We start from the raw sequence: 53,934 nt of genomic DNA on the forward strand, positions 1-53,934 counted from the left end.
GTCATTGATCTTCTTCGTCAATGGTGGTGGGGTTACCGTTACTGGAGGTGTATCCTTCGTGGTATCCGGGGTACCATCAACGTGGGATTTGTTTTGGTAGCTTACAGTCGCTGTGTTAGGGATCTTAGCGGTTGTCACACCTGCTTTGATGTGGGCTGTAATCACTAATTCAACTTCCTTACCTGCCAAGTCCTTAGCGTTGGCGAAGTCTTTCATCGTTGCTGTGACGTTTTGTCCGTCTACGGCAACATCGAAGAACTTAGCTGCGTCACCAAGAACGTCTGCGTCAACGACTGCGATGTCTCCATTTACGCTATCGCTGATCACCAATTTCTTGTAGCTTGTAATATCTACAGGAAGGGTAGTCTTGATGTTGTATGTGTATGGTGCTTCGTTGAGTGTATCAAGGTGCTCAAGAGTACCGTTGATCTTCTTCTCAACTGTTGGGTCCTCACCTGGAGGGGTTACTGTAACTGGCGGTGTTGGAGGTGTATCCTTAGGCGGTGTTTCACCGTCTGGATCTTCTTCACCATCAACGATTGGCGTGTTACTGAAGGTAATCTTAGCCGTGTTAGGGATGTTCTGACGAGTCACGCCTGCACGGACTTGAGATACAATCACCAACTCAACTTCTTGACCGGCAATCGCTGCCGCTGCCTTGAAGTCCTTGATGGTTGCGGTCACAACTTGACCTTCTACCTTCACATCGAAGAATTTCGCAGCGTCGCCAACAATCTTAGCTGACTTCGCTTCCAAGTCTTTATCAAGAGTATCCACAATCACGTAAGACTTGTACTTGGCAATGTTGCCAGGAACGACTGTCTTGATGTTGTAGTTGTAGTCTTTCTTGTTCTCGATATCAAGGCTATCAAGTTTGTCATTGATCTTCTTCGTCAATGGTGGTGGGGTTACCGTTACTGGAGGAGTATCCTTCGTGGTATCCGGGGTACCATCAACGTGGGATTTGTTTTGGTAGGTAATCTTAGCTGTGTTAGGGATCTTAGCGGTTGTCACACCTGGTTTGATGTGGGCTGTGATCACCAACTCAACTGGCTTACCTGCCAAGGCTTTGGCATCCTTGAAGTCCTTCATGGTCGCAGTCACGGTTTGACCTTCTACCTTCACATCGAAGAACTTAGCTGCGTCGCCAAGAACGTTCGCACCGGCAACCGCAATCTCACCGTTCACCTCATCGCTGATCACAAACTTCTTATAAGAAGTAATGTCAACTGGAAGTTTCGCTGTGATATTGTATGTGTATGGTGCTTCGTTGAGGGTATCAAGGTGCTCAAGAGTACCGTTGATCTTCTTCTCAACTGTTGGATCCTCACCTGGAGGGGTTACTGTAACTGGCTTAGTTTCCTTCTCACCGTCATTACCTGACTTGTTGGTATAGGTTACCTTAGCCGTGTTAGGGATCTCCTGACGGGTCACGCCTTTACGGATTTGAGCTGAAATCACCAACTCAACTTCTTTGGTCGCAAGTTCACCTGCATTGGCGAAGTCTTTCATAGTAGCAGTCACTACTTGACCTTCTACCTTCACATCGAAGAATCGAGCTGCGTCACCTGTGATAACTGGAGTACCTTGGATAGCCAAGTCTTGATCCAATTCATCGGTGATCACAAACTTCTTGTAGGCTGTGATATCAAGCGGAAGCTTGGTCGTGATGTTGTAGTTGTAGTTGGTTTCAGTTGCTGTATCCAAGTGTGTCTCTGTCTTGTTGATCTTCTTCTCAACAGTTGGATCTTCACTTGGAGGGGTTACTGGAACTTCATTAGAGTCCTTGTTTTGACCTGGCTTATCACCTACAGACAAGTTAGCCTTGTTGGGGATCGCGCCGTCTGCGTTCAAGAATGGTTTCAGAGCTTCTGCTGTGGTACCGTCCTTGATCTTAGCCTTGATGGTCAAGGTCACTTCTTTACCGGCAAACTCAGCCAATTTTTCAACTGGGATAGAGGCAACAACCTTACCACTTGCGGCATTCGCATCTGCTGGGCTTGTTACTGTACCTGCTTCAAACTTGGTCTCAGTGATGGTCAAGATGTCCACAAGGTCATCGGTCAATTCAAACTTAGTATAGCCAGTTGTGTTTTCTGGGACAGTCACTGTCACATCGTACGTGAACACTTGGTTCATCGTATCAAGAGTCAGAGCGTCTTTAGTATCAACCGTCTTAACTGGTTTTGGCAATTCACCTGGAGGTGTTACCGTAACTTTATTAGTTGGTTTTTCGCCCTTAACATTTTTACTGTCAGTATAGTTGATTTTCGCAACGTTAGGAATGTTAACGGTCTTAACATCTTTATTGATGCTTGCTGGAATTACCAATTCAACTTCTTGACCGGCAAAAGCAGCGGCAGCCTCAAAGTCTTTAATAGTTGCTGTAACTGTTTGACCTGACTGTTCAACAGTAAAGAAGTCTGCAGCAGCTCCACTGATAGTCGCTTTTTCAACTGCACCATCTTTAACAAAGAATGACAATTCCTTGTTCAATTCATCAGAAATAACGAATGACTTATATGAACCGATATCTGTAGGAAGTTTCACAGTAACGTTATAAACGTAGCGACCTTCATTTTCAATATCCAAGTGGTCAAGTTCTTTGTTGATTTTCTTAGTCGGTGTTGGAGGAGTAACTGTTACAGGATCAGTTTCCTTAGTTTTCTCTTCATCTTTACTATTTGTAAAGTCAACACTTGCCTTGTTCTCAATAGTCGTACCAATAACGCCGACTTTAACTTTGGCAGGGATAATCAACTCAACATTAGACAATTTAGCAAGATCAGCAAACTTACCTTCTTTGACAGTGGCAGTGACAAGTTGGCCTTCTGTCTTGATGTCAAAGAGAGCTGCTGTTGCTTCGTCTTTAATAGTAACATCGCCCGCAATAACGAGGTTGCTATCAAGCGTATCTTTGATGACAAATTTCTTATATGTTGCAATATCCGTAGGAATATCCGTTACGATATTGTAGGTGTAAGGAAGATCATCAAATGTTACGAGATTATTGAGACTACCATTGATTGTTTTCTTAATCTCAGGTTCAGTTGGTTTTGGAGGTGTAACCGTTACTTCGTTAGAAGTAATTGGTTTGTTTCCATTGAGGGTTACATCAGCCGTATTCGGAATCTTAATTACACCATTTTTAGTGTATTTAGAAACATCGGCACCTGAACGAATCTTAGCCTTGAACTTAAGAACAATGTTCATTTCTTGGCTTGGATCTTTGTCATAGTCTTTTTCAACAAGGCTGTTCAGAGCTTTGATTTTGCTTGCATTACCGAAATCAACTGTAATCTTATTATCTTCAATCGTTGGTTTGGCACGAGATGTGTAATCTTTTGCACCAATAGAAACTGTTTCAGAACCTTCGACGATTTCAAGTTCAGATACAACTTGGTCTTCAATCTTGAAGGAATCAACAAGACCTGGCCAAGGAACCGTTACTGCATACTCAAACTCTTCAGCTTGTTCTTTAAGATCATAGTGTTCTGCGTTGTTGACTGCTTTCTCAATCTCAGTTACAACTGGAGGTTTAACATAGACAGCATTAGAGTTACGCATCGTACTCTTAGACACAACTGTCTTACCGTCATCAGCGTATTTTGTCGCATGCTCATCATTGTTAGGTGTGCTACCACCATTCCACATGATAGAAGCTTGGTTTGAAATACCGTATTTCTTGTTTAGGTTAAGGATTTCGCTATAAGCTTTTGTACCTTGTTCACGGTATTCGGCCTTAAGTTTAACCGTTACGACCAAACGTGCTTGTTTCATGACAAGACCATCGTAAGGTCCTTTATCTTCTGCCTTGGTTCCTTTTTTCTCAGGAATCTTAGCATAGACAACCGTACGGTCGTTCCCTTTTGCGTCTTTTTGAGTAACTTGCTCTACCTTATAGTTCAAGTTGAAACCAGAAAGGTCTTCAACTTTGGCATCAACAACCTCAAAGCGATAATCGAGCGGATCAACCAACATGGCGTTTTCTTTCCACTCGTATGGTGAGTTGTTGAAGCGGTAGTTTACAGTGTAAGTGAAAGTCTCATCTGCAGCTGTCAAGTTAGCGCCATAAGCAGGCTTTTTAGACAGTTTCAAGGGATCATCAATTGTTCCAGCATCGTTAGATGTATCTTGGTCAGTGATAGTCTTAGTTGATGAAGGGTAGCAATATTTAATCTCTTCAACTTCACGGGTTGTCGGAGTCTTGCCACCAATTTCAGCAGTTTCATAGTTACCAACTTTGAACTTACCTGTCAACTGAGGAATAGTGATAGTTTCTTTGGCTGGGGTATAGTCATCTGAAGGGTCTACTTCGTCATCTTCAGATACATTTTCTGACTCTGTTTGCTTACTTAAATCATATTCAAAGTTGTTGTTCCCCGGATTAAAGACGCTTTCAGGGACTGAAATTGTTACTTTATTGCCAACTTGTTTAACTGTACCTCGAATTTGTTTTGTCAAATCTGTTGGTTCTTCAACCACTGTTTTGTTGTTAATTCGAACAGCGTCAACTGTATAGCCATCAGTAACTGTAAAATCCCCTTCAACATTTTCACGAACCATGGCGGCAGCTACAGCTTTTAGAACCTTCTGAGCAAAGAGATCAACATTTCCTTGTTCATTAACATAGAGGTCAACCTTCTCACCTGTGACTGGGTTTTCCTTCACACCAGATGACATGGTCTTGAGAGAGTCTTGGAAGGTCTGACGAACAGAACGAGACTCACCGGTCTGGATATTATAAGCTGTCAGGTAGTCTTGTTCGTACCCCTTACCATATTGTTGCGCCACAACAAAATTGGGCTTGTCTTCCCAGAAACCAATAACAACATCAGAGTTTTCTCCAAGTTCAGCTTTGAGTCTAGTCCCTCTGTCTACTAACTCCTTAGAGCGTTTCACAAAGTCTTGAGCACCTTCTGCATAGTTGAAGTAGTAATAGTAATAACCGTTATTTACATATGTAGTATAGTCTTTTCCATTAGTTAATCCGGTTAGTTTGCTAGAGTCTGTTGTATACCAATTACCATTGGTGTCTTGTCGGTCAAAACCATAAGTTTTAGCAATAAGACCCCAACGATAATCACTCTCATCAATAAAGACCTCTGTACCGTTAGTATCACGGTATCCATTAGCAACTCCATCAGTAATTAAGAGGAATACTGTTTTACGTTTATCATTATGACCAGCTGCCTGCTTGGCTGCCAAATAATCTCTAACAGCGTCGTCAATTGCTGGAACGGTTGGTGTGCCCCCCTCGGCCGCAGCTTTATTGAGCCTCTGATCAATAAATGACTTCAACTGAGCTTGATTAGAAATTAGAGATGTCTTATTATAACCATATGTACCTGCATCTAATGTGTAACTTGCACTGTCGCTAAAATCATTTCCTCTATAGCGTCTAACAGTATCCAAGCCCTGATAGGTCGCAATCATAACACGGTCCGTCGTGTCAGGGTTGTCTGTAAAGATTAATTTAGGATCTTCATGCTTGTAATCTGCTGCTGAAACTGGAGTTGTCAGAGTTGTCAATGCAGCATTAATGTTTGCAATGGTATTTTTGAAGGATCCCGATGTATCCTGCAAGATAACCAAGTCGATTGGTTGGCGTGGGAGTTCCCACTTGACTTCTTCTGTCGTCTCAATGACACGCTGACAGCCGTTTCGTGAAATCACCGGTTCCGACGTCGTTGTTGTTGTATCCACAGCGGATGCAACATCATAGAGCGAAAGAAGAGTTACAGGCAATGCTATACCAAAGGTAAATAACATGCCTAAAAATTTAATTAGCTTGCGCTTCATAAATGTCTCCTATAATTACTTTTTCTTCAGTTGTTGCTTAATAGTTTCCTATATTATAGTAGACTATCTAGCAACTCCTTTAGTTCTTTTTCCTCAAGTTCCGATACTGAAACTTGTTTGACAATATGATTTTTGTCGACGAAATAGGTGGTTGGAATATACTCCACCATAAGACTGTCTGCTGCCGTCTGGCTCTGGTCAAAAAAGTAAGGAAAAGTGAATTTTTGTTCCTTAATATATGACTCCGCCTGACTTTGCGGCTCATCAGCCTCATCCGTTAGGTTAATCATGACAAAATTAATCTTGTCCCCGTATTCTTCATAGACCTTTTGAATGACAGGGAGGTGTTTTTGACAATGTGCACACCAACTGGCCCAATCCACGATAATCATGGGCTTGTCATAGAATTCTTGGCTAGATACTTCCTGGCCCTTACTGTCAGTAACAGTAAATTCAGGTAGTTGCTGGCCTATAAGCTCCATGGCCTTTATCTCTTCTTCTGTATTCTCTTCAGTAGTTGGTTCAGCAACCTTAGCCGCTTGGGCTTTTTCCGCTTGAGCCTTGCTATAAAAATATCCAAAACTAGAGATTCCTAAGACAAACACACAACATGCTGAGATAACCCACCATTTGTGCGATTTTTCCATAGTCGTCCCCCCTTTCATATTAAATTGTCTATGATGAACGTCTTTAATTTTACTACACAATTTAAGCAAAATCAAGGAATTTTAGAAAAATTTAAGGTTAAATTTCGAATATTTCAAGCAAAAAAGCCCACTTCATGGGTTTTTAACCATTTTCTAATGTGTATAACAACAATATATTAACTTAGGTTAAAAAATTAGAATTTTTCAGGTAATCACAATTTTATACGGCCGTCCTAGTAATATTATTAAATTAATTGTCCGATGAAGAATTTCCTCTCCATAGCAAAAAGTATACTGGGATAACTCAAAACAATTCCTAAACCTTTTATTTACTCTGTTTTCTATGTACATATAAAGTCTTTGAATCCATAATAAAAGCCCTAAGATATGACTATGCTCAGGGCTATCTATTTAATCAAAGTAACGAATCAAGGTTTTTTCTGTAAGAATATCCGAATAGGTGTACGATTCAACATAGGTGTTACTAATGGCTCCAGCTTCACTAGATTGATCACTGTACTCAACGATAAAGAGGGAAGGGTATACTTCCGTCAACCGACCAATTTTATTCTTCTCGCGTTTCCGGCCGTTCTCCAAGGTCAATTCAACTTCTTGGCCTTCATGTGCCTTGATTTCCTCTTTGATTTTCTTCATTTTTGCAACATCTGCAAATGCATCACTCATGGTAGTTTTCCTTTTCTATTGTTGTTCAAATGGGGCAATGCTCGAGAACTTATTAAACTCTTTTTGGAAAAGAAGTTTTACAGTTCCACGGGCTCCAGCACGGTTTTTCTCCAAAATGACCTCCACTGAGTTATCTTCAAGGACTTCCTCGTTCGGGTCCTGCCCTTCCTTACGGTAATAATCCTCACGGTAGAGAAAGGCCACAATGTCTGCATCCTGTTCGATAGAACCAGACTCACGGATATCAGACAAAACAGGGCGTTTGTCTTGGCGTTGCTCAACGCCACGCGAAAGCTGGCTGAGGGCGATAACTGGAACCCGTAATTCCTTGGCTAAAATTTTCAACTGACGGGAGATGTCAGAAACCTCTTGTTGACGGTTCTCAGGACGTGTTCCCGTAATCAACTGAAGATAGTCAATCACAATAAGCCCCAGACCACCGTCGATTTCCTTGGCTAACTTACGAGAGCGGGCACGAATCTCTGTGATTTTAATCCCTGGCGTATCATCGATATAAATTGGTGCCTCAGCCAAGTTACCTTGTGCCAAGGTCAAACTCTGCCAATCTTGTTCCGTCAACTGGCCCGTCCTCAGGCTATGTGAATCGATTAAACCTTCGGCAGCCAGCATCCGGTCTACCAAGCTTTCAGCCCCCATTTCCAGAGAGAAAATCGCCACACCCCGCTTTTGCTTGGTTCCAACATTCTGTGCTATGTTAAGTACAAAAGCTGTCTTTCCGACTGCCGGACGTGCAGCAAGGATGATCAATTGATCAGGGTGTAAACCTGTTGTAATCTTGTCAAGTTCGCGGAAACCTGTCGGCAATCCCGTTACATCACTGGTTTGTTTAGCACGAGCTTCAAGGTTTTCATAGTTTATTCTCAAAACATCTGAAATCTTACGGAATCCGCTAGAATTACTATGCTCATTGATATCAATTAAGGCCTTCTCTGCACCAGAGATAATTTCCTCTGACGCTAAGGAGCCGTCATAGGCTGAGTTGACACTATCTGTCAAGCGTGTAATAATACGACGCAACATGGATTTTTCAGCCACAATCTTTGCGTAGTATTCTGCATTAGCTGAGGTTGGCACACTATTAATCAACTCAGCTAAGTAAGAAATTCCACCGATGTTTTGCAGGTCTCCCTGGCTATCAAGAACTGCCCGAACAGTCGTTGCATCGATCGCTTCATTGCGATCATTCAGTGTTATCATTGCCTGGTAGATAACACGGTGGGAATATTTGTAGAAATCTTCTGGTAGGACATACTCCATCACGCTGATTAACTTATCTGGCGTGATAAAGATGGACCCTAGGACAGATTGTTCAGCTAGTACATCATTGGGCTGAACTCTCAATTCTTGAGTGTCTGCCAAAACCTGTTACCTCCAATATCAATGTAAGTTTACAACATTGTCAATCTTGATTTACAAAACCGAAAATGTTGTAAACCCTCTAAATTTATTAAGCTTCTGTAATTTTTAGTTTTATAACTGCGTCAACTTCCTTATGGAGCTTGACTGGGACATCCACAAGTCCAATAGCTCGGATAGGGTGATCAACTTGGATATGGCGTTTATCAATCTTAAGACCAAACTGTTCCTGCAGTTCTTCTGCGATCTTCTTAGCTGTGATTGAGCCAAAGGTACGACCGTCTGGGCCTACTTTTTCGGTAAATTGAACCTGTGTTGCTTCATCTGAGAGTTTTGCTTTGATGGCCTGTGCCTCTGCTAAAATCTCAGCAGCATGTTTTTCTTCAGATTTTTGCTTGCCGGCTAATTCACTGATAGCTTGGTTCGTTGCTTCTTTAGCTAAGTTTTTCTTCAGGAGAAAGTTTTGAGCATAACCAGTTGGAACTTCCTTGATTTCGCCTTTTTTTCCTTTTCCTTTAACGTCTGCTAAAAAGATAACTTTCATACTAGGTTTCCTCTTTCTTAATTTCTTGTTGAATATGAGTGACCAAGGCATCATAGGCCTCAGAAATACTCAGTTCTGAGAGTTGACAGGCTGCTAGATTGAAATGCCCACCACCCCCAAGTTTTTCCATAATCCGCTGAACATTTACAGTACTTTTACTACGAGCAGAAATAGCAACGTCATAGGTGACATTTCGTGTAATGACAAAAGTTGCTTCAATTCCAGCCATGGTTAGCAGGGTATCAGCAGCTTTGCTAGCTATAACATTGGTATAAGTCTTATCCTCAGTTGCAGCAGCGACGATAATATTTCCATTTATGCGCTCTCCTCTGAGAATAAGTTCATTGATTTGACGGTATTCATCGAAGTCCGTTGCAGCAATATTTTGAATCTCAACACTGTCAGATCCAAGTGTCCTCAAGTAAGATGCCACATCAAAGGTTCTGCTGGTCACGCGCGTTGAGAAATTCTTTGTATCCAGCATGATACCTGCCATGAGTATACTTGCCTGCATGCGGGTAAGACGAGGTCGCAAGTCTTGGAATTGGATAAGCTCTGTTACCAATTCAGAGGCGCTAGAAGCACCGCTTTCGATGTAGGTCAATACAGAATTTTTTGGAAAATCCTCATCGCGACGATGATGATCAACCACAATCACCTCGCGAAATTGACCCAATAGCTCTTGAGACAGTGTTAAAGCTGTTTTAGAGTGATCGACAAGAATCAACAGAGCATTGTCGGTGACTTTCTCTAAGGCTTCTTCAATGGTGATTAGATTTGTTTTTCCATCATCCTTGAGTCGAGATATCGCTCGGGCGATATCAGGGCTCATTTGCTGTTCATCGTAAACAGCATAAGTCTCTTCAATCAATTTGGAAGCGAAGAACTGCATTCCGACAGCAGAACCCAAGGCGTCCATATCAAGATTCTTATGACCTACAACAAAGACAGAATCAACAGACTTTATCTTGTCTGAAATCGCCGTCATCATGGCACGAGTCCGTGTCCGAGTCCGTTTAATATTAGTCGCAGAACCACCACCGAAATACTGGAAGTCCTTACTGTCGTCGTTTTCCTTGACGACAACTTGGTCTCCTCCACGAACGAGTGCCATATTAAGATTTTTTTGAGCCATTTGACCAATTTCATGATGGTTATGGTCTCCAAAAGAAATCCCCATACTCATGGTCAATGCCAATTCTTGTTCTTTGGCTTGTTGGCGAAATTGATCTAGAATCTCAAACTTATTTTTCATAAGATCGCTGAGGACAGCATAGTCTGTAAAGAAGTAAAATCTGTCCTTATCTAAACGACGATAGAAGATCTTCTTTTCTTCCGAAAAATGAGAAATAAAATTTGCGATAAAAGCGTTAATTGTGGAGACTTCTGAATCTTGAAGGCTCTCTGTCACGTCATCGTAGTTGTCAATCGAAATCACACCGATTACCGGACTAAAATCGCTGAGTTCTTGAGCTTCACGAACTACAGAAGTTCCCTCAAAAAAGTAGAATACTCCAGCAGCCAAATCAATAGCTGTCGTGTATTTTTTGTCCGCAATCTCCAATGTACTGTTAGCAGTAGATGTTTTTCGGTTTTCAATGGCATCTATGACCGTCTGCAAATCGAAATCGCCTTTATCTGTCGAGAAAATCAACTCAGCATAAGGATTAAACCACTCGATAGCTGTCGTCAAGACATCGAATTTGACAACACCGACAGGCATCTGAGACAAGAGACTCTTGAGACTCTCCTCCGTTTGGTCATTCAGTTCCTCAAGCTCTTCTAGCTCCGTCAATTCATAAATCTGCTTTTGAAGGTAAAGCATCCCTACCATGAACGCAATAGCTAAAAATAGGATGATCATGAACCCACGTGGGATTTGAAAATTTCCTGCTAAAAGCGCTAAAATTCCAAATACGATGAGGCCAATCATCACAAGATGAATGGTCGCTAAACGAATTTTTTTCATTAAACTAAAACCTCTTAAGGTATAATTATACCACAAAAAGCCCCTAAAACCTAGGGGCCCAATCCTTTTGACCTAAATTTTTTTGATTTTTGATAATAAGTTTAAGCCACGGCAGAGCTGGCACCTAGTAACCCTTAGAATTAGTCCTTAAAGTACGGTAATTTCAGCAATCGAGATGAAATTACGGTCGCTACAATAGCCTTAATTGTATCCCCTGGGATAAAAATAAGATTGGACAAAAGCATCTCTACAAGCGGTGCCTCGGTATAGTAGGATAAGTAAACAGCTCCTAAGACATCCACCAAAACAACACCCGCTAAAAAGATATTGATAAAGGTAAGTGGAAAGTTTTCTTTGCCTAATAGGCCTTTTAAACCACTATAGGCAAGAGGAACAACTAACCAAGCAACAACATAGCCAGCTGTTGGACCTACCATCACTGATATCGTCGTACTTCCTCCCGTAAATACGGGAACAAGAAGACCAATTAAGAGAAATAGTAAGACAGCTAGACTCCCTTTGCGACCACCTAGCAACATCGCTACCATCATAATTCCCATGTTTTGCAAAACAATCGGAACAGGAATAAAACCGAGCGGAATAGCCGGCATAAAGCCTAAAACAACGATTAAGGTCGTCATCAATGCAATATGAGTGAGGGTTCTAGTTGATTTCATCTTCTAAAGACTCCTTTGAAAAATAAATCAAGGCATGTAGTTTACACTTGGGGTTAAAAGGAGAAGTGCAGTAGGGACAGGCTCCTTGCTCATATTGGTCTTTCGTAAGCAACTTCTCACAGACTCCACATAGAACAGGATAGATCTCTGTCGGTAGACTAGCCCGAAAATGGTGATCTTCCATACTATCATGGCACTGATAACAAGCATAATAGCGTTGGCAAGCTTGACATTTAAGTGAGACGATATCCAACTCCGTATGATAGTGTAGGCATCGACTCTGACTATCTAATCCCAATCCGTAAAACTTCATAACCTTTTTTCCTAACTGTTTATTAGTGTAATGAATTTACGATACTTTGTCAACCTGTTTTTTTAAAATGGTTAACTTTTTAAGACTCCATAAAAAATAACACAAAATTTTATGGGAAAATAGCTTTTTTAGAAGTTTATAAACCTCGGATTGAGATTAAACATTAACCTGTATGATGGGTGTAAACTTTATCTCAGCACAAAGACTAGGAAGAGGATTTATATTTTTTTTTAAACTATGCTATAATATGGGTATAGAAAAGCTGTCCTAAAAATGAAAAAGAAGTGACTTATGACTCCAATAAAAATTGATGTGGTTGCCGTTCCTTTAAGTGGGCATCTCTATCCAATAATGGATATGGTTCGACCTCTACTCGTAGATAAACGCTATAAAATCCGACTATTCACTGGACCTCAAAAAGCTGACATTGCAAGACAAGTCGGCTTTGAGGTCCATACCTTTTTAGAAAATAGCATAGAAGAATTTAAAAAAGTTGCCAACAACGAAAAGCAGACAAACCTATTCAGTGCCTATCGTCAAATTTCCGACAGTGTCGATATTATCAATGAAGTCTCCGATTTTCTGCTACAGGAATGGGCGATTGAAAAGCCTGACATTGTTCTAGCTGATTTTATCACGCTCTCCCCTGGCTTGGTTTGCCAACAGTTGCAAATCCCGTGGATTACAAGTATGGCAACCCAATTTGCAATTGAAAGTCAAGATGGTCCTCCCTGTTTTTTTGGTGGGTGGAAAAACGAAGACAATTACTGGGCACAGTTTCGCAATGCCTGTGGGCGTCAATTAACCCGCCTTGGCAAACGAATTGTCGCTTTTTTGCTCCGCAAAAAAACAGCTCGCTATGCCTTTAAAATTTATAATGAAAAAGGAGAAGAATCCATCTATTCTCCCTATTCTATACTGGGATTAGGAATGCAAGAAGTCGAATTAAAAGCTGGATTCCCAGAGCATTTTGTCTGGGCTGGTCCTGCTTGTTCCTCTTTTGAGCAATCCCATCAATTACCCTTAGATTTAATCGGTAAAGGACAGAAAAATATCCTCATTTCTTGTGGAACGCAACTTCAATGGGGCAAAGACAACCAAATTGAAATTGCCCAACGACTGGGAGAGTTACATCCAGATTGCCATTTTATCGTAACTCTTGGAAATGCAAAAAAGATGGCAGAAGCACCAAACCCACTAACACCTAACGTTACTGTTGTCCAATACCTCCCTTATACCGAATACATTCCCCAGATGGATTTCGTCATCCACCATGGCGGAGCTGGAATCTTTTATAACTGTATCAAGTATGGTAAACCTGCTCTGATTTTACCACATGACTATGACCAGCCTGATTTCGCTGTAAGAGGAGAAGTTGCGGATATTGCCTACATCTCAGATAAAAAAGACCTTGCCAATATTTGTAAACAATTTGAACGTTTGATTAATCGTAAGGACTGGTTTGCTTTGAATACCCTTCAAAAAACATTTACGAGCTACCACCCCTCTGAACGGCTAAAGGAGGAAATTGATCGTATTTTGAGCACAAGAGAGTCCTAAACTCTTGGCTGTATTCGCTTCATATCGAGCCTTGACTATGAGATACTATAAGAGGCTTGATAAAAAGCCTCAGAGATCGTAAATGGCTTAGAATGACGTCCCCAAAGAACGTTGATTCTAAGCCATTTTTATTTTAAAATTTTATCTAAAAGGTTGAATTTTGAGCTTTTCCCAGCCTCTCTCTATCATTCTTCCTTGGTTTTATGTTTAGAAATTGATCGACTGCGGCCTTCCAAATACACCATCAAGATGGAGATATCTGCTGGGTTAACACCGGAAATCCGGCTGGCCTGTCCAATAGTTTCAGGGTTGATTTTCTTGAATTTTTGACGAGCTTCTGTTGCGATACTGTCAATGTCATCCCAGTCGATATCCGCTGGAATGCGTTTTTCTTCCATACGCTTCATCTTAGCAACCTGGTCAAGGGCCTTGTTGATATATCCTTCGTACTTAATTTCCGTTTCAATCAGCTCAATTAGCTTGGTATCTAAATCTTCTGCCGCAGGCCCGATAAACTGAACAGCAGTAGCATAATCAATCTCTGGACGACGCATAAATTCCTTAGCAGTCATAGCATCTGTTAACGGTTTGAAACCAAGAGCTTGAACTTGTGCATTGGTTTCTTTAACAGGCTTAAGCTTGATACTATCTAGACGCGCCATTTCACTATCAAATTGATTTTTCTTGATTTCAAAGCGAGACCAACGGGCATCATCTACCAAGCCTACCTCACGTCCCAAGGCAGTTAAGCGCATATCTGCATTATCATGACGGAGGATCAGACGATACTCAGCCCGAGATGTTAGGAGACGATAGGGTTCCAAGGTTCCTTTGGTTACAAGATCATCAATCATGACACCGATATAAGCATCGCTCCGTTTGAGGATAAACTCAGGCTTCCCTTGAACCTTGAGAGCAGCATTTATACCCGCAATCAAGCCCTGACCAGCAGCTTCTTCATAGCCTGATGTTCCATTTGTTTGACCGGCGGTAAATAGCCCAGCGATAACCTTTGTTTCCAAAGTTGGACGAAGTTGGTGAGGTAAGACAATATCGTACTCAATGGCATAACCCGTCCGCATCATCTCCGCATTTTCAAGCCCCTTGATGGAATGCAACAAGTCTTTTTGGACATCTTCAGGCAGACTGGTTGACAGACCTTGGACATAGACCTCCTCTGTATTACGCCCTTCTGGCTCTAAGAAAAGCTGATGGCGATCCTTGTCTGCAAAGCGGACAATCTTGTCTTCAATGGAGGGACAATAGCGAGGTCCAACCCCCTTGACAATTCCTGAGAACATGGGAGCCCGGTAGAGATTATCATTGATAATCTTATGACTAGCTTCATTCGTGTAGGTTAACCAGCATGGAATCTGATCTTGTAAATAATCCTCGTCACGAGACATAAAGGAGAAGTGGTTAGGTTTTTCATCCCCTGGCTGGATTTCCGTCACGGAGTAATCAATAGACGACGCCTTAACACGTGGTGGTGTCCCTGTCTTAAAACGACCAATTTCCAGCCCTAATTTCTTGAGATTATCCGCCAGAGTAACTGAGGCTAGGCTGTTATTTGGGCCAGATGAATACTTGAGTTCACCCAGGATAATCTCACCACGAAGAGCTGTTCCTGTCGTCACAACGACTGCTTTTGCGGAAAAAGCCTGACCTGTTGCGGTCACAACTCCCGTCACTTTGCCATCTTCGACCAAAATATCGTCAATCATGGACTGGCGGATGGTTAGATTTTCCTGCTGCTCAACCGTGTGCTTCATATTACGGGCATAAAGTTCCTTATCAGCTTGGGCACGCAAGGCACGCACCGCAGGACCTTTCCCCGTATTGAGCATCTTCATTTGGATGTAGGATTTATCAATGTTGACACCCATTTGCCCACCAAGTGCATCAATTTCACGGACAACAATCCCTTTTGCCGAACCACCAACTGACGGATTGCAAGGCATAAAAGCAATCATGTCAAGGTTGATCGTCGCAAGCAAGGTCTTGCATCCCATTCGACTAGCAGCAAGCGAAGCTTCAACCCCAGCATGCCCTCCACCAATAACAATAACATCGTAATGTTCTGTAAAGTTCTGTGTCATTTTCTCAATAGCAGAGCTGTAAATCTACTCAACTCTACCTTATCCTTTCTCATTTTAATGCTTTTCAAGGTTGACAATATGTGTCAAGTTATTATTCCAGTCTTTCAGTGCTGTCTTGAGAAAGGCCGGTTTGAGGTCAATCCTGTCAAGCTCATCAATGGCTACCCACTCACAAGCACGTTTCTCGTTATCTTCCACCATGGTCGTGTTCGGCTCAGTGACAGGCGTGACTAGGTAGTGGAATTCGATGTTGTGGAAGTTGACACCAGATTGACAGAAGGCGTTCTCCACGACAAAAGCCAGCTTGTCAACCCGAACCTCGCAGCCGATTTCTTCCCTTACTTCACGCTGGACAGCTTCTTCTGTGGTCTCACCAACCTCAACCGCCCCACCAATGGCGTAATAAATTCCTTCTGATGCTGAATTGCAGAGATAAATCTTTCCATCACGGACAATCAAAGCCGTTGCCCGAACACCGTAAACCTGATTGTCAACATTAGTCCGAAAATCCATCACTTAATTCTCCTCTCTATTAAAGATATGTTGGAGCTGACCTGTCCAGTTTTTCAGTGCTGTCTTGAGAAAACTAGGGTTAAGATTGATCTCATCTAAATCGTTGATAGCAACCCACTCACAGGTCCGATTTGTTCCACCTTCCATTACCACTGGATTAGGTTCAGACAGTGGTGTCACCAGATACAGAAACTCGATTTGATGATGCATAACATCATTAAGTGTAAAGTGATTTTCAACCACAAAGGCTAGTCGTTCAACAGTCACTGCCACCCCGATTTCTTCTGCCAACTCTCGTTTCACAGCTTGTTCCGTCGTTTCACCAACAGCAACCGCTCCACCAAGGAGATAGTATTCTGATTTTGGTGATTTGACCAAGTACAAGGTCTTATCTCTTATCATCAAACCAGAAACCCTAACAGCAAAACTAATGTTGTCAACCTTAGTCCGAAAATCCATCTGTCTCCCTTTCTCGTCACAAAAAAGCCAAAGCCATGATTGCATGCCAAAAAGACACACAAGACAATGAGCTTTGACTTTCATCGTGTTGTTAGGAATATTGTAGCAGAAAACGGACTGGTTTTCAAGTTTCAATGGCTTCAATTAAGCCAATTAATTCATAATTAGTTGCATGTTTCTGGATAAACTCATGTAGAAATTGCCTTCCCCAAATCTTTTGAATCAACTCTACGGGTAGTTCTGGCAAAATCTCTTTGAAACTTCTTTTGGTGATTCGATTCAATTCATCTAACAAAGACGCTTCCTGACGTTTTCGACCTGCGTCTTGCTTAGGGTAACCCACACCAAACTCACCATCAAATAGCTTCTCTAAAGTGTACTCTAAGTTCAATTCAGCAGACCAGCGAACATTCAATCCTAATGGAAACGACACCACATTCCCATTATTTATTCTTCCAAAAAGGAAAGCATCTTGAGGTGTTTGGACCAGACCACATTTCAAACCTGGCAAGCTATTACAAGCTAGCATCATGCCTTGACCTGAGGAACAACCCGTTACCATAAAATCTAAACTACCACTTTCGATTAACAAACTAATCATGATAGCAACTTCCGTATAAGAATAATTTTCTAACTCACTTGGGAATACTCCCAGATTATAGACTTCATGAGTTTCTCCAGCTACTTTTTGTACGGTTGAAAATAGCAGTTCATTTATTTCTACGCGCGTACTTGCTTGTATCACACCAATTCTCATTTTGTAACCTTTGCTTTTTCTATTCCCTTAAATATACTGACAGGACTCTCCATCCTTGTAAGCCATATCAATCATGCCGCCGCCAAGGCATTCATCCCCGTCATAAAACACAACGGCTTGGCCTGGTGTGATAGCACGTTGGGGTTCTGCAAAGAGTACCTCTGCCTTGTCACCCTTAACCTTGACAGTCACTTTACTGTCTGGTTGACGGTATCGAAATTTAGCCGTGCATTCTAGGGTAAATTCGTCTGGCATGTCCCGTGTAAAGTGAACTTGACTGGCCTGTAAAGAAGTTGACATGAGGCTCTCGTGGTAGAATCCTTGTCCGACATAGAGAATGTTTTGGGACAGGTCTTTTCCAACGACAAACCAGGGTTCATTGTCGCCACCGATTTGTCCACCAATGCCCAGACCGCCCCGTTGACCGATGGTGTAGTACATGAGTCCAGCATGCTCGCCCATATCACGTCCGTCAACCGTCATCATGCGGCCTGGCGTGGCTGGCAGATAGTTGCTCAAAAATTCTTTGAAGTTTTTCTCACCAATAAAGCAAATCCCTGTCGAATCTTTCTTTTTAGCCGTCGCAAGACCTGCCCGCTCTGCGATTTCCCGAACCTCAGTTTTTTGCAAATGGCCGAGCGGGAACATTGTTTTCTGTAGCTGTTCCTGAGAAAGCTGACTGAGGAAATAGGTCTGGTCCTTGCCATTATCCGCCCCCCGTAGCATATGAACCGTTCCGTCTGCGTCACGAGAAACTTGTGCATAGTGACCAGTCGCCACGTAGTCAGCTCCCAGGCTCATAGCATAGTCCAAAAATGCCTTGAACTTGATTTCCTTGTTGCACATGACGTCAGGATTAGGTGTCCGTCCAGCCCGGTACTCCGCCAAGAAGTACTCGAACACCCGGTCCCAATACTCTTTTTCAAAGTTGACAGAGTAGTAGGGAATGCCCAATTGGTCTGCCACCGCAGCCACATCCTTGTAGTCTTCTGTGGCTGTACAAAAGCCATTTTCATCGGTATCGTCCCAGTTTTTCATGAAGATACCAACGACGTCATAACCCTGCTCTTTTAAGAGTAGAGCTGTCACAGAGGAGTCTACTCCCCCACTCATGCCGACAACGACACGCGTTTTCGAATGATCAGTCATCTGAAAATTCTCCCATCTTTTCGTTTTTTTACGTACGATTTGAAGGTCGCCGTTCTCAAAAGTCGATTTGAAGGTCGATTTGAGGCGTATGAAGGATACGCGAACTACATTATACCACGCTAAAGCATTAAAAAGCTAGGATGAAAATTTTCAATAGGTATCCCATTTTCTAAATGTAAATTTCTGCTATAATAGAATTGTTTATAATCTGGTGACAATTCAAAATTTCACTAAGAAAATCTGCTTGAAAGAAAGAAAAACTATGCAAACCTTACGATTTCAGTCTGTCTTTGATATTATTGGACCAGTTATGATTGGACCATCTTCCAGCCACACGGCTGGAGCTGTCCGAATTGGCAAGGTTGTCCATTCAATTTTTGGGGAAGAGCCAGAATCTGTGACCTTCAGTCTTTATAATTCCTTCGCTAAAACCTATCAGGGACACGGCACGGACAAGGCTCTTGTTGCAGGAATCATGGGGATGGACACAGATAATCCAGATATTAAAAATTCTCTTGAAATTGCCCATCAAAAAGGCATTAAAATTTATTGGGAAATTCTCAAAGATTCCAACGCACCCCATCCTAATACTGTAAAAATCATGGTTCGTAAGGGCGATAAAACCATGGGAATTACAGGCGTGTCAATTGGTGGTGGAAATATCGAAGTAACTGAACTCAATGGATTCTCAGTTTCTCTTAAAATGAACACACCAACTATCATTATTGTACACCAAGACGTTCCTGGTATGATTGCACGTGTAACAGATATCCTATCTGCTCACGATATCAACATTGCTCAAATGAATGTAACCCGTGAAAGTGCCGGGCAAAAAGCCATCATGATTATCGAAGTTGACTCACGTGACTGTCAAGATTGTGTCAAGGAAATTGAATCTATTTCTCACTTACACAACGTCAACTTCTTTGACTAGAAAGGTTTACACATGTTTTACACGATAAAAGAACTAGTTGATCAAGCTGAGACTCAATTTAAAGGTAACGTTGCAGAGCTTATGTTAGCAACTGAAACTGAATTAACTGGTAGGACTCGTGAAGATAATATTACCATAATGGAACGAAATCTTGAGGTCATGCTATCTTCAGTTGACAAAGGGTTGACAAATAGTAAATCTCTCAGCGGTTTAACAGGTGGAGATGCTGTCAAGATGGATGATTATATTAAGTCTGGTAAGGGACTTTCTGACACAACTATCTTAACCGCCGTTCGAAATGCCATGGCTGTCAATGAACTCAATGCCAAGATGGGCTTAGTTTGTGCTACACCGACTGCTGGATCAGCCGGTTGCCTCCCTGCTGTGCTGTCAACAGCGACTGAAAAACTGAACCTCACCCATGAAGAGCAAGTTAACTTTCTATTTACAGCAGGGGCTTTTGGACTAGTCATTGCCAACAACGCCTCCATCTCAGGAGCAGAAGGAGGGTGTCAAGCTGAAGTCGGATCGGCCTCTGCTATGGCTGCCGCTGCATTGACTATCGCAGCTGGAGGTACTGCCTATCAGGCCAGCCAGGCCATAGCCTTTGTCATTAAAAATATGCTTGGTCTTATCTGCGATCCTGTGGCTGGCCTTGTTGAAGTCCCCTGCGTTAAACGAAATGCTCTCGGATCATCCTTTGCCTTTATCGCTGCAGATATGGCCTTAGCTGGAATCGATTCTCAAATTCCAACTGATGAGGTTATTGAGGCCATGTACCAGGTTGGTAAAGCTATGCCTACTGCCTTTAAGGAGACTGCCGAAGGGGGATTGGCAGCGACCCCAACAGGTAAGGCTCACATGAAAGCTATTTTTGGAGGATAAGATGTCAACAACTGTTTACTTTGTTAGACATGCTGAACCTAACTATCAAAATCATGATGATGCCCAGCGAGAACTGACAGAAAAAGGTCTTCAAGTCAGCATTAAGGTCACTGAGTATCTAAAAGATAAGGGTGTTCATCAAATCTATTCAAGTCCTTTTAAACGCGCAGTCGACACGATCAAACATCTTTCTGAAACCCTCAATCTTCAAATTCATCAAAAAGAGGACTTTCGAGAACGTAAAATCGACAATGTTTGGATTGAAGATTTTGACAGCTTTGTAAAGCAACAATGGCAGAATTTTGCTTATAAATTAAAGGACGGTGAATCTCTTGGAGAAGTTCAGGAACGTCAAGTCAGAGGACTCAATGAACTCCTTGTCCTCCATCCAAATGAAACTATTGTTGTAGGAAGTCATGGGACTGCTCTGTCAACCTTGATCAATTACTATTCTCCCAATTTTGGCTTACAAGAGTTTCAGAAAATTAAATCTATCTTTCCTTTTCTTGTCAAATTTACCTTTACACAACAGACTTGTCTATCTGTTACCCTAATCAATATCTTGGAGGACCCTGTTTATGAAAAATCTCTTGTTTGATTTGGACGGAACCCTTATCGACTCTAGTCCTGGTATTTTAAATGGCTTTCGCTATGCCTTTGAAAAACTTGGAATTGAACAACCATCTGTAGAAAAAATAAAAACCTTTATGGGACCACCACTTGAACAAAGTTTTCAAGAATATTTTGCTAAACCTGAAGACGTTGACAATGCTGTCAAGGTTTACAGAGAGTATTACCTTACCAAAGGCATGTATGAGGTGTCCTTCTATCCAGGTATTGAAGATTTACTCGATTGTCTAAAAACGCATCCTGTCAATCTCTTTGTTGCAACAAGCAAGAAAGAAGAAATTGCTATTGAGATGCTTGAAAACTTAAAAATTGACAACTACTTTACAGGGATTTATGGATCTACAAGTGAACGCCATAATAAATTCGCTGTTATCGAAGCTTGTTTACAAGACTATCAACTCGGTATAGAGACTAGCTACATGATTGGTGATACCAAGTATGATATGCTTGGAGGGAAAGAGGCTCAACTAACTTGTATCGGGGTAACATGGGGTTACGGCTCTCAGACTGACCTAGAATCACATGGTGCTGATATCATTTGTCACCAACCCGAAGATATTAAAAAAGCATTTGGTTTCTAAAAACCAAATGCTTTTTTACTTATTGCAAGCCCCAAGCTGATAGACCTTGAGCATTGTAGGCATTGATAGCTGCCTGAACCTGATCATCAACAGTAGCAGTAGAACCCCAACCTGGCATAGTTTGGAAAAGCCCTGAAGCACCTGAACTATTGGCTGCTGTATAATCTCCGTTTGATTCACGTGCAATGATATACTCCCAAGTTTCTTTAGAAACTCCAGTCGCTGCTGCCATTTGAGCTGCTGCCGCTGAGCCTACTTCACCCGCAGTATTACCATTTGTTAACGTGTAAGAGGTCGTTCCGCTTGTATTACCGGAATAAACGACTTGCGTATTTGTTGCTTGAACTTCTGTATAAACTTGATTGTCAACAACTGTACTTGCTTCAGTTGTTAAATTTTCATCACTAACAGCTACTTCAGTTGACTCTACAATCTGAGTTGTTGACTCAGTTGTCTGTAAAGCTTGTAATTTTTGAGCATAAGATGATTTAGACAGTTGTTTAAAAACAGAACCTGCAGAACTTACTTTTAAGGTTTTCGTAGTTTCCGCATTGGTTAAAGTCTTTGATTGACCTAACCCAATGACAAGAACAAGTCCCAAAATCAATTTAAAAACAAGCGACAAGTATTGTTTGTTTGATAGTTTAGATATAATTTTATTCATATTATCATGTTACTAATCTTTTGTTACAAATTTGTTAACTTATAATTACCAAGTTGTTGTAAACGTATTAAAAAAGGCGATAAATATTAAATTTAAAGCCTTTTTTGAGTTTTTGTTGTCCTATTCATTGACAAAATATTGACACTTTACAAATAAATTGACAGGTTTGTCAATTTATTCAAAAATAATCTAGCCTAGCCTAGTCTAGTCAAATACCTTTTAAATTAAACAAAATAATTAACTCCAGTATTAACCTATTAGTACCATCCGTTGTTATTCCAGAAGCTAAGGGCTGCTGACCAAGATCCATACCTATTTGCTACATAAGCATCCGCTACCCGCTCCTGATTTTCAGCAGAAGTATCACCATTGAGATAAGATAAAGTTAATTGATAGCGACCATAATATTGACCATTTGTAGCTGTATAGGAGCCACTCGACTCTTTTTGGGCAATGACTTCCTTAGCGGCATAGTCTGCTGCGCTATAAGTAGCCGTATATGAGCCTGTTGTCATAGTGACACTTCCATCAGCACTTGTAGAGGTTGAGTCTTCAGTTGATGTTGCAGACGAAGTAGTCGTCGTCAATCCATCAAGCTCCAAAATTTGACCAACTGAGATAAGATTAACATTGCTAATTTGATTTAACTGAGCGATGCTCTCCACCGTTGTTTGGTGTTCACTTGCAATTTTTGAAAGCGTATCTCCAGATTGAACTGTATAACTATCTGCATATGCAGCTGTTCCTAGTGAAAGTGCTGTGGCCATAATTACTCCGGCAAGGGCAAATTGTTTTTTTGATTGTGTTATAAGCATAAATGCATAAACTCCATTTCTTTCAATGATGTTGTCTATCATAGCCCTTCTCTATTACAAATAGGTTGACCTTGCGTTAAGAAGTTAACAATCCTATTTTAAAGAGATAAAGAAAACGCCTACTTATCGGCGTTTTTAGCTTTTTTTAAGGAAAAATAGCAGAGCTCCTAGCCCCATCATCATCAAAATTACTAAACTATCCTGCCATTTCCAGTTTAGAATACGATACTTGCTCCGTCCATCTCCACCCTGATAGCCCCTTGCCTCCATAGCAATCGCTAGAGCATCTGCCCGCTTAAAGCTAGAAGCAAAGAGTGGAATTAAAATCGGCACGATAGCCTTAATCCTTTGCACCAAGCCTCCCTCATCAAACTCTACTCCACGCGCCTTTTGAGCATTCATAATGCGTGTCGTATCGTCCATCAAGGTAGGTACAAAGCGGAGACTGAGAGACAGCATCAAGCCGATCTCATGAACTGGTACCTTAAGTGGCTTGAGAGGCTTCAGAAGAGACTCTACAGCATCTGAGAGACTCAGTGGCGTGGTTGTTAATGTCAGCAAGGTTGAAAAGAAGATAATCAAGACAAACCGCATAAAAACAATCCCAGCCTGTTGAAGACCCGTATCTGTCACCTGCAGCCATCCCCATGCAAAAAGTGGCGTCCCTTGTCGATTGAAGAAGAGTTGAAAGGCTGTTGTAAACAAAATCAGGCCCACCATAGGTCTTACTCCCTTAAAGAAATAAGAGAATTTTACTCCCGACAAGGTTATAGCAAGTAGGGTAAAACCAAGTAAGATAAGATTGGTTAATAGATTGTTAGCCCAAAAAATGACAAGGATAAAGAGAAACATGGCCAAAAGTTTACTACGCGGGTCCAAACGATGAATGACAGAGTTCCCTGGAATATACCTTCCTAAAATTAAACTATCCACCTTGAACCACCTCCGAAAACTCCTCTAAAGAAATTGGCAAGGCCGTCATCTCTATACCTCTTTGACGCAGATTATGAGCAAATTTAGTAATTTTAGGAACTCCAAGTTGCTTACTCTCTAAAAAGTCAACTTCTTGAAAAACATCTCTTGGCTGACCAGAGGTTACTAAACGTCCCTTTTCTAAGACGTAAACATAATCTGCAAAATCAGCCACATCATCCATCAAGTGGGTCACAAGGATAATTGTCATGCCTCCGCGATGAAGGCTCTTAAAAAGGGTCATCAGGTCCTTACGCCCTTTGGGATCTAGGCCTGCTGTCGGTTCATCCAAAACAAGATACTTAGGTTCCATGGCCAAAATACCAGCGATAGCGACCCGCCTCATTTGCCCCCCCGAAAGTTCAAAGGGATTCTTCTCAAATAAATCCTCCGAAATTCCAACCATGGTTAGTTTTTCACGCGCAATCCGTTCAGCTTCCTCAGGAGTTTTGCCAAAGTTTTTAGGTCCAAAAGCCACATCTTTCAACACCGTCTCATCAAAAAGTTGACTTTCAGGAAACTGAAATACAAGGCCCACCTTTTGGCGTACAGACTTGATATCCTTATTTTTAGACTTTGGTTCAATCATAACATCATCAACCACAACCTCGCCTCTAGAAGGAATTAATAAGCCATTCAGCAATTGCATAATTGTCGACTTACCGCTCCCTGTATGACCAATAAAAGCCGTATAAGATCCATCTACAATTTCCAAGTCAATATCAAAAAGGGCACGACCCTCAAACGGCGTCCCTGCTTGATAACTATAGCTTACCTGTTTGAGAGCAATGCCCATAATTCGTTTTCCAATTCCTTTTCTGTCAAATAATTAGCCGAAAAAGTCAGGCCATATTCTGCAAGTTTATCAATCACTTTTGAAGTAAAAGGACTTTCCAGTCCAAGGTCTAACAAGTGGTCTTCCTCTGAAAAGAGCTGACGTGGAGTCACATCTGAGACAATTTTCCCTTGCTTCATGACCAATACACGATCACTAAGTGCAACTTCATCCAAATCATGGGTGATAGAAACAATTGTCATCCCATATCGCTCACGAATTGCCTGCATGGTCTTAATCAATTCTAAACGTCCTTCTGGATCTAACATGCTGGTCGCTTCATCCAAAATAATCACTTCTGGTCGCATTGCAACAGCACCAGCAATCGCTACCCGTTGCTTTTGACCTCCAGACAAGCGGGCAGGTTCTCGTGTCATGAACTCGGTCATTCCGACCAATTCCAAGGCGTCCTTGACCCGCTCTGCCATCTCGGCGTGAGACACTCCCTTATTTTCCATCCCAAAGGCAACGTCGTCTTCAACAGTTGCCCCGACAAATTGGTTATCTGGGTTTTGAAAAACCATGCCAATCTTCTGACGCACATCCCAAACCGTATCCGGACTTAATGTAATCCCACCTACAACAATTTGTCCTGATTCTGCTGCTAAGAGACCATCAATCAAACGAACTGTCGTCGATTTGCCCGAACCATTGTGACCAATAATCGATAGCCATTCCCCATGTTTCACGTGAAACGTTACATCCTCAAGGGTGTAAGCGGGTTGTTCACTATCGTATTTAAAGTAAAGATTGGAAACATCAATCATGTTGGTCATTAGCTAAAGGTATCCTTGAATAAAAACAGTGCTCCCTTGAAATAATCGTATCCTGAGTAGAGGGTGAAAAAGAGCGAAATATAAAGCATAGCAGTACCTAAAAACGGCACATGGCAGAGCAGTAGAATGACCGCAAACATCTGAGTAGCAGTTTTAATTTTACCTAACATGGCAGCAGCAAGAACCTCACCACCAGTCTCTACCAAGAGCAACCGTAACCCAGTAACGGCTAACTCACGACAAATGACCAGAGCTGATACCCAAGCAGGTACCAAACCAAGGCCTACTAACATGATGAAGGCACTCATCACAAGCATCTTATCCGCCAATGGATCAGCAAACTTCCCAAAATTAGTCACAACCTGCCATTTTCGAGCCAAATAACCATCTAGATAGTCCGTTAAGCTGGCAACTGCAAAAATAATTGCAGCCACGATATGCCAGGCCACCCCCTCAAAGGAGGTAAGAATTAAAAATAAAGGGATCATCACAATCCTAATCAGAGTCAATAGATTAGGAATATTTTCTTTTTTTATCATTATCTTTCCTTATTCAACAACGAGCGTTACATAAGAAATTCCTGTTGTTGTTAATGCTGAAGTGTCTAATTCTTGTCCGTTAATCGTTACCTTAATGTCTGGTGTAATACCTAGGGTAAGCACTCCCTGAGTTGCACCTTCAGTTAACTTAGTTGTATAAGTTGGTGTTGTAGCGTTAAGCAAACTGCCAACTTCTCCAACATAATCATCTGTCAAAGATACCCAGCTCTCACCAGCTGTATTGGTTAATTCAAACTTAACTTCAACTGGTGTTGTCGTTTGATTCACATAAGCCGTCAGATACTCACCACCACCTTCAGTTCTGATAGTAGCTTTTGAAATTGTTGCATCTGAAACCGTAGTTTGGGTATTGGCACTATCATCTGATTGAGTCGTTGTTGTTACCTCAGTATTAGTGGCCTGCTTATTTACCCCCATAAATTGCTGATAGAAAGTGTATCCGACAAACCCTAACACAGCCAAAGCAACCAGACCTAATAGTCCTAAACCAAAATAAGATTTTTTCTTAGGTTTTGTAGTATGTTGTTCCTTACCACGACGAGAAAGTTGCGATGTTGCTGTTTCCTTAGGTACATTAAAATTAACGGTCTCCTGAGTGAGGTCAGCCTCTTCACTACTTTGGCCAGTTACATCTTCAACAATTGGAGTCTCATACAAAGGTTGAGATTCTGATTGATTTTCAAATACTACTGGTTCTTCTGAAAAGCTTAAAACAGGTTCTTCAAATTCTAATGGTGGAATCTCCATTGACTCTGAAGTCTGCCCACTATCAAAAATCGTACCTGAAGAATGAGTTAATGGAATAACTGGTTCAGAAATATCCAACTCTTCAACAGGTTCAAATAAAGGAACTGTTACCACTTCAGAATCTTGTGCTGCTGTATTTTGGGTTTGAAGTTCAGATTCCTCTGAAACTTCCTCAAGTGTCCCATAAAAAAGTTGCTGACTCTCAAAAACTTCAGAAGTATTCGTTTGTGAAGTAGATGTTTCACTCACATCGGTCGTATTTTGATGATTAACCTGATCTTCATTTTCATACAATTCTGGCGAAACCAGTCCTGATTTTTCATAAATAATTTCTGAAGGCAAATCAATAGCGTCTGCATAACTAAACAAATAAGTTTCAGTCTTGTCTTTTGGCAGTAGTTTCAATTGATCTAATTCAATCGCTAACAAATACTGGGTAGCAATCCCTGTTTGAGATTCAACATCAGAGATTTGAAGCCCTTTTGCTACACGATATTCTCTAAATAAATCTCCTAAGCTTTTTTCTATCATTCTACTTCCTCCACTGCTAAAATGAGTCCTTTCTATTATACCAAAAAAACAACAACCTGACCTAAAATCTATCTAGGAAAAATAGTAAAATCAGACATATCAGACTGTTGGAAAAAATCATTTCCCATTTGTATAATTTCAGAGAGAGTTAATTCCTGTAAAATCTCAGGAATATCATAATAAGTCTGCCCTTCCGTTGAATAAGCAACAAATTGATTGGCCAAATTATCAATAGAATCTAAAGAACGAATAAATTCACCGTAGAATTCCTTTTTAATTTCCAAAAGATGAACTTCATTTAAATCAGGACTTGTTGAAAAGTTTTTCAAGTATTGCTTAATTTGATTAACCATTGAAATAGGCTGATTAGTATCAAAAAGTAACGCAACAAATTTAAACCGTGGGCTTACTTCAACCTCGATATCAAATGAATCATTGATTTTTCCAGAATCATACCATTCTTGATAAATTTGTGAAGTCCACCCAAAAAGCATTGAAAATAGGAGTCTCAACGCAATTTTCTGTCGTAATACCTCACCCTCTTTTGGTAATGGCCCTCTAAATCCTACTGCAAGTTTAGCCATGCTAACATCCATTCGCATGGATTTACTAATTTGAACAGGTTCTAAATTCAAATGATGTTTCATCACATGAAATGATGGTTCAGTTTCCGCTATAACTTGATTTTGCATGAGAAAATGGTGCATTTTTCTCACATCAAAAGGACCAACTAATAACAAACTGAAATTTACAGGATTGTAAAAGAAGTTAACCATATCTTGTAAGTGCAACAATGTTGTCTGATTGACACTTTGTTCATCTCCTGCAATATCCTCAGATAAAGGAGTGTTGGGATAAAGACTCCTTAACAAACCACTGTATAGCTGAAAGTCAGGATCATCTTGATACATCTCAATTTCCTGTATGATAATCCCTTTTTCTTTTTCAATTGACATTTCTGTAAACTTTGGATTTACAACAAAATTTTGCAGTAAAGTTAAAGAATCTTCTAAATGATCGATCGTAGAGAAAAAATAGGACGTTTTTTCATAACTAGTGTAAGCATTACTATCCGCACCATGTTTTGTAAATAGTTGAGCTACATCAATTGAATCCTCACGTTCAAAAAGTTGATGTTCTAAAAAGTGAGCCAACCCCTTAGGATATTCTATGTGTTTGCCATCAACTGTCAATATGTTGTCAATGGATCCAAAATCAACTGTCAACATAGCGCTTGTTTCCTGAAATTCAGGCTTAGGAAGCAAGTAAACTTTCATACCATTATCAAGAACAGTAAAGTAAACTTCTTCACCTATAAAGGGATAAACTTTTTTCTTTAAGTTTCTCAATTTCACACTCCTTCTAGGAAGTAAACAGCTTGAAGCTTAACTTGATTGGCAATCGTTAAGATGTCTTCCTTAGTCACTTTTTCAATACGTTCAATCCATTCCGCAAGAGTTATCGCCTGATTTCCCATGACTAAATTACTATATTCCATTTCAATCAAACTTTTAGGATTATCAACTGATAATTTGGCGTTTGTCTTTAACATGTTTTTTGTTTGTTTTAGTAAGGTTGCAGAAAATCTTCCTTGTTTCACCGCATTAATTTGTTGCGTAATCAATTGCATCACACGCCCACGATTTTCTTTATCAATCCCCGCGTATACTCTAAACATTCCTGTAAAAATATCAAACTGACTGCCAATATTATAAGCTAAAGATTCCGATTCTCTAACATTAGTGAATAAGAGTGAATGAGAAAAAGCTCCTATCAAACCATTGAAAACAATCAAAGCAAAATGAGAATCATCACCATAGTGACGAGGGAAATAGTAACCTAATTCCAATATAGACTGATTAGCCTGAATTTGTTCAATTTTTTCTCGGGTCACGTTGACGTAGTCTTGATGATACAGAAACTCTAACTCTTTCTCACGAGGCTCAAAAGGAAATTGATGAACAAGTTGCAACATATGATAGTCATCAAAATTACCTAAAAGAAAGATATCAATTTTATCTTCAGATAGCATTCGTCTAAACTCTTGATAGGCCGTATAAGAATTTTCAGCCTCAATTGAATGTGTACTACCATATTTAGAAACCTGTAAAGCTACATCATCATAAAAAAGTTTATTCAATTCCAAATCACTATAGTAGAAATGGTCTTCCTGATCAGTTTCCAAATATTGAATTAAATTTGTTTTCTCCAAGTCAAAAGTTTTACTCTGGTATTGTTCTATCGTTGTCAATGGATTGTAAAGCACTTCATATAAAAAATCCATTATTTCTTTAAGAATATTTTCACCATTCAAGGCAAATGAATTGCCTACAAAATTAATATCAATATCTAAAATATGAACTCGGCCTCTCCTTGAAAGATGAGTGGAAAAACTCGCTCCATATAAGTTAGATAGCTTTTTTCGAAAAACTTGAGAAGTTGGATAAGTTGAATTTGCTGTCGCCATCATTTGAGCTACTAGGGCTCGCTTTGCAATTCCTTTTTCATCAAGTTCTCCTGAAAATCGAAAAGTCAGATGATTACTCTTAAATTTTTTTGTCTTAATAAAGTGTAAATTAACACCATCAACAATTCTCATAGTTTTTCCTTGTCTTTTATTTTGTCAGCCTCAATTATATCAAATAATTGGCTTATCTGCATTTCAAAACTTACATTGATGAAATTGATAGATTTGTCAATTAAATTTACATTGTTGTCAATCTATTGTTTTAGCATGAAAACTTATTATTTAAAATTCTATGATATAATAGTAACAGAAAGTTGAGGTTGGTATGAACTATACTTTATTTACAGAATTTATTACTTTACAGGCTCTCCTAAAAGAACTGGGTATTATTCATTCAGGTGGCGCTATCAAGCAATTTTTAGCAGAAGAAACTGTTTTATTTAACGGCGAGCTTGAAACACGCCGCGGTAAAAAAATCCGAATCGGTGATGTCGTTGAACTACCTAATCAAGGTTTAACTATTACCGTGCTCGAGCCGAGTCCAGCAGAGCGAGAAAACTACGAGGTAGACAAGGCTGAGAAAGAACGAGTTGCTGCTATCGTAAAAAAAATGAACAAGGAACGCAAGGCAGCAAGTAAACAAAACAAAGCAACTCCTAAAACAACCGGAGTCTACCGTAAACAAATCGAAAAAAAAGATACTAAAAAACCAGTAAGATTCCCAGGTACCTAAAATGTGGTTAGAAAGACTGAGTTTACACCATTACCGAAACTATAAGAATCTTGATATTGAATTTGCTCCAGGGATTAATGTCTTTGTTGGTCAGAATGCTCAAGGAAAGACCAATCTCCTTGAATCTATTTACTTCCTATCCTTAACACGGAGTCACAGAACACGATCTGATAAAGATCTTATCAATTTTACAGAAAAAGATGTTAGCCTCTCCGGCTTACTCCATAAATCAAACAGTAAAGTTCCCCTTGACATTATCTTGACAGATAAGGGAAGAGTTACTAAGGTCAATCATCTCAAACAAGCTAAACTATCAGATTATATCGGGACGATGACAGTAGTTCTCTTTGCCCCTGAAGATTTACAACTTATCAAGGGATCTCCTAGTTTGAGACGTAAATTTATTGATATTGATTTGGGGCAGATCAAGACCCTATACTTGTCAGACCTGTCAAGTTATAATCATGTTCTAAAACAACGTAATAGTTACTTAAAATCAACAGACAAAGTTGACACTATTTTTCTATCTGTACTCGATGAACAATTAGCGGATTTTGGTAGTCGAGTTATGGAACACCGTTTACAGTTCATCAAAGATTTACAGATTGAGGCTGACAAGCACCATCATAATATTTCCAATAAACTGGAACATATTCGTATTGAATATCTGTCTTCTGTAAAATTGACAGAAGGTGTAAATTTACGTCAAGCATTTGTCAATCAACTAGAAAAATCAAGACAACGTGATATCTTCAAAAAAAACACTGGGGTCGGTCCACATCGGGATGACTTAGCTTTTTTTATCAATGACATGGATGCTAACTTTGCCAGTCAAGGACAACATCGTAGCCTTATCCTATCTCTAAAAATGGCTGAAATTGAGCTGATTAAACAGACTACAGGTGACTATCCTATTCTCTTGCTTGACGATGTCATGTCAGAACTTGACAATCATCGTCAAACTAAACTTTTAGAAAGTATCACAGACAAGGTTCAGACCTTCATCACGACTACCTCACTTGATCACCTCAGTAAACTTCCAAATGAAATCAAGCACTTCAGCATTGAAGCAGGTGTGGTTATAGAGAATTGACACTTTTGTAAATGTGGATTTACAAAAGTGTCAATTCATGTTTGCACATATATAAAATGCCTCTAAATTAGATTTAGAGGCATTTTGCGTAACTATTTTATTTTACAGAGTAGTTTGGAGCTTCGTTAGTGATTTGAACATCATGTGGGTGACTTTCAATCAAGCCTGCACCAGACATTTCAATAAACTGAGCATTATCGTGGAGTTCTTTAATATCTGCCGCTCCAACATAACCCATACCTGAACGAATACCACCTAACATTTGGAAAACGATATCGCTAGCTGCACCCTTATAGGCAACGCGACCTTCAATTCCTTCTGGAACCAGCTTGTTAGCTTCATTAACAGAACCTTGGAAATAGCGGTCGCTAGAACCTTTTTTCATGGCTGCAATAGAACCCATTCCGCGATAGGTTTTAAACTTACGACCTTGGAAAATTTCTGTTTCACCAGGTGCTTCGTCTGTTCCAGCAAACATAGATCCAAGCATAACCGCATTTCCACCAGCAGCAAGGGCTTTGACAATGTCACCTGAGTATTTGATACCACCATCTGCAATGATAGTTTTTCCATACTCACGCGCTACAGCAGCTGCATCATAGATAGCTGTAACTTGAGGGACACCAACACCAGCTACCACACGAGTTGTACAGATTGAACCAGGACCAATCCCTACTTTCACCACATCAACTCCCGCATCGTAAAGAGCACGCGCTCCTTCAGCAGTAGCGATGTTACCTGCAATCAAGGTTTTATCTGGGAAAGTAGCACGAATTTCAGCAATTTTACGGAGAACTCCTGCTGAATGTCCATGGGCAGTATCAATAACAATCGCATCAGCACCTGCTTCAAAGAGGGCACGGGCACGATCAAAGGTATCTGAAGTTACACCGACTGCGGCAGCAACCAAGAGACGTCCAAACTCATCCTTGGCAGCATTTGGAAATTCAATGACTTTTTCAATATCCTTAATAGTTATGAGCCCAGCCAAACGACCGTTATCATCTACTAAAGGTAATTTTTCAATACGGTGTTCGTGAAGAATACGCTCTGCTGTTTCTAAATCAGTCCCAACAGGAGCTGTAACCAATTTTTCAGAGGTCATATGTTCTGAAATCAAGGAGTTGTAGTCAGAGATGAAACGCATGTCACGGTTGGTGATGATTCCGACTAGCTTGCGATTTTCCATTGTCTCAACAATTGGTACACCTGAAATACGATAAGTTGCCATCAAGTCTTCAGCCTCTTGGACCTTGCTCTCTGGTGTCAAGAAGAATGGATCAATGATTACCCCATTTTCAGAGCGTTTAACCTTGCGAACTTCTTCAGCCTGCTCTGCAATGGACATATTTTTATGAACAACCCCAAGTCCCCCAGCACGAGCAATGGCAATAGCCATCTTACTGTCTGTAACGGTATCCATGGCAGCGGTAATAATAGGAATATTCAGTGTCAAATTATCAGCCAGTTTCGTTTGCAGATTAACTTCGTTTGGCAAGACATGGCTTTCTGCTGGGATGAGCAAGACATCATCAAAGGTGAATCCTTTTTTCAAAAATTTAGTGTCCCAATTTGACATTGATTTGTTCCTCTTTTCTATTTTTTGACCCAAGGGTCTCTTGTATTTTACATATGATAACACTTTAAAAGATTTTGTCAAGAAAATTCGTCCTTAACTTTTTAAAGTTAGAATTCAGAAAATTTTGTCACAACAAATAATTAAAATACGTACAAAAAAATAATTTAATTTTATTTTGTACGTATTTAAAGTTTTATTATCTCAGAAATAATTGATTCCCATTGCTGCCTTTACTTCTGACAGGGTTTGTCCAGCAACCTGGCGAGCGGCTTCGCTTCCTTTTTCTAACATACGGAAGACCTCTCCCATGTCCTTGGCATATTCCAAACGACGCTCACGGATTGGAGCCAATTCCCGTTCTAGAACTTCCAGCAAGTAGCGCTTGGTTTTCACATCGCCAAGTCCGCCACGTTGATAATGTTCTTTCATCTCAGCAATCGTTGGTGCATCTTCTGATGTCCCAAAAATATCTAGATAAGTAAAGACCATATTGCCTTCGATTTGGCCTGGATCTTCAACACGGATATGATTTGGGTCTGTGTACATGCTCATGACTTTTTTACGGACGGTATCCGCATCATCTGAGAGATAAATCCCATTACCAAGGGATTTGGACATTTTAGCATTGCCGTCCAGACCTGGCAGGCGGCCTGCTTTTTCATTCTCAGGGTAGAGACCTTCTGGTTCAACCAAAACATCACAATTATAAGTGTGATTGAAACTACGAACAATCTCACGCGTCTGCTCAATCATTGGTTTTTGGTCATTTCCAACCGGCACTAAATTGGCCTTGAAAGCTGTAATATCAGCAGCTTGTGAGACTGGATAAACTAAGAAACCAGATGGAATGGACTCGCCAAAGCCTTTTTGGGCAATCTCTGTTTTAACGGTTGGATTACGTTCCAAACGAGACACAGAAACCAAGTTGAGGTAGTACATGGTCAACTCAGCCAACTCAGGAATCTGACTTTGGATGAAAATTGTTGACTTGGTCGGGTCGAGGCCAACAGATAAGTAATCAAGTGCCACATTACCAATCGATTCCTTGATAATTGCAGATTCCTTGGCATGGTCCGTCAGTGCCTGCTGGTCTGCTAGAAAGACAAACAGGTCATGGTTACCTTCGTTTTGCAAGCGAACGCGATTTTTCAAACTACCAATATAGTGTCCTAAGTGCAACTTTCCAGTCGGACGATCTCCTGTCAAGATAATTGGTTTTGTCATTCTTTTCTCCTTTACAATACATTGACATCAGTGTCAAGTTTCTATTTAAAATACTCTTCTTTGGTAAGAACATAGTGCGTCATCGTGACAATGCGTCCAGGTTCTTTTTTGTCTATCTTGGCATAGGGTTCTTCGTGGCTAAGCCTCATGCCAGCTTTTTGCATCACGCGCCCTGATGCTGGATTATCCTTATCATGTCTAGCCACTAAACAGTTCATCTCCAGTTCTTCGAAAAAAACTTGGATAAAGGCTTTTGCTGCTTCTGTCATGTAGCCTTGATTCCAGAATTGTTTATCAAGTGTATATCCAAATTCTGCTCGACCAACCGCTTCAACAATTTTGTGCATGTCTAAGGTTCCGATAAACTGTCCAGTTTTTTTCAGCTCAATCCCCCAGCGTCCAAGCGAACTGGCTAAATAGATGCTAGCAATAATATTTTTGGTTTCATCCAGCGATTGATTGGCCGCAAAAGTCCAACGCACATTTTCTTCATCAGAAGCATAGGAAAACATCTCTTCTGCATCCTGTAAGGTAACCGGACGCAGGAGTAGTCTTTCAGTTTCAATCACCGATAATCCATTAGTTTACGGTAGATATTTTTCACTATTCCTCCTCCTTTACACAAAAAATCCCCACGCAAAAACTAGCGTGAGGGCGTTAATTGACTAACACGGTACCACCTCAATTTAGAATGTAACTGTCAAACTGATTGACACACTCTCTTTACAGCACAATAAGGGGTGCTAAACCTGAAACGTATGTGTTTGTTTCACGTGAAACATCAGCCCATTTCAACTACTCGCACTGCTTATTTTCAGCAACCATAAGCTCTCTAAAAATGCACCATAATTTACTTTTCTGATTGTTTTTATTATAGCCTTGACACCTTTGAAAGTCAAGTCTTGACGACGTCAAGTCAATAAGCGATAATAGAACACGATAGATGATAAGAAAGGTATTCTCATGAAAACAAAATTAAAGGATTATCTACTTGTAACCCTTGGTTGCTTTCTAGCAGCAATCGGAATTAACGGTTTTATGGCTGCTAACAACATTGTCTCTGGAGGAGTTGGTGGTTTGGCCGTCAGTTTTGCAGCCATGTTTGGCTGGGACAGGGGAATTATCGCCCTAGCTATTAATATTCCCTTACTTATTCTATGCTATTTTTTCCTCGGAAAAACTGTTTTTATCTCAACCCTTTATGGATCCTGGTTATTTCCTATTTTTATCCAACTAACTGCAAAAGTACCGACCTTCACCCATAATCAACTTCTTGGAGCAGTCTTTGGAGCTATTGTTTTAGGAATAGGACTGGGACTTGTCTTTATAGGGAACTCTTCAACTGGAGGAACCAGTATTCCTATTAAAATTATTGAAAAATATACTCCTCTGTCCCTCGGATTTATTATGACTGTAGTTGATGGCTTAGTCGTACTCACTGGATTGATTGCCTTTCATGATGTAGATGGCGTTCTCTATTCCATCATTTCCTTATTGATTATAGGTTTCGTTGTTGACACTATGATAGCCGGCACTCAATCTTCACGAAATATTATGATTATTTCACAAAAGCACCTTCGTATCAAAGAGTACATTACTAAGGATGCCGATCGTGGTGTCACCGAATTACCTGTATTTGGTGGTTATACTGGCCAAGATAAACGCATGCTTATGCTGACCATTGCTACCTTTGAATTACAACGCATTCAAACGGCTATTCTTGAAATTGACCCGACTGCCTTCATGGTTGTTATGCCAGCTAATCAAGTTCTCGGACGTGGTTTTAGCCTCCATAAACATCTTCAACACAACGATGATGACTATCTTTTACCAATGTGATACTGCTTGAAAAACCTTTATTTTTCTAGTAAAATAAAGAGGTATCTCATCAGTTTTGATAAAACTTTTATCATCTTTACAGATATGTCAATTAAGTTGACAATAGATTTACAATTACTATTTTTAGGAGAAAACATGCTTACAGTATCAGACGTATCTCTACGTTTCAGTGACCGCAAACTTTTTGACGATGTTAACATTGCCTTTACACCAGGAAATACTTATGGTTTAATCGGTGCCAATGGTGCTGGTAAATCAACCTTTTTAAAAATCTTGTCAGGTGATATTGAACCGTCAACAGGACATATCTCTTTAGGACCTGACGAGCGACTTTCTGTTCTTCGTCAAAATCACTTTGACTACGAGGACGAGCGCGTGATTGATGTCGTTATCATGGGAAATGAAAAGCTTTACGCCATCATGAAAGAAAAAGACGCCATCTACATGAAAGAAGATTTCTCAGATGAAGATGGAGTCCGTGCTGCCGAATTAGAGGGAGAATTTGCTGAACTTGGTGGTTGGGAAGCAGAGAGCGAGGCCTCACAACTCTTACAGAACCTATATATTGCTGAGGATCTTCACTACCAAAATATGAGTGAACTCGCAAACGGTGATAAGGTCAAGGTTCTCTTAGCCAAGGCCCTCTTTGGTAAACCAGATGTTCTCCTCCTGGACGAGCCAACCAACGGTCTTGATATTCAGTCAATTGCTTGGTTGGAAAATTTCCTCATTGATTTTGATAATACCGTTATTGTCGTATCCCATGACCGTCACTTCCTCAACAAGGTGTGTACCCACATGGCTGACCTCGACTTCGGTAAAATTAAGCTCTATGTTGGTAACTATGACTTTTGGAAACAATCTTCTGAGCTTGCTGCACGTCTCCAATCTGACCGCAATGCTAAGGCCGAAGAAAAAATCAAAGAACTCCAAGATTTCATCGCTCGATTCTCTGCTAACGCTTCAAAATCGAAGCAAGCAACGTCACGTAAAAAAATGTTGGACAAGATTGAATTGGAAGAAATCGTGCCTTCAAGCCGTAAGTATCCATTTATCAACTTCAAGGCAGAACGTGAAATCGGTAATGACCTTTTAACTGTTGAAAATCTTTCTGTCACGATTGATGGTGAAAAAATCATTGACAATATCAGTTTTATTCTCCGTCCAGGTGATAAGGCTGCTATCATCGGTGAAAATGATATTCAGACAACTGCATTAATTCGTGCCCTTGCAGGAGACATCGACTACGAAGGAACCATCAAGTGGGGTGTGACAACCTCTCAATCTTACTTGCCAAAAGACAATACCCGTGATTTTGAGTCTGGTGAAACCATTCTTGAATGGCTTCGTCAATTCGCTGAAAAAGGAGAAGATGACGATACCTTCTTGCGTGGATTCTTAGGTCGCATGCTTTTCTCTGGAGATGAGGTTAAGAAATCTGTAAACGTGCTCTCAGGAGGCGAAAAAGTTCGTGTCATGCTCTCTAAACTCATGCTCCTCAAATCAAATGTCTTGTTGCTAGATGATCCTACAAATCACTTGGACTTGGAATCTATCTCAAGCCTCAACGACGGGGTGAAAGACTTTAAAGAATCTGTTATCTTTGCCAGTCACGACCACGAATTTATTCAAACCATCGCCAACCATATCGTTGTTATCTCTAAAAATGGGGTGATTGATCGTATTGACGAAACCTACGATGAATTCCTTGAAAATGCAGAAGTTCAAGCAAAAGTTAAAGAACTTTGGAAATAAATCAAAAAACGAGCCGAATTGGTTCGTTTTTTTGCCATTTTAATTTTATAGTCGCTAGCCATTTTATTGATGTTGATATCAATAATACAAAAGTGAGATTAATATTTAACCTCACTCACTTACTTTACTCCGCCAACAGGGCTCGAACCTGTGACATCATGATTAACAGTCATGCGCTCTACCAACTGAGCTATGGCGGAAAAATAAAAGACTGCCAAGCAGTCCGTAAAATAGTCCGTACGGGATTCGAACCCGTGTTACCGCCGTGAAAAGGCGGTGTCTTAACCCCTTGACCAACGGACCAGTAGGTTTAGGAATAACTTCCTTCAACACTCTTATAATTATAGCAGAAATTTTTTCTTTGTCTATACTTTTGCTCAAGAAATTTTTATTCTGTTAATTCTCAAAGTAAGTTGAAAGTTCTAAAATGAAGTTAGCCAGTTGAGAGTATGAAAAAACATCCCAGAGAGATATAATGTAGTTCACCACAAACACATTAAAAGGAACTCTGAGATGCAAAACCATTATACTACAAAAGGCAAACATTTAACACTAACAGAACGTCGTTTGATTGAACGATGGAAATCTGAAGGAATCAGTCATCGTCAGATTGCCGCTTTACTTGGAAAAGCCCCGCAAACGATTAACAACGAAATCAAACGAGGACTCGTTAGGCAACAAGACGACAATAGAAGTCCCCAAGCATCTCCAAATCATCAAGACTGATTTATTTGAGGCAGACAAGGACTTCTTTGAGATTTTCCCTGTTATTCTCACAGACAATGGTGGCGAGTTCGCTCGTGTGGATGACAGTGAAATTGATGTCCGTGGCGAGTCTAAGCTCTTCTTCTGCGACCCTAACCGCTCTGACTAGAAAGCAAAGATTGAGAAAAATCATACGCTCATTCAGGATATCCTGCCTAAGGGAACCTCATTTGACACCTTAACACAGGAAGACATTAACCTTGTCTGTTCGCACATTAACAGCGTCAAGCGCATTGCTCTGAACGGAAAATCAACCTACGAGCTCTTTAGCTTCATGTACAATGAAGAAATTGCTCGACTTCTCGGCATTTCAAAAATCCAATCATAAGACGTCTGCCAAGCACCTCGACTTTTAGCTCATCAACTGTAAGTCTAACCAAGCAAAACCACATACATTTTAGAAAGGAACTTGTCCCATCCGAAATTCCAGACAACTAGAACTTACTGTGAGACACCCTCAGAGCAAGTGATTTCAGTATGCCTAAAATGAAGAAGGACAGGTTAATTTTCCCCTGCTCTCATCAGGACTAATGAAAAAACAGAACTTAGTCTGAGACTAAATCCTGTTAGTTTCACTAAATTTCTCAGACTAAATTCCAGTTAAAATTGAACTAGAACTTACTTTGAGAATTAACCGAAATTTTTATGCCTTATCAGTATTTTTTTTGACTAAGACTCCATCTTGACCTAAGTAGTATTTTTTGATAGAATGATAAAGCTAAAAGGGTTCCATAGCTCAGCTGGATAGAGCATTCGCCTTCTAAGCGAACGGTCGCAGGTTCGAATCCTGCTGGAATCAAATAAAAAAGCTAGGATTATATGTCCTAGTTTTTTTATTTGTGATATGGACTTCCTTGTTGAATCATAAAAGCTCTGTAGATTTGTTCCATAAGAACCAATCTCATTAGTTGATGGGGCAAGGTCAGCTTACCAAAACTTATTAAAAGATTTGCGCGTTTTTTAACTTGAGAAGCTAGTCCTAAACTGCCACCGATTATAAAAGTAATAGCTGAAAAACCATTCAAAGTGGCATCTGCTAGTTTTTTTGAAAATTCTTCAGATGAAAATTGTTGCCCCTCAACAGCGAGTACGACAACAAAATCTCGGTCCCCTATCTTTGCAAGGATTCTCTCTGCTTCCTTTTCCATAATTTTTTGATTTTCCAACTCTGATGCTGAGTCTGGAGTTTTCTCATCCGAAACTTCGATATGATTGATTTTGGCAAAGCGCCCCATACGTTTAGTATATTCTGCAATGCCATCTTTTAAATATTTTTCCTTAAGTTTTCCTACTGTGATAAGATTGACTTTCATGATCCTAGTATAGCACATTCTTAAATATCTTAACAATTATTCATATAATGTAATGTTTACTATTGGTGTTTGAATGACTGTCATAGTCATTATAGAACTACTTTCATCAAAATAATCAAAGTTTTCCACAACCTGTGGATTATTTTATTTTTTATTGATTTAAGGTATAATTAAGAGAGTAATTTTAAAATACGTCCATATATTAACGGAGGTTACAATTTTATATGATTCAAAAATTAAAAAATAGTATCAAATGGATTGCTGTACTAGTCATTGGTTTCCTCGGTGGCCTTATCGCTTCACTGATTGTCCTAAATTCTAGTCTAGTTGGTGGAACAAGTACAAGTAGCAATACAACTAGTACCAGTGCTGTCAGCTATAAAAATTCAACTTCAACAACTGAAGCAGTATCTAAAGTCCAAGATGCAGTTGTATCAGTTCTCAATTATCAAAACGTATCAAGTTCAAATTCTTTATCAGATGCCTATAGTCAAATATTTGGTGGTAGAGATAATTCCTCTCAAGAAAATAGTGATGATTCTGAATTAGCTGTTGCTAGTGAAGGCTCTGGTGTTCTTTACAAAATTGATGGTGATACAGCTTATCTTGTAACGAATACCCACGTTGTAGAAGGAGCAGAACAACTTGAAATTCTATTATCAGACGGCACAAAAGTTACAGGTGAATTGGTGGGATCTGATACCTATTCAGATATCGCAGTTGTTAAAATTTCTTCTGAAAATGTAAAAACAGTAGCAGAATTTGCTGATTCTGATAAACTAACAGTAGGTGAAACAGCAATCGCAATTGGTAGTCCACTTGGTTCTGAATATGCTAATTCAGTAACACAAGGTATTGTTTCTAGTCTTAGTCGTACCGTTACTATGACCAATGAAAGCGGTCAAACAGTTTCAACTAACGCTATCCAAACAGATGCAGCTATCAACCCAGGTAACTCTGGTGGAGCTCTAATCAATATTGAAGGACAGGTTATTGGTATTAACTCAAGTAAAATTTCATCAACATCTAAAAGTGAATCAGTAGAAGGTATGGGATTCGCCATTCCATCTAACGATGTTGTCTCTATTATTAATCAACTTGAATCCAATGGTTCTGTAACCCGTCCAGCTCTTGGAATCTCTATGGTTGCTCTAACTGAAGTTTCTACTCGTGCCCTGTCACAATTAAATATTCCAACCAGTGTTACAAATGGAGTGGTTGTTGGTTCAGTTCAATCAGGTATGCCAGCTGACGGTGTCCTGGAACAATATGATGTCATTACTGAAATTGATGGTGAAGAAGTTGCATCAGCTAGTGATTTACAAAGCATTTTATACAAACACAGTATCGGTGATAGCATTAAAGTTACATTCTACCGTGGAACAGAAAAGAAAACGGCAACGATTAAATTAACAAAAACGTCTCAAGATCTGACAAGTAATGAATAGGTTGACAAGTCCTGTCAAATAGCTTTACAATAATGTAAAGCTATTTTTTATCATTATCTATGTAAGGAAAATTATGTCTCCAGAACTCAAAGAACTCAATATAAAAGAAATCCATCCTAATCCCTACCAACCTCGCTTAAATTTCGATCCTGTAGAATTGTCAGAGCTTGCTCAATCTATTATAGAAAATGGTCTGATTCAACCTATTATTGTGAGAAAATCTCCTATTCTGGGTTATGAATTGATTGCTGGAGAGAGGCGTTTTAGAGCCTGTCAACTTGCTGGATTAGAAAAAATTCCTGCTATTATTAAAGAATTATCTAACGATGAAAGTATGAAGCAGTCTATCATCGAGAACCTTCAGAGAGCAGACCTTAATCCAATTGAAGAAGCTAAGGCCTACCAAAATCTCATTCAAAAAATGGAACTCACACATGATGAAGTAGCTACATATATGGGAAAATCTCGTCCATACATTACTAATAGCCTTCGTCTTCTTAATTTACCAGCTACAATTAAAAAAAGTCTTGAACAAGCAGAAATTAGTCAGGGGCACGCAAGACTACTCTTAAGCCTTGATAGTGAAGAGAAGCAGTTAGAAGCCTTTCAAACTATTTTAAAATCAAATTACACCGTAAAACAGCTACATAAATTTTTAAAAACACCCCAAACATCTTATAAAGCTAGTAATATCTTTATCTCCGAACAAGAAAAACTAATCAGCCAATCACTTGGACTTCCTGTTACAATTTCTTTAACTCAATCCAAAAGTGGAACTGTAAAAATTAATTTTGCAAATCTTGATGATTTCAACAGAATTATAGACAAGTTAAATTAGCCTGTTAGTAGATAACAATTTCACATTTTAGTTTTCCACATTGATCATTTATAAAAAAGCCTATAAAATCAAAGTTTAAGGGAGTTATTCACAAATTGTGGAAAACTCCCTTTCACATTGTGGATTTAGTTTATCCACTTGTGGAAAATGCATTTTTTAAATTCCATCTTCATCCTGTGGAAAACTTCTATAATTTATGATAAAATAGGAAAACTAATACTAGCAGAAAAAGTAATTTTAATGTGTTTTTTTCTGTTTTTCATGATCATAAAAAGTATAAAATTACAAATAGGGAGAATTTCATGACCAATCAGGAACATGCTTATTGGAATCGTGTTTTAGAACTGGCTAAAAGTGAATTGAAACAAGCCATTTATGATTTCTATGTCCTCGATGCTCAACTTGTCAAAATTGAAAATCAAACGGCAACGATTTTTCTCGATGAAGTCAAACAAATTTTTTGGGATAAAAATCTTAAACCTATTTTGCTAATGGCTGGATTTGAAATCTATAACCAAGAAATTATTCCTCATTACGTTTCTCAATTACAAGAAACTCCAATTACCATAGAGAGTACACAGCAAGGCATCAGTAATCAACCAATAACTAAAATAAACGATACTGTTCAATTACCTCGTTTTGATTCTAATCTCAATCAAAAATACCGATTTGATAATTTTGTCCAAGGTGATGGAAATAAATGGGCCTTCTCAGCTGCTCTAGCAATTGCAGACTCTCCTGGGACAGTGTACAATCCCTTCTTTATTTGGGGAGGACCTGGACTTGGTAAAACTCACCTACTGAATGCAATTGGGAATAGCATACTAGAAAATAATCCTAATTCTCGCATTGTTTACCTATCTGCTGAAGATTTTATCAATGAATTTGTTACCAGCATTCGATTACAAAAAATGGAAGAATTAAAAGAAAAGTTCCGTAATCTAGATGTTCTTCTGATTGATGATATTCAATCATTAGCAAAAGGACACTTAGCAGCAACTCAAGAAGAATTTTTCAATACTTTCAATGCCTTACATAGTAATCAAAAACAAATCGTTCTGACGAGTGATCGGACTCCAACTCAACTTAATGATCTTGAGGATCGTCTAGTCACGCGCTTTTCTTGGGGATTAACTCAAGATATTACACCGCCAGATTATGAAACTCGCATTGCGATTATTCAAAAAAAACTAGAAGAATACAGTTTTGACTTTTCTCAAGAAGCTATTCAATACCTTGCTGGCCAATTTGATTCTAACGTGCGTGAACTTGAAGGGGCCTTAAAAAACATTAGCCTTATTGCTCGAACTCAAAATATTGACAATATCTCAGTTGATATTGTTGCCCAAGCTATTCGGGCTAGACGACACGATACTCCCAAAATTACAATTATCCCTATTGAAGATATACAAGCCCATGTTGCTAAGTTTTATGGAGTAACCGTTAAAGAGATTAAGGGGACTAAACGAACTCAAAATATTGTTTTAGCCAGACAGATAGCAATGTTCTTAACTCGAGAAATGACTGATAATTCTTTACCTAAAATTGGTAAGGAATTTGGTGGAAGAGATCATTCGACAGTGCTACATGCTTACAACAAGATAAAAAATGCTGTTTTAGAGGATAATAATCTTCGCATTGAAATTGAAACTATCAAGTCAAATATTCGATAGTTGTGTACAAACTCTAAAAAATATCCCTACTTTTCCACAAGATGTGAACAAGTCTAATTGCAACAGCTAACTCATTTTAAGTCTCTTTTCCACTTTATCCACAAGACCTACTATTACTACTAAACTAATACTTATAAAATAATAAGCATTTCGACCAAATTTAAAAGGAGTTTCCATGATTTCGTTTTCTATTAATAAAACCGTTTTTCTGCAAGCTTTAAATGCGACTAAACGTGCTATCTCTTCAAAAAATGCCATTCCTATCTTATCCAGTTTAAAAATTGAAGTTACCAGTGAAGGTATTACCCTTACAGGTTCCAATGGTCAAATTTCTATTGAAAATACCATTACAGTTGCCAATGAAAATGCTGGCCTTCTTGTTACAAGTCCAGGTTCCATCTTACTAGAAGCAAATTTCTTTATTAACATTGTTTCTAGTCTTCCTGATTATGTCCTTGATTTTGAAGAAATTGAACAAGAGCAGGTACTCTTGACTTCTGGTAAGTCAGAAATCACCCTTAAAGGGAAATCAGTTGACCACTATCCTCGACTTCAAGAAATGGTCACAACTAATCCTTTGGTCCTTGAGACTAAGCTTCTTAAAACTATTATCAGTGAAACTGCCTTTGCTGCTTCAACTCAAGAAAGTCGTCCGATTTTAACAGGAGTTCACTTGATGTTGACAGATCATCAAAATTTCAAGGCTGTTGCAACAGATTCACACCGCATGAGTCAGCGTAAACTAGTTCTTGACAAAGCTACAGATAATTTTGATGTGGTCTTACCAAGTCGTTCTCTCAGAGAACTGTCAGCCGTTTTTGGAGATGATGTGGAGACTATTGAAGTCTTCTTCTCAGATAGCCAAGTGCTTTTTAGAAGTGAAACAATCTCTTTCTACACACGGATTTTAGAAGGGATTTACCCAGATACCGATCGTCTCTTATCCAGTCAGTTTGAAACTGAGGTTGTCTTTACAACAGCAAGTTTGCGTCAAGCCATGGAACGGGCCCAGCTTATCTCTAACGCTACGCAAAACGGAACCGTTAAGCTTGAAATGACTTCAAAAAGTGTGACTGGACATGTTAACTCTCCAGAGGTTGGTAAAGTTAATGAAGAAATTGATACGGACAGTATTAACGGCCAAGATTTAACCATTAGCTTTAACCCAACTTATTTAATTGAAGCCCTTAAGGCTATCAAGTCTGAGAAGGTTACCATTCGATTTATTTCACCAGTACGCCCATTTACCCTAACTCCAACGGATAATCAAGAAGACTTTATTCAACTGATTACGCCGGTTCGGACTAACTAAATTCAATACCTAGAGGCTGGGCATAAAGTCTAATCTCGCCATCTAGAGTTTGTTTTAACATTCTAAAGCAGTAGTTGAATGGCTATTTCGTTCGCGTTTTACGCTCTGAACCAAGCTTATTCAACTATGCTGGAGTGGGAAGACGAACTTTTTTGGCTTTTAGGAGTTCTTTCCCACTCCCTTTTGGTATAATGTGATTATGGCAGTCTATATTTTATCTAATCCTTCATCGGGTAATGGCAGAGCGGTCCAGGTAATTTCTGATTTACACGAACAGTACCCCAAAGTTGTATTTAAAGTTTTTGAAACAAAAAAGATTGGTGATGAAGAGAAAATTGTCACTGATATTTTGAAGAAATTTGATGAGAAATATGATCAATTTCTAATCATTGGTGGAGATGGGACACTCTCAAAAGTTCTAAAATTTTGGCCTAGGGAGCTACCCTTTGCTTACCTAGCAGCAGGATCAGGAAATGATTTTGCGAAATCATTGGGAGATTTACCCCAAGAATCAGTTATATCAGCCGTGCTATTATCCAAAAAACGTCCTATAAATCTTCTGGTAAGCGATCAAGGAGTTGCGGTGAATAGTTTTGATTTAGGGTTTGCTGCCAAGACAATTGCCCTGTCAGAGCGTTCAAAAGTAAAATATTTGCTTAAGTTGCTAGGTTTAGGACGGTTAAGTTACATCATCCTTGGAATTAGAGCCCTATTTTCCTCAAAAATGGTCTCAATTCAGCTTGAAATAGATGGTCAAGAACAAATTCTGAATGATCTCTTTTTCTTTTCTATTGCCAACAATCGATATTTTGGCGGCGGTATTACAATTTGGCCGGAAAGTCATGTGACAACATCCAATCTAACAGTTGTCTATGCTAAAAATAGAGGTTGGTTTGGAAATGTAAAGACACTTTTGAGTCTTATATGCAATAACCATCACAAAAGTCCTAACCTAGTTGTTCAGACAGGTCAGTCTGTTGGAGTTAGAGTTCTTGAAAATTCTTTGGCACAGATAGATGGCGAAAGTTTTCAAATTCATGAAGTCGCATTTACCTGTCAAACCCGTTATTTATATTATTAAGGAGTTCTCATGTACCAAATTGGAAGTCTTGTGGAAATGAAAAAGCCGCATGCCTGCACTATTAAGTCGACAGGCAAGAAGGCAAATTGTTGGGAAATCACCCGTCTGGGAGCTGACATTAAAATTAAATGCACCAACTGCGATCATATTGTTATGATGAGCCGACATGATTTTGAGAGAAAAATGAAGAAAGTGCTACAATTTTAAGTATTCGCCACCTTTTGTTGCGAACTTCCTTTTCTTGTTTCTTGCTTGCTCATGGGACTTGGGCTATACTAGAGGAAAGAAAGCGAGGGTCTAGTATGAACAAATTTGCAGAGCAATTAAAAGATTTCCGTCATCAAAAAGGTCTATCGCAAGATGATTTGGCCAATCAACTCCATCTTTCGCGTCAAGCCATCTCACGGTGGGAAAACGGTGAAACGGCACCTGACCTTGACACCCTTGTTAAGATAGCGTCAATCTTTGAGGTGACCCTTGACGAGCTGGTGACGGGTGTTAAGCCAGAGCCAATTATTATGGAGAAAGTGGTTGAAGTTGAGTGCTCGGAGACTAATATTTGGGATTTTTTGTCTGAAAATGCTTGGATTATCCTACCAATTCTAGGGATACTAAGTATGTCTCGCTGGTTTTAATCATGAAAAATGTCCCACCTTGCAAGCTTTTTTGCTGATTTTCTGCTATAATAGTCATGATTGAATTTTTAGATGGAGAAAAGAAATTATGGCTTTAACAGCAGGTATTGTCGGTCTTCCAAACGTCGGTAAATCAACTCTTTTTAACGCAATTACAAAAGCAGGTGCAGAGGCTGCTAACTACCCCTTTGCGACCATTGACCCAAATGTCGGCATGGTGGAGGTGCCAGATGAGCGTCTGCAAAAGTTGACTGAGCTAATCACACCGAAAAAGACGGTACCGACGACCTTCGAGTTTACCGACATCGCCGGTATCGTGAAAGGCGCTTCTCGTGGGGAGGGTCTGGGCAATAAATTCCTGGCCAACATCCGTGAAGTGGACGCTATTGTCCATGTGGTGCGTGCTTTTGATGATGAGAATGTCATGCGTGAGCAAGGCCGTGAAGATGCCTTTGTCGATCCGATTGCGGACATCGAAACCATCAACCTAGAATTGATTTTGGCTGACTTAGAGTCAGTGAACAAGCGTTATGCCCGAGTTGAAAAAATGGCCCGTACACAGAAAGACAAGGATTCTGTTGCGGAGTTCAACATTTTACAAAAAATCAAGCCAGTCCTTGAAGATGGTAGGTCTGCTCGTACTGTAACCTTTACAGATGATGAGCAAAAAATCGTCAAACAACTCTTCCTCTTGACCACTAAGCCAGTCTTGTATGTAGCCAACGTTGATGAGGACAAGGTAGCAGAGCCTGACGCTATTGACTATGTCCAAAAAATTCGTGAGTTTGCTACAACAGAAAATGCAGAAGTAGTTGTCATTTCGGCGCGTGCAGAAGAAGAAATCTCTGAATTAGAGGATGAAGATAAGGCAGAGTTCCTGGAAGCCATCGGCTTGACAGAGTCCGGTGTGGACAAGTTGACCCGTGCAGCCTATCACCTGCTTGGCCTTGGCACCTACTTTACAGCAGGTGAAAAGGAAGTCCGTGCCTGGACCTTCAAACGTGGCATCAAAGCACCACAAGCTGCTGGAATCATCCACTCTGACTTTGAAAAAGGCTTCATTCGTGCAGTGACTATGTCTTATGATGACCTCATGCACTACGGTAGCGAAAAAGCTGTCAAAGAAGCAGGTCGCCTCCGCGAAGAAGGAAAAGAGTACGTTGTCCAAGATGGAGACATCATGGAATTCCGCTTTAATGTTTAAGAAAAATAGTAAAGTAAAAAAGAGGCTGAGACAAATGTCCTAGCCTCGTCTGCTTGTTATCGACAAATAAACAGGACGCAATGGTTGGGAGCCTTTCTGCTGGCCTCACCAACTTAGAAAGTCCCCTGCACAGTTCATTAGGTGCTTAAGCACCAATGAACCACTGCTGAGTGAGCTCTAATACGCTAATTTCATAAGCTTTCACAGCTCTACTCAACGGTGCGGAGGTGAGACGACAAAATCGAATTCTGACGAATTACCGATTTTTGTCTCACTCTCCTTTTACGCCTTAGTGAGAAAGAGGAATAAATGGTAAAACTTATTGTTGGTTTGGGAAATGTGGGGAGTAAGTACGATCAAACTCGCCATAATATCGGTTTTATGGTTCTTGATAGGATGGCAGAGCAGTATCAAGTTAGCTTTACAGAGGACACAACCTTCAAGGCTTTCATCGCCTCAACTTTTGTTAATGGAGAAAAGATTTACTTAGTCAAACCGACAACCTACATGAATAATAGTGGCCTATCTGTTAGAGCCTTACTAGCCTTTTACAATATTGACATCAAAGATTTAATCGTGATTTATGATGACCTGGATATGGAGGTCGGTAAAATCCGTTTCCGTCAAAAGGGTTCAGCTGGAGGACATAATGGAATAAAATCTATTATAGCTCATATAGGTAGTCAGGACTTTGAACGTGTTAAGGTTGGAATTGGTCGCCCCGCTCCAAACATGACGGTTATCAATCATGTTTTAGGACGTTTTCAGGGAGATGATGCAATCATCATAACCCAGACTATCGATAAGGTTGACAAGGCTGTCAATTATTACTTAGAACACAAGGACTTTGAAGATACAATGAGACACTTTAATGGATAAACAAACCTTACTGGACCTCTTTGGTCACAATAAAAAATTGTCAACTTGGACAGATAGTATAAGAGAAAGTTCCCGTCAATTGGTGATGGGCTTTTCGGGTTCCTCCAAGGCTCTAGCTATTGCAAGTGCCTATCGTAAGCAAGGTGGAAAAATCCTTGTTATAACCTCAACCCAGAATGAGAGTGAGCACTTATCTGCTGACTTGATTGATTTATTAGGGGAAGAGTCTGTCTACCAATTTTTTGCAGACGATGTTGCAGCGACTGAGTTTATTTTTTCATCTCTTGATCGTGTCAATTCACGTTTACAGGCCTTAAATTTTCTTCAAGATGATACTTTAGAAGGAATTTTGGTAACCAGTATTATTGGAACTAGAATTTTGCTCCCCAACCCTGATATATACAACTCTGTCAACTTTGAGTTGGAAGTTGGTGACGAACTTGCTCCTGAGCAATTAACCAAGATGTTGGTTAATATGGGATATGAGCGTGTGTCTCAGGTTCTCAATCCTGGGGAGTTTAGTCGTCGCGGGGATATTTTAGATGTTTATCAATTAATAGCAGACCAAGCCTATCGTTTGGAATTTTTTGGAGATGAGATTGATGGACTTCGTACTTTTGATATTGAGAGTCAGAAGTCCCTTGAAACTGTTGACAAGATTAGCTTTACACCTGCAGATGATGTTATTTTAACTCCTCAAGACTTCAAGCGAGGATTAGAGGACTTGGAAGAGGCAGAAAAAGTAGTAACTGGTGAGCTGTCTTCTTATCTGGAAGAGGTTATCTCTGTTACCCGTGATGGGTTTAAACATAAGGATATTAGGAGATTTTTATCTTTCTTTTATGACAAGTCTTACAGACTGTTGGATTACTTACCAAAAGGGACTCCTATTTTCTTTGATGATTTTCAAAAGATTTTAGATCGGAATGCCCGTTTTGATTTAGATGTTGCTAACCTCTTGACAGAAGATTTACAGAGAAGTAAAGCTGTGTCAAGTTTGAACTATTTTGCAGAATCCTATCGCGATTTGAGGCAGTACCAGCCTGCGACCTTCTTTTCTAATTTCCATAAGGGACTGGGAAATTTAACGTTTGCTCAGATGCATCAGTTTACCCAATACCCTATGCAGGAGTTTTTTAATCAATTTCCACTCCTGGTTGATGAGGTTAATCGTTATCTCAAACAGAAGGCAACAGTTGTTTTACAGGCAGATTCTCATCAAGCCTTGGAGAAATTACAAGAAACCTTGCGAGAATATGACCTAGATTTACCTATTGGTCAGGCTAACCAAGTTCAGAAAGGTCAGGCTCAACTGGTACAAGCTAGTTTGTCTTCAGGATTTTATTTTGCGGATGAAAAAATTGCCCTGATTACGGAACGTGAGATTTTCCATAAAAAAATCAAGCGCAAAATCCGTCGGCAAAACATTTCAAATGCTGAGCGTCTCAAAGATTACAATGAGCTTGAAAAAGGTGACTATGTCGTCCATCATGTACATGGAATTGGTCGTTTTATGGGGATGGAGACCATTGAAATCTCAGGCGTTCACCGTGATTATTTGACAGTTCAGTACCAGGATGGTGCAACCATTTCAATACCAGTTGAACAGATTGATTTGCTGTCTAAATATATGGCCAGTGATGGTCGTGAGCCCAAGGTTAACAAACTTAATGATGGCCGTTTTCAAAAGGCCAAGCAAAAAGTTAGCCGTCAAGTTGAGGATATTGCCGATGACTTACTTAAATTGTATGCTGAACGTAGCCAACTAAAGGGCTTTGCTTTTTCACCAGATGATAAAAATCAAGAAGAGTTTGATCAGGATTTTACCTATGCAGAAACTGATGACCAACTGCGCTCCATTAAAGAAATCAAAAAAGAAATGGAGAGTGACAGTCCCATGGACCGTCTGCTGGTTGGGGATGTTGGATTCGGTAAGACTGAAGTAGCCATGCGCGCGGCCTTTAAGGCTGTTAACGATGGCAAGCAAGTGGCAGTTTTGGTTCCTACGACAGTCCTCGCCCAACAGCATTACAACAACTTCAAGGCGCGCTTTGAAAACTTTGCCGTTAATGTTGGGGTATTGAGTCGTTTCCAAACAAAGGCAGAACAAGCATCGACGCTTGACAGTCTTGTCAAGGGACAGATTGACATCATTATTGGTACTCACCGTCTACTTTCAAAAGATGTTCAGTTTGCTGACTTGGGATTGATTGTGATTGATGAGGAGCAACGTTTTGGTGTTAAACACAAGGAGAAACTTAAAGAGCTCAAAACCAAGGTTGATGTTCTAACGCTGACCGCAACACCAATCCCGCGCACCCTTCACATGTCCATGTTAGGCATTCGTGATTTATCTGTGATTGAAACTCCTCCAACCAATCGTTTTCCAGTCCAAACCTACGTTATGGAAACCAATCCAGGTCTTGTTCGGGAAGGGATTTTACGGGAGCTTGACAGGGGAGGGCAGGTTTTCTATGTTTACAATAGGGTTGACACTATTGACAAGAAAATGGCAGAGCTAGCAGAATTGGTTCCAGAAGCCCGTATCACCTATATTCATGGTCAGATGAGTGAAATCCAGATGGAGAATATCCTTTTTGACTTCATTAATGGGGAATATGATGTCCTAGTTGCAACGACGATTATTGAAACAGGAGTTGATATTTCAAATGTAAACACCCTTTTTATTGAGAATGCAGATTACATGGGGTTGTCAACCTTGTATCAACTTCGTGGACGGGTTGGACGGTCCAATCGCATCGCCTATGCCTACCTCATGTATCGCCCTGATAAGGTTCTTACAGAGGTTTCTGAAAAGCGTTTGGATGCTATTAAGGGCTTTACAGAACTAGGATCTGGCTTTAAGATTGCCATGCGTGATTTGTCCATACGTGGTGCTGGGAACATTCTAGGAGCTTCTCAATCTGGTTTTATTGACTCAGTTGGTTTTGAACTCTATTCGCAACTTCTCCAGGAAGCCATTGCTGCTAAGCAAGGTAAAACGACAAAACGCCTCAAGGGGAATGCTGAACTCAATCTTCAAATTGACGCCTACTTACCGAGTGATTATATTGATGACGAACGTCAAAAAATTGAGATTTATAAGCGGATTCGTGAGTTAGATAGCAGAGCAGATTATGAAGCTCTCCAGGATGAGTTGATTGACCGCTTTGGAGAATATCCAGATCAGGTAGCCTATCTTCTTGAAATTGGCCTGGTTAAGTCCTATATGGACCAAGCCTTTGTGTCCCTTGTTGAGAAAAAAAATGACCGCCTTTGTGTCCTTTTTGAAAAGGCTTCTAGCCAGTTCTTCTTAACTCAAGATTATTTCGAAGCTCTCTCAAAAACTAATCTCAAGGCAAGTATTAGCGAAGTCAAGGGACAGATAGAAATTACCTTTACTGTCAAGCAGAAGAAAGATTATGACATCCTTGAACAGCTTTTGCTTTTTGGACAAAGTTTACAGGATATTAAAGTGCGTAAAACTCAAAAATCACAACCCTAAAATCCTTCCTGTCAAAGACTTTTGACATAAAAAATCTTCTCTGACCAAAGCCTTGTATGGTAAACTAATGGCAAAAGAGCTAGACTGAAGATAGCCAAGGAGACACAAGATGCAACTACAAAATAGACTGGTGACATTACGGACAGAAAAAGGCTTATCCCAGGAAGAGTTGGCGGAAAAACTCTATGTTTCACGTCAAACCATTTCCAATTGGGAACGTGGTAAAACCTATCCAGATATCAACAGCTTACTTTTGATAGCGACCTATTTTGATGTTTCCTTGGACAATCTAATCAAAGGAGATGTGGAAGAAATGAAACAAGTAATAGTAGCCAGTCAAGAAGATTTAGTGCAAGTTGACAAGGATACCAAGTGGATGCTGATTGGGATGCTTAGTCTAGCAGTAACTGCTTTTCCCTTACTGTATTTTCTAGATTGGTTGGGGATTATTTTACTAATTGCCCAGTTTATTCCGACCTTGTATGTAGCTTATCGGATTGAGCGGTTTAAGAAAACATACGATGTTCAAACCTATAAGGAAATTGTGGCGATTTCAACAGGTCAAACCTTAGATGAGATAGAAAAAATACAAGAAAAAGCTAAGTACCCCTACCAGAAAGTATGGATTGTCCTTGCCTTTAGTGCTGTATTTATACTCATTATGCTGTTGGTTGTGGGAATAACACTATTTCTCTTTCATAAGTGATCCAAAAGTGGGCTCAGGCTCACTTTTTTACTAATAGATATTGGAACTCAATTCTTTTGTATAGCAAACTAATCATAGAAGAAGCGATTTTGAAAAAGCAAGGTAAGTAAGAAAAACGTCGCAAATCCAATGCCGAAATCAGCTTGCAGATTGACAATCGTGTCAACTATCAAGAATTACAAGATGAGTTGATTGACCGATTTGGTTAATATCCTGATGTGGTAGCCTATTTGATCGAAATTGGTCTGTTAAAATCATTATTGGATCAATCTTTTGTTGAGACAGTTGAAAAAAAATCTGGTGTAATTGTCAAGCCCCGTCTAAAATAGACAGTGTAAAAAAGAATATTAGTTAGTAAGGTATGACTCCCTGAATTCCATAGGGGTCATACCTTTTAATTTTTCT

At 39.9% G+C, this 53,934-nt stretch carries 46 protein-coding genes, 3 tRNA genes, 3 pseudogenes and 1 other annotated feature; of the genes and pseudogenes, 24 read left to right on the forward strand and 28 right to left on the reverse strand.

Features of this window, described 5'->3' with window-relative positions; genetic code table 11:
- From ACFORF_RS04985 to ACFORF_RS05020, 8 genes are all read right to left on the reverse strand, one after another.
- Nucleotides 1-5,802, reverse strand: a 5,802-nt coding sequence (locus tag ACFORF_RS04985) for an isopeptide-forming domain-containing fimbrial protein (protein WP_380426067.1), incomplete at its 3' end; no start/stop codon positions are given.
- A gap of 53 nt (nucleotides 5,803-5,855) precedes the next feature.
- A complete protein-coding gene (locus ACFORF_RS04990) occupies nucleotides 5,856-6,449 on the reverse strand; it encodes a TlpA family protein disulfide reductase (protein ID WP_380426069.1) in 594 nt (197 codons plus the stop codon).
- Nucleotides 6,450-6,860: 411 nt separating this feature from the next.
- Nucleotides 6,861-7,133: a Veg family protein gene (locus ACFORF_RS04995; protein ID WP_380426071.1), complete on the reverse strand. Its 273-nt coding sequence runs from the start codon at nucleotides 7,131-7,133 to the stop codon at nucleotides 6,861-6,863.
- 15 nt (nucleotides 7,134-7,148) lie between these two features.
- On the reverse strand, nucleotides 7,149-8,513 hold the full coding sequence (gene dnaB / locus ACFORF_RS05000; protein WP_380426073.1) for a replicative DNA helicase: 1,365 nt from the start codon (nucleotides 8,511-8,513) through the stop codon (nucleotides 7,149-7,151).
- Nucleotides 8,514-8,601: 88 nt separating this feature from the next.
- On the reverse strand, nucleotides 8,602-9,054 hold the full coding sequence (rplI, locus tag ACFORF_RS05005; RefSeq protein ID WP_380426075.1) for a 50S ribosomal protein L9: 453 nt from the start codon (nucleotides 9,052-9,054) through the stop codon (nucleotides 8,602-8,604).
- 1 nt (nucleotide 9,055) lies between these two features.
- Entirely contained in the window at nucleotides 9,056-11,023 is a 1,968-nt protein-coding gene (locus ACFORF_RS05010) for a DHH family phosphoesterase (RefSeq protein ID WP_380426077.1), read from the reverse strand.
- A 140-nt stretch (nucleotides 11,024-11,163) separates the two neighbouring features.
- Nucleotides 11,164-11,700, reverse strand: coding sequence for a biotin transporter BioY (locus tag ACFORF_RS05015; protein ID WP_380426079.1), 537 nt, complete (start codon nucleotides 11,698-11,700; stop codon nucleotides 11,164-11,166).
- Entirely contained in the window at nucleotides 11,687-12,013 is a 327-nt protein-coding gene (locus ACFORF_RS05020) for a CHY zinc finger protein (protein ID WP_380426081.1), read from the reverse strand. Before ACFORF_RS05020 ends, ACFORF_RS05015 begins: the two co-directional genes overlap by 14 nt.
- Before the next feature lie 291 nt (nucleotides 12,014-12,304).
- Between ACFORF_RS05020 and ACFORF_RS05025 the strand changes: the two genes are divergently transcribed.
- Entirely contained in the window at nucleotides 12,305-13,573 is a 1,269-nt protein-coding gene (locus tag ACFORF_RS05025) for a glycosyltransferase (protein WP_380426083.1), read from the forward strand.
- A gap of 185 nt (nucleotides 13,574-13,758) precedes the next feature.
- On the opposite strand, the gene mnmG is transcribed toward ACFORF_RS05025, so the two are convergent.
- The 5 genes from mnmG to mnmA form a co-directional block, all read right to left on the reverse strand.
- On the reverse strand, nucleotides 13,759-15,672 hold the full coding sequence (mnmG, locus tag ACFORF_RS05030; RefSeq protein ID WP_380426085.1) for a tRNA uridine-5-carboxymethylaminomethyl(34) synthesis enzyme MnmG: 1,914 nt from the start codon (nucleotides 15,670-15,672) through the stop codon (nucleotides 13,759-13,761).
- A 54-nt stretch (nucleotides 15,673-15,726) separates the two neighbouring features.
- Entirely contained in the window at nucleotides 15,727-16,185 is a 459-nt protein-coding gene (locus ACFORF_RS05035; protein ID WP_380426087.1) for an NUDIX hydrolase, read from the reverse strand.
- 3 nt (nucleotides 16,186-16,188) lie between these two features.
- A complete protein-coding gene (locus ACFORF_RS05040) occupies nucleotides 16,189-16,644 on the reverse strand; it encodes an NUDIX hydrolase (protein ID WP_380426089.1) in 456 nt (151 codons plus the stop codon).
- 124 nt (nucleotides 16,645-16,768) lie between these two features.
- Nucleotides 16,769-17,401 (reverse strand): RpiB/LacA/LacB family sugar-phosphate isomerase, encoded by a 633-nt coding sequence (locus ACFORF_RS05045; RefSeq protein ID WP_380426091.1) that lies wholly within the window; start codon nucleotides 17,399-17,401, stop codon nucleotides 16,769-16,771.
- A 27-nt stretch (nucleotides 17,402-17,428) separates the two neighbouring features.
- Entirely contained in the window at nucleotides 17,429-18,550 is a 1,122-nt protein-coding gene (gene mnmA / locus ACFORF_RS05050) for a tRNA 2-thiouridine(34) synthase MnmA (protein WP_380426093.1), read from the reverse strand.
- 262 nt (nucleotides 18,551-18,812) lie between these two features.
- On the opposite strand from mnmA, the gene sdaAB reads away from it, so the two are divergent.
- Genes sdaAB through ACFORF_RS05070 form a run of 4 tightly spaced genes read left to right on the forward strand, consistent with a single transcriptional unit; the run spans nucleotide 18,813 to nucleotide 21,580 of the window.
- Complete coding sequence (gene sdaAB, locus ACFORF_RS05055) at nucleotides 18,813-19,484, forward strand: L-serine ammonia-lyase, iron-sulfur-dependent subunit beta (RefSeq protein WP_380426095.1); 672 nt, start codon at nucleotides 18,813-18,815, stop codon at nucleotides 19,482-19,484.
- Between the two features lie 12 nt (nucleotides 19,485-19,496).
- Nucleotides 19,497-20,369: an L-serine ammonia-lyase, iron-sulfur-dependent, subunit alpha gene (sdaAA, locus tag ACFORF_RS05060; protein ID WP_380426097.1), complete on the forward strand. Its 873-nt coding sequence runs from the start codon at nucleotides 19,497-19,499 to the stop codon at nucleotides 20,367-20,369.
- Between the two features lies 1 nt (nucleotide 20,370).
- On the forward strand, nucleotides 20,371-20,967 hold the full coding sequence (locus ACFORF_RS05065) for a histidine phosphatase family protein (RefSeq protein ID WP_380426099.1): 597 nt from the start codon (nucleotides 20,371-20,373) through the stop codon (nucleotides 20,965-20,967).
- A complete protein-coding gene (locus tag ACFORF_RS05070) occupies nucleotides 20,948-21,580 on the forward strand; it encodes an HAD-IA family hydrolase (RefSeq protein WP_380426101.1) in 633 nt (210 codons plus the stop codon). Before ACFORF_RS05065 ends, ACFORF_RS05070 begins: the two co-directional genes overlap by 20 nt.
- Before the next feature lie 19 nt (nucleotides 21,581-21,599).
- Here the strand turns inward: ACFORF_RS05070 and ACFORF_RS05075 are convergent, their stop codons facing one another.
- From ACFORF_RS05075 to yfmF, 9 genes are all read right to left on the reverse strand, one after another.
- The gene (locus ACFORF_RS05075) at nucleotides 21,600-22,244 is read right to left on the reverse strand and encodes a lytic transglycosylase domain-containing protein (RefSeq protein ID WP_380426102.1); all 645 of its coding nucleotides are present in this window, start codon (nucleotides 22,242-22,244) and stop codon (nucleotides 21,600-21,602) included.
- 257 nt (nucleotides 22,245-22,501) lie between these two features.
- Complete coding sequence (gene apf / locus ACFORF_RS05080; RefSeq protein WP_380426104.1) at nucleotides 22,502-23,059, reverse strand: aggregation-promoting factor; 558 nt, start codon at nucleotides 23,057-23,059, stop codon at nucleotides 22,502-22,504.
- Between the two features lie 135 nt (nucleotides 23,060-23,194).
- Complete coding sequence (locus tag ACFORF_RS05085; RefSeq protein WP_380426106.1) at nucleotides 23,195-23,992, reverse strand: energy-coupling factor transporter transmembrane component T family protein; 798 nt, start codon at nucleotides 23,990-23,992, stop codon at nucleotides 23,195-23,197.
- The gene (locus ACFORF_RS05090; protein WP_380426108.1) at nucleotides 23,985-24,827 is read right to left on the reverse strand and encodes an energy-coupling factor transporter ATPase; all 843 of its coding nucleotides are present in this window, start codon (nucleotides 24,825-24,827) and stop codon (nucleotides 23,985-23,987) included. Before ACFORF_RS05090 ends, ACFORF_RS05085 begins: the two co-directional genes overlap by 8 nt.
- Entirely contained in the window at nucleotides 24,803-25,642 is an 840-nt protein-coding gene (locus tag ACFORF_RS05095) for an energy-coupling factor ABC transporter ATP-binding protein (RefSeq protein WP_380426110.1), read from the reverse strand. The genes ACFORF_RS05090 and ACFORF_RS05095 overlap by 25 nt, the downstream gene beginning before the upstream one ends.
- Nucleotides 25,642-26,181, reverse strand: a complete 540-nt coding sequence (pgsA, locus tag ACFORF_RS05100) for a CDP-diacylglycerol--glycerol-3-phosphate 3-phosphatidyltransferase (protein ID WP_380426112.1) — start codon at nucleotides 26,179-26,181, stop codon at nucleotides 25,642-25,644. The genes ACFORF_RS05095 and pgsA overlap by 1 nt, the downstream gene beginning before the upstream one ends.
- Before the next feature lie 9 nt (nucleotides 26,182-26,190).
- Nucleotides 26,191-27,480 (reverse strand): helix-turn-helix domain-containing protein, encoded by a 1,290-nt coding sequence (locus ACFORF_RS05105; RefSeq protein ID WP_380426114.1) that lies wholly within the window; start codon nucleotides 27,478-27,480, stop codon nucleotides 26,191-26,193.
- A 68-nt stretch (nucleotides 27,481-27,548) separates the two neighbouring features.
- Nucleotides 27,549-28,829, reverse strand: coding sequence for an EF-P 5-aminopentanol modification-associated protein YfmH (gene yfmH / locus ACFORF_RS05110; RefSeq protein WP_380426116.1), 1,281 nt, complete (start codon nucleotides 28,827-28,829; stop codon nucleotides 27,549-27,551).
- Between the two features lie 2 nt (nucleotides 28,830-28,831).
- A complete protein-coding gene (yfmF, locus tag ACFORF_RS05115; protein WP_380426118.1) occupies nucleotides 28,832-30,079 on the reverse strand; it encodes an EF-P 5-aminopentanol modification-associated protein YfmF in 1,248 nt (415 codons plus the stop codon).
- A gap of 193 nt (nucleotides 30,080-30,272) precedes the next feature.
- Here yfmF and yaaA point away from each other — a divergent pair, with 193 nt between their 5' ends.
- Nucleotides 30,273-30,680: a S4 domain-containing protein YaaA gene (gene yaaA, locus ACFORF_RS05120; RefSeq protein WP_380426120.1), complete on the forward strand. Its 408-nt coding sequence runs from the start codon at nucleotides 30,273-30,275 to the stop codon at nucleotides 30,678-30,680.
- 1 nt (nucleotide 30,681) lies between these two features.
- Nucleotides 30,682-31,773, forward strand: coding sequence for a DNA replication/repair protein RecF (recF, locus tag ACFORF_RS05125; protein ID WP_380426122.1), 1,092 nt, complete (start codon nucleotides 30,682-30,684; stop codon nucleotides 31,771-31,773).
- Nucleotides 31,774-31,870: 97 nt separating this feature from the next.
- Here the strand turns inward: recF and guaB are convergent, their stop codons facing one another.
- The 3 genes from guaB to ACFORF_RS05140 form a co-directional block, all read right to left on the reverse strand.
- Nucleotides 31,871-33,352, reverse strand: coding sequence for an IMP dehydrogenase (guaB, locus tag ACFORF_RS05130; protein ID WP_380426124.1), 1,482 nt, complete (start codon nucleotides 33,350-33,352; stop codon nucleotides 31,871-31,873).
- A 201-nt stretch (nucleotides 33,353-33,553) separates the two neighbouring features.
- Nucleotides 33,554-34,576, reverse strand: coding sequence for a tryptophan--tRNA ligase (gene trpS / locus ACFORF_RS05135; protein WP_380426126.1), 1,023 nt, complete (start codon nucleotides 34,574-34,576; stop codon nucleotides 33,554-33,556).
- Between the two features lie 41 nt (nucleotides 34,577-34,617).
- A complete protein-coding gene (locus ACFORF_RS05140) occupies nucleotides 34,618-35,145 on the reverse strand; it encodes a GNAT family N-acetyltransferase (protein WP_380426128.1) in 528 nt (175 codons plus the stop codon).
- 78 nt (nucleotides 35,146-35,223) lie between these two features.
- Nucleotides 35,224-35,452: a binding site (T-box leader), on the reverse strand.
- 87 nt (nucleotides 35,453-35,539) lie between these two features.
- Between ACFORF_RS05140 and ACFORF_RS05145 the strand changes: the two genes are divergently transcribed.
- Both ACFORF_RS05145 and ACFORF_RS05150 read left to right on the forward strand, forming a co-directional pair.
- Nucleotides 35,540-36,415: a YitT family protein gene (locus ACFORF_RS05145; protein WP_380426130.1), complete on the forward strand. Its 876-nt coding sequence runs from the start codon at nucleotides 35,540-35,542 to the stop codon at nucleotides 36,413-36,415.
- 135 nt (nucleotides 36,416-36,550) lie between these two features.
- The gene (locus ACFORF_RS05150; RefSeq protein ID WP_380426132.1) at nucleotides 36,551-38,170 is read left to right on the forward strand and encodes an ATP-binding cassette domain-containing protein; all 1,620 of its coding nucleotides are present in this window, start codon (nucleotides 36,551-36,553) and stop codon (nucleotides 38,168-38,170) included.
- 127 nt (nucleotides 38,171-38,297) lie between these two features.
- Here ACFORF_RS05150 and ACFORF_RS05155 read toward each other — a convergent pair.
- Both ACFORF_RS05155 and ACFORF_RS05160 read right to left on the reverse strand, forming a co-directional pair.
- Nucleotides 38,298-38,370 (reverse strand) — tRNA-Asn (locus tag ACFORF_RS05155).
- Nucleotides 38,371-38,401: 31 nt separating this feature from the next.
- A tRNA-Glu gene (locus tag ACFORF_RS05160) sits at nucleotides 38,402-38,473 on the reverse strand.
- Between the two features lie 210 nt (nucleotides 38,474-38,683).
- Between ACFORF_RS05160 and ACFORF_RS05165 the strand changes: the two are divergent.
- The 3 genes and pseudogenes from ACFORF_RS05165 to ACFORF_RS05175 all read left to right on the forward strand — a co-directional run.
- Nucleotides 38,684-38,851: pseudogene (locus ACFORF_RS05165) on the forward strand (helix-turn-helix domain-containing protein); the annotation flags it as partial.
- Nucleotides 38,841-39,263 (forward strand): annotated as a pseudogene (locus ACFORF_RS05170) (IS30 family transposase); the annotation flags it as partial. The pseudogenes ACFORF_RS05165 and ACFORF_RS05170, both read left to right, overlap by 11 nt.
- Nucleotides 39,264-39,660: 397 nt before the next feature.
- Nucleotides 39,661-39,734 (forward strand) — tRNA-Arg (locus ACFORF_RS05175).
- Nucleotides 39,735-39,768: 34 nt separating this feature from the next.
- On the opposite strand, the gene rlmH is transcribed toward ACFORF_RS05175, so the two are convergent.
- Nucleotides 39,769-40,248, reverse strand: coding sequence for a 23S rRNA (pseudouridine(1915)-N(3))-methyltransferase RlmH (gene rlmH, locus ACFORF_RS05180; RefSeq protein WP_380426133.1), 480 nt, complete (start codon nucleotides 40,246-40,248; stop codon nucleotides 39,769-39,771).
- Between the two features lie 224 nt (nucleotides 40,249-40,472).
- Here rlmH and ACFORF_RS05185 point away from each other — a divergent pair, with 224 nt between their 5' ends.
- From ACFORF_RS05185 to ACFORF_RS05240, 12 genes and pseudogenes are all read left to right on the forward strand, one after another.
- Nucleotides 40,473-41,696: a S1C family serine protease gene (locus ACFORF_RS05185; protein ID WP_380426135.1), complete on the forward strand. Its 1,224-nt coding sequence runs from the start codon at nucleotides 40,473-40,475 to the stop codon at nucleotides 41,694-41,696.
- A 73-nt stretch (nucleotides 41,697-41,769) separates the two neighbouring features.
- Nucleotides 41,770-42,534 carry a ParB/RepB/Spo0J family partition protein gene (locus ACFORF_RS05190; RefSeq protein WP_380426137.1) on the forward strand — a complete coding sequence of 255 codons (765 nt, stop codon included), beginning with the start codon at nucleotides 41,770-41,772 and terminating at the stop codon, nucleotides 42,532-42,534.
- 302 nt (nucleotides 42,535-42,836) lie between these two features.
- The gene (dnaA, locus tag ACFORF_RS05195; protein ID WP_380426139.1) at nucleotides 42,837-44,207 is read left to right on the forward strand and encodes a chromosomal replication initiator protein DnaA; all 1,371 of its coding nucleotides are present in this window, start codon (nucleotides 42,837-42,839) and stop codon (nucleotides 44,205-44,207) included.
- Between the two features lie 175 nt (nucleotides 44,208-44,382).
- Nucleotides 44,383-45,519: a DNA polymerase III subunit beta gene (dnaN, locus tag ACFORF_RS05200; protein ID WP_380426141.1), complete on the forward strand. Its 1,137-nt coding sequence runs from the start codon at nucleotides 44,383-44,385 to the stop codon at nucleotides 45,517-45,519.
- A 199-nt stretch (nucleotides 45,520-45,718) separates the two neighbouring features.
- Nucleotides 45,719-46,600 carry a diacylglycerol/lipid kinase family protein gene (locus tag ACFORF_RS05205; RefSeq protein WP_380426143.1) on the forward strand — a complete coding sequence of 294 codons (882 nt, stop codon included), beginning with the start codon at nucleotides 45,719-45,721 and terminating at the stop codon, nucleotides 46,598-46,600.
- A 9-nt stretch (nucleotides 46,601-46,609) separates the two neighbouring features.
- Nucleotides 46,610-46,807 (forward strand): DUF951 domain-containing protein, encoded by a 198-nt coding sequence (locus ACFORF_RS05210; RefSeq protein WP_380426145.1) that lies wholly within the window; start codon nucleotides 46,610-46,612, stop codon nucleotides 46,805-46,807.
- Between the two features lie 95 nt (nucleotides 46,808-46,902).
- Complete coding sequence (locus ACFORF_RS05215; protein ID WP_380426147.1) at nucleotides 46,903-47,235, forward strand: helix-turn-helix domain-containing protein; 333 nt, start codon at nucleotides 46,903-46,905, stop codon at nucleotides 47,233-47,235.
- An 88-nt stretch (nucleotides 47,236-47,323) separates the two neighbouring features.
- Complete coding sequence (gene ychF, locus ACFORF_RS05220) at nucleotides 47,324-48,439, forward strand: redox-regulated ATPase YchF (RefSeq protein ID WP_380426149.1); 1,116 nt, start codon at nucleotides 47,324-47,326, stop codon at nucleotides 48,437-48,439.
- Between the two features lie 309 nt (nucleotides 48,440-48,748).
- Complete coding sequence (gene pth / locus ACFORF_RS05225; RefSeq protein WP_380426151.1) at nucleotides 48,749-49,318, forward strand: aminoacyl-tRNA hydrolase; 570 nt, start codon at nucleotides 48,749-48,751, stop codon at nucleotides 49,316-49,318.
- Entirely contained in the window at nucleotides 49,311-52,823 is a 3,513-nt protein-coding gene (gene mfd, locus ACFORF_RS05230) for a transcription-repair coupling factor (protein WP_380426153.1), read from the forward strand. The genes pth and mfd overlap by 8 nt, the downstream gene beginning before the upstream one ends.
- A 109-nt stretch (nucleotides 52,824-52,932) precedes the next feature.
- Nucleotides 52,933-53,529: a helix-turn-helix domain-containing protein gene (locus tag ACFORF_RS05235; RefSeq protein WP_380426155.1), complete on the forward strand. Its 597-nt coding sequence runs from the start codon at nucleotides 52,933-52,935 to the stop codon at nucleotides 53,527-53,529.
- A 56-nt stretch (nucleotides 53,530-53,585) separates the two neighbouring features.
- Nucleotides 53,586-53,840, forward strand: a pseudogene (locus tag ACFORF_RS05240) (TRCF domain-containing protein); the annotation flags it as partial.
- Nucleotides 53,841-53,934 lie beyond the last annotated feature (94 nt).

Origin of the sequence: Streptococcus caprae, assembly GCF_042649745.1 — a bacterium.
Lineage (GTDB): Bacteria > Bacillota > Bacilli > Lactobacillales > Streptococcaceae > Streptococcus > Streptococcus caprae.

Coding starts and splice junctions, on each gene's coding strand:
- ACFORF_RS05040 (WP_380426089.1), bottom strand. CDS start 16,644: ATGGATTTTCGGACTAAGGTTGACAACATTAGTTTTGCTGTTAGGGTT.
- ACFORF_RS05235 (WP_380426155.1), top strand. CDS start 52,933: ATGCAACTACAAAATAGACTGGTGACATTACGGACAGAAAAAGGCTTA.
- ACFORF_RS05145 (WP_380426130.1), top strand. CDS start 35,540: ATGAAAACAAAATTAAAGGATTATCTACTTGTAACCCTTGGTTGCTTT.
- ACFORF_RS04990 (WP_380426069.1), bottom strand. CDS start 6,449: ATGGAAAAATCGCACAAATGGTGGGTTATCTCAGCATGTTGTGTGTTT.
- trpS (WP_380426126.1), bottom strand. CDS start 34,576: ATGACAAAACCAATTATCTTGACAGGAGATCGTCCGACTGGAAAGTTG.
- ACFORF_RS05015 (WP_380426079.1), bottom strand. CDS start 11,700: ATGAAATCAACTAGAACCCTCACTCATATTGCATTGATGACGACCTTA.
- ACFORF_RS05035 (WP_380426087.1), bottom strand. CDS start 16,185: ATGGATTTTCGGACTAATGTTGACAATCAGGTTTACGGTGTTCGGGCA.
- ACFORF_RS05045 (WP_380426091.1), bottom strand. CDS start 17,401: ATGAGAATTGGTGTGATACAAGCAAGTACGCGCGTAGAAATAAATGAA.
- ACFORF_RS05025 (WP_380426083.1), top strand. CDS start 12,305: ATGACTCCAATAAAAATTGATGTGGTTGCCGTTCCTTTAAGTGGGCAT.
- apf (WP_380426104.1), bottom strand. CDS start 23,059: ATGCTTATAACACAATCAAAAAAACAATTTGCCCTTGCCGGAGTAATT.
- ACFORF_RS05185 (WP_380426135.1), top strand. CDS start 40,473: ATGATTCAAAAATTAAAAAATAGTATCAAATGGATTGCTGTACTAGTC.
- ACFORF_RS05065 (WP_380426099.1), top strand. CDS start 20,371: ATGTCAACAACTGTTTACTTTGTTAGACATGCTGAACCTAACTATCAA.
- yaaA (WP_380426120.1), top strand. CDS start 30,273: ATGAACTATACTTTATTTACAGAATTTATTACTTTACAGGCTCTCCTA.
- ACFORF_RS05105 (WP_380426114.1), bottom strand. CDS start 27,480: ATGATAGAAAAAAGCTTAGGAGATTTATTTAGAGAATATCGTGTAGCA.
- mnmA (WP_380426093.1), bottom strand. CDS start 18,550: ATGACTGATCATTCGAAAACGCGTGTCGTTGTCGGCATGAGTGGGGGA.
- yfmF (WP_380426118.1), bottom strand. CDS start 30,079: ATGAGAATTGTTGATGGTGTTAATTTACACTTTATTAAGACAAAAAAA.
- rlmH (WP_380426133.1), bottom strand. CDS start 40,248: ATGAAAGTCAATCTTATCACAGTAGGAAAACTTAAGGAAAAATATTTA.
- mfd (WP_380426153.1), top strand. CDS start 49,311: ATGGATAAACAAACCTTACTGGACCTCTTTGGTCACAATAAAAAATTG.
- recF (WP_380426122.1), top strand. CDS start 30,682: ATGTGGTTAGAAAGACTGAGTTTACACCATTACCGAAACTATAAGAAT.
- dnaN (WP_380426141.1), top strand. CDS start 44,383: ATGATTTCGTTTTCTATTAATAAAACCGTTTTTCTGCAAGCTTTAAAT.
- ACFORF_RS05070 (WP_380426101.1), top strand. CDS start 20,948: ATGAAAAATCTCTTGTTTGATTTGGACGGAACCCTTATCGACTCTAGT.
- sdaAB (WP_380426095.1), top strand. CDS start 18,813: ATGCAAACCTTACGATTTCAGTCTGTCTTTGATATTATTGGACCAGTT.
- ychF (WP_380426149.1), top strand. CDS start 47,324: ATGGCTTTAACAGCAGGTATTGTCGGTCTTCCAAACGTCGGTAAATCA.
- ACFORF_RS05190 (WP_380426137.1), top strand. CDS start 41,770: ATGTCTCCAGAACTCAAAGAACTCAATATAAAAGAAATCCATCCTAAT.
- pth (WP_380426151.1), top strand. CDS start 48,749: ATGGTAAAACTTATTGTTGGTTTGGGAAATGTGGGGAGTAAGTACGAT.
- ACFORF_RS05095 (WP_380426110.1), bottom strand. CDS start 25,642: ATGACCAACATGATTGATGTTTCCAATCTTTACTTTAAATACGATAGT.
- sdaAA (WP_380426097.1), top strand. CDS start 19,497: ATGTTTTACACGATAAAAGAACTAGTTGATCAAGCTGAGACTCAATTT.
- ACFORF_RS05020 (WP_380426081.1), bottom strand. CDS start 12,013: ATGAAGTTTTACGGATTGGGATTAGATAGTCAGAGTCGATGCCTACAC.
- ACFORF_RS05010 (WP_380426077.1), bottom strand. CDS start 11,023: ATGAAAAAAATTCGTTTAGCGACCATTCATCTTGTGATGATTGGCCTC.
- guaB (WP_380426124.1), bottom strand. CDS start 33,352: ATGTCAAATTGGGACACTAAATTTTTGAAAAAAGGATTCACCTTTGAT.
- ACFORF_RS05215 (WP_380426147.1), top strand. CDS start 46,903: ATGAACAAATTTGCAGAGCAATTAAAAGATTTCCGTCATCAAAAAGGT.
- mnmG (WP_380426085.1), bottom strand. CDS start 15,672: ATGACACAGAACTTTACAGAACATTACGATGTTATTGTTATTGGTGGA.
- dnaA (WP_380426139.1), top strand. CDS start 42,837: ATGACCAATCAGGAACATGCTTATTGGAATCGTGTTTTAGAACTGGCT.
- rplI (WP_380426075.1), bottom strand. CDS start 9,054: ATGAAAGTTATCTTTTTAGCAGACGTTAAAGGAAAAGGAAAAAAAGGC.
- ACFORF_RS05075 (WP_380426102.1), bottom strand. CDS start 22,244: ATGAATAAAATTATATCTAAACTATCAAACAAACAATACTTGTCGCTT.
- ACFORF_RS04995 (WP_380426071.1), bottom strand. CDS start 7,133: ATGAGTGATGCATTTGCAGATGTTGCAAAAATGAAGAAAATCAAAGAG.
- pgsA (WP_380426112.1), bottom strand. CDS start 26,181: ATGATAAAAAAAGAAAATATTCCTAATCTATTGACTCTGATTAGGATT.
- ACFORF_RS05150 (WP_380426132.1), top strand. CDS start 36,551: ATGCTTACAGTATCAGACGTATCTCTACGTTTCAGTGACCGCAAACTT.
- ACFORF_RS05205 (WP_380426143.1), top strand. CDS start 45,719: ATGGCAGTCTATATTTTATCTAATCCTTCATCGGGTAATGGCAGAGCG.
- ACFORF_RS05090 (WP_380426108.1), bottom strand. CDS start 24,827: ATGGGCATTGCTCTCAAACAGGTAAGCTATAGTTATCAAGCAGGGACG.
- ACFORF_RS05210 (WP_380426145.1), top strand. CDS start 46,610: ATGTACCAAATTGGAAGTCTTGTGGAAATGAAAAAGCCGCATGCCTGC.